Origin of the sequence: Pseudomonas sp. Wu6 (genome assembly GCF_019891515.1) — a bacterium.
GTDB lineage: Bacteria > Pseudomonadota > Gammaproteobacteria > Pseudomonadales > Pseudomonadaceae > Aquipseudomonas > Aquipseudomonas orientalis_A.
In genome coordinates this window covers 1-57,049 of record NZ_JAFLXH010000035.1, presented here as the reverse complement: position 1 = coordinate 57,049, position 57,049 = coordinate 1, and the positions used below count along the sequence as shown (strand labels likewise).

The window sequence follows — 57,049 nt, the reverse complement described above, 5'->3', positions numbered from 1 at the left end:
TGGCTGAAGGCGGGCGCCTGGCTTATTCCGGTACGGGCGGCGCAATGAAGGTGCTGGCCAAGCCGGATCTGCCATCCGGTGCATCACTGGACGTGATCGTCGGCGCTCAGATCGGCCGGTTCAGCGGCCAAAGCCTGTTCGATGCATTCAACACCGAATGGGCCCTGGACAGCCGCGCCGACCGCATGGGCATGCGCTTGCTGGGCACGCCGCTGCAGTACCAGGGGCCATCGTTGATTTCCGAAGGTATTCCCTTGGGCGCCATCCAGGTACCGCCGGACGGGCAGCCGATTGTGTTGCTCAATGATCGGCAGACTATTGGTGGTTATCCCCGGTTGGGCGCGTTGACGCCGTTATCGCTGGCGCGGTTGGCGCAGTGTTTGCCCGGGGAGAAAGTAAGGTTGGCGCCCGTGGTGCAGGAGACGGCACATCGGCAGCATGTCAACTATTTGCAGCGGCTGAGCACTGGCTGATAAACACAGAGGTACAAATGTGGGAGGGGGCTTGCCCCCGATAGCGGTGTGTCAGTCAACACATCTATGACTGAACCACTGCCATCGGGGGCAAGCCCCCTCCCACATTGGATAGGTGTTGGATGAGGCATGTGGGCTATTTGGACAAGAAGCGCATCCCTTCCTCAAGGCCGCGCAACGTCAGCGGATACATCTGATCCTCCACCAACTCCCGCACAATCGCCGTCGATGCCGTATAGCCCCACGTGTCCTTCGGATAGGGGTTTATCCAGATCAGTTTCTTGTACTTGGCCATGAACCGCTGCATCCACACATACCCAGGCTCCTCGTTCCAGTGCTCGACGCTGCCGCCGGCCTGGGTGATCTCATAGGGCGCCATGGACGCATCGCCGATGAAAATCACTTTGTAATCGGCGCCGTATTTGTGCAGCAAATCCTGGGTGGAGGTGCGTTCCGAGGTGCGCCGCTGGTTGTTCTTCCACACCGACTCGTAGACGAAGTTGTGGAAGTAGAAGTACTCCAGGTGCTTGAACTCGGTTTTACACGCCGAGAACAGTTCTTCGCAGATTTTCACGTGGGCGTCCATCGAGCCGCCGATGTCGAACAGCAACAACAGCTTGATGGTGTTGCGCCGCTCAGGACGCATCTGGATATTCAGCAGCCCGGCGTCGCGTGCGGTGTGGTCGATGGTGCCGTCGATGTCCAGTTCTTCGGCCGCGCCCTGGCGGGCGAACTTGCGCAGGCGGCGCAGGGCGATCTTGATATTGCGCGTGCCCAACTCAACCTGGTCGTCGAGGTTCTTGTACTCGCGCTGGTCCCAGACCTTGACTGCCTTGCCCTGGCGCTTGCCGGCATCGCCCACGCGGATGCCTTCGGGGTTGTAGCCACCGGAACCGAAGGGGCTGGTGCCGCCGGTGCCAATCCACTTGTTGCCGCCGGCGTGACGTTCCTTCTGTTCTTCCAGGCGCTTTTTGAATTCCTCGATCAGTTTGTCGAGGCCGCCGAGGGACTGGATCTGCGCGCGCTCCTCATCGCTCAGCGAGCGTTCGAACTCCTTGCGCAGCCAGTCTTCGGGGATCAGCGCCTGCAAATGGTCATCAAGCTTTTCCAGGCCGTTGAAGTAGGCACCGAAGGCCCGGTCGAACTTGTCGAAATGCCGCTCGTCCTTGACCAGGATCGCCCGGGCCAAGTAGTAGAACTCGTCCATGTCGGCGAAGGTCACGCGCTGTTTCAGCGCGTTGATCAGGTCGAGCAGCTCACGCACCGACACGGGCACCTTGGCGGCACGCATTTCATTGAACAGGTTGAGCAACATTATCGATTACCGCGACGGCTCATGAATGCCAGACGTTCCAGCAGTTGCACGTCCTGCTCGTTCTTCACCAGGGCCCCGGCCAGTGGGGGGATGGCCTTGGTCGGGTCGCGTTCGCGCAGCACCGCTTCGCCGATGTTGTCGGCCATCAGCAGCTTGAGCCAGTCGACCAGTTCGGATGTGGAGGGCTTTTTCTTCAGGCCCGGCACCTTGCGCACGTCAAAGAACACATCCAGCGCTTCGCTGACCAGGTCTTTCTTGATGTCCGGATAGTGCACATCGACGATTTTCTGCAGGGTCGTGCGGTCAGGGAAGGCGATGTAATGGAAGAAGCAGCGGCGCAGGAAGGCGTCCGGCAGCTCTTTCTCGTTGTTGGAGGTAATGATGATGATCGGGCGTTTTTTCGCCTTGATGGTCTCGTCGATTTCGTAGACGTAGAACTCCATCTTGTCGAGTTCCTGCAACAGGTCGTTGGGGAACTCGATGTCGGCCTTGTCGATTTCATCGATCAGCAGGATCACCCGCTCTTCGGACTCGAAAGCCTCCCAGAGCTTGCCCTTTTTCAGGTAGTTGCGTACGTCATGCACTTTGTCCACACCCAGCTGCGAGTCGCGCAGGCGGCTGACCGCGTCGTACTCGTAGAGGCCCTGATGGGCCTTGGTGGTGGACTTGATGTGCCAGGTGATCAACCTGGCGCCGAAGGACTCGGCCAGTTGCTCGGCGAGCATGGTCTTGCCGGTGCCCGGTTCGCCCTTGACCAGCAGCGGCCGCTCCAGGGTGATGGCGGCGTTGACGGCCAGTTTCAGGTCATCGGTAGCCACATAGGCCTGGGTGCCTTCGAACTTCATCGGTCATTCCTCGGATTCATCAATGCCCGACTATACCGCGCAGCCCCGGCGACTGTGAACGCAGACGGGGCATTCAGTCTCTGAATGACTGGTCACTTCAATCTCTTGGTCACTGGGGGACATGTGGGAGGGGGCTTGCCCCCGATAGCAGTGGTTCAGTTACAGATGTATAGACTGACACACCGTCATCGGGAGCAAGCCCCCTCCCACAGTTTTAATCGGCGCTAGGCTTGGGTTGTTCGTAGCGGGCATTGAAGGCCTGGATAAAGCCATTGCGCAGAATCGCAATAACCGCTGAAAACGCACTGACATTCTGCTGGTGCACGCTGCCGCTCAGTTCAACCCGGGTCGCGAACTGGTTCTTGCGCTGGTTCTTCAATACCGTCTCGCTGGCGCCGACCACGGCCTCCCAGATCGAGCGGAAGATGTTCTTGTCTTTGTTTTCCACATCCTGCTGCCAGTCGAAGACTTCGACATCGCGCAGCAGTGGCTTGATATAGCCGCGCAATTGGCCTTTTTCGGCCTGGGCTTCAATAACCACGTCGCCGGTACCGGCCTTGAAGTCGAATTTGCCGTAAGCCGAGGCGAAGTCATTCATGCGCTTGAGTTGCAGGTCGCGGGCACGAAAGCGGAACTCGAACTCTTCGAAATCACTCAGCGGGTCAAAGGTGGCGCTGGCTTCCAGCGGCGCCTGGCCTTGCAGCAGCGCCTTGCCCTCAAAGCGCGCGTCGCGCTTGCCCTCAACGTCCACCACGTTGGTCAGGTTGTAGAGGCTGGCGTTGACCCCGGTGGCGTTGATATTCACCTCAGGCTTGGAACTGAAGTTATGAAAGGCGATCTTGCCGTCTTCGATGCGCACTTCGTTGAGGGTGATCGGCAACAACTTGCTCAGTTGTTCCTGCCAGTCGGTGCCCTTACCGGTCTGGGACGCCTGCTTGTTGGCGCCGCCGTCGACGAAGTTGATTTCCGGGCGTACGAAATGCCCTTCGGCCACGACGGCATGGTCGTACCACAGTGAATGCCAGCTCACCGCGAACTCGATCAGCGGCGCCTTGACGAACGGCACCGGCACCTTGCCGTCCACCTTGACGATCTGCAGCCCGTTGATCCGGTAAGCGCCGCGCCACAAGGCCAGGTCCACATCGGCAATTTCGCCACGGTAATCGCCCATGTCGGCGAGCTTTTCATTCAGGTAGTTGCGCACCAGGTAAGGCAGCGCGATGTTTGCGGCAACCAGGACCAGCACCAGCCCGGCGACGGTCCAGAGCGGCCAACTGTAGCGACGTTTCATGGGGCAGTTCTCCTTGCTCGTAGGAGATGGACTGCTGCAAGCGGCGCAACGTTCCTGCGACTGGACGCCTAGTGGCACGAGGCATACCCTTGGGGCCTTTCCGACATTGCCAAACAGGACCCGTCATGAGCCGCATTTTTGCAGACAACGCGCACTCCATCGGTAATACGCCCCTGGTGCAGATCAACCGCATCGCACCGCGCGGGGTCACCATCCTGGCCAAGATCGAGGGGCGTAACCCCGGCTACTCGGTCAAGTGCCGCATTGGCGCCAACATGATCTGGGACGCGGAAAGCAGCGGCAAGCTTAAACCGGGCATGACCATTGTCGAACCCACCTCCGGCAACACCGGCATCGGCCTGGCGTTCGTGGCGGCGGCACGGGGCTACAAACTGCTGCTGACCATGCCCGCGTCCATGAGCATCGAGCGCCGTAAAGTGCTCAAGGCCCTCGGCGCCGAGCTGGTGTTGACTGAACCGGCCAAGGGCATGAAGGGCGCCATCGACAAAGCGGGCGAAATCGTCGCCGGCGACCCGAGCACCTACTTTATGCCGGCCCAGTTCGAAAACCCGGCCAACCCTGCCATTCACGAGAAAACCACCGGCCCGGAAATCTGGAACGACACCGACGGCGCCGTGGACGTGCTGGTGGCGGGCGTGGGCACCGGCGGCACGATCACCGGTGTGTCACGCTATATCAAGCACACCGCAGGCAAGCCGATCCTCTCGGTGGCGGTGGAACCCGCCGTGTCGCCGGTGATTACCCAGGCGCTGGCCGGTGAAGAGATCAAGCCCAGCCCGCACAAGATCCAGGGCATTGGCGCCGGTTTCGTGCCGAAAAACCTCGATTTGTCGATGGTCGACCGCGTCGAGTTGGTCACCGACGACGAATCCAAGGCCATGGCCCGGCGCTTGATGCAGGAAGAGGGCATTTTGTGCGGCATTTCCTGCGGCGCCGCCATGGCCGTGGCGGTGCGCCTGGCTGAGAAACCGGAAATGCAGGGCAAGACCATCGTGGTGATTCTGCCGGACTCGGGCGAGCGTTACCTGTCGAGCATGCTGTTCAGTGACCTGTTCACCGACCAGGAAAACCAGGCGTGAATCGGCTGTAGGAGCGAGCTTGCTCGCGAAGAACGTCAACGATAACGCGGGTTTACTGATTCAACGTGGCGTTCTCAGGTTCTTCGCGAGCAAGCTCGCTCCTACAGGGGGGGGCGTGTTGATCCAGGTCAGCCGGTCGGCAGGGGCCTTCTGCATAATGCGCCAAGTGTTTATCATGGCCGGCTGCTACGTCTGGTTTCCCCGCGACGGGAAGCTGTCGGCCAGGCGCTTATTTTCAGGAGTTGCTGCATGACCTTTTCTTTGGCCGCCAAACTGTCGGTGTTGCTGCTGTTTATCGGCAGTACGCTGTATGTGCACCTGCGCGGCAAGGCCCGTTTGCCGATGTTGCGTCAGTTCGTCAACCATTCGGCGCTGTTCGCCCCATACAACGCCTTGATGTATCTGTTTTCCGCAGTGCCGTCCAAGCCCTACCTGGACCGCAGCAAGTTCCCGGAACTGGACGTGCTCAAGGACAACTGGGAAGTGATCCGCGAAGAGGCCATGCACCTGTTCGACGAGGGTTATATCCGCGCCGCCGAAAAGAACAACGACGCCGGTTTCGGCTCGTTCTTCAAGAAAGGCTGGAAGCGCTTCTACCTCAAATGGTACGACAAACCCCTGCCATCGGCCGAAGCCCTGTGCCCGAAAACCGTGGCGCTGGTCAGCAGCATTCCCAACGTGAAAGGCGCGATGTTCGCGCTGTTGCCGGGCGGCAGCCACCTGAACCCGCACCGTGACCCCTTCGCCGGCTCCCTGCGCTATCACCTGGGGCTGTCCACGCCGAACTCCGACGACTGCCGCATCTTCGTCGATGGCCAGGTGTATGCCTGGCGCGACGGTGAAGACGTGATGTTCGACGAAACCTACGTGCACTGGGTGAAGAACGAGACTGAAAAGACCCGTGTGATCCTGTTCTGTGACATCGAGCGACCGTTGAGCAATCACCTGATGACCCGCATCAACCGTTGGGTCAGCAAGCAACTGGGACGCGCGACTGCGCCGCAGAACCTGGACGACGAGCGCGTGGGCGGGATCAACCAGGCGTATGCCTGGAGCAAGACCTTCAGCGACAAGTTCAGCGGCCAAGTCAAGCAGTGGAAGCGCAAGCACCCCAAGGCCTACCGCATTGCGCGGCCGGTGCTGGCGGTGGTGGTCCTGGTATTGCTGTGGAAGTGGCTGTTCGGCTGATCTGAAATCTGGAATGCCATCAATGTGGGAGGGGGCTTGCCCCCGATAGCGGTGGATCAGTCAGCTTATCTTAAGCTGACCCACTGCCATCGGGGGCAAGCCCCCTCCCACATTTGATCTGCAGCGATCTTCAGCTGGCGATCAGTTGGCGCAATACGTAATGCAGAATCCCACCTGCCTTGAAATATTCCACTTCATTCAAGGTATCAATCCGGCACAGCACCTCAACCTTCTCGCTGCTGCCATCTTCGCGCGTAATCACCAGCGTCAGGTTCATCCGTGGCTCGATCTCGGCATCGGTCAGCCCGAGGATATCGATCTTCTCCTTGCCGGTAAGCTTGAGCGCCTTGCGGTTCTGGTCCAGCTTGAACTGCAGCGGCAGCACGCCCATGCCCACCAGGTTGGAGCGGTGGATACGTTCGAAGCTCTCGGCGATCACCGCCTTGACCCCCAGCAGGTTGGTGCCCTTGGCCGCCCAGTCGCGGCTCGAACCGGTGCCGTATTCCTGGCCGGCGATCACCACCAACGGTGTGCCCGATGCCTGGTACTTCATGGCGGCATCGTAGATCGCCATCTTCTCGCCGGTGGGGATATACAGCGTGTTGCCGCCTTCTTCGCCACCGAGCATTTCATTGCGGATACGGATGTTGGCAAAGGTGCCGCGCATCATCACTTCATGGTTGCCGCGACGTGAGCCGTAGGAGTTGAAGTCCCGTGGCTCCACGCCTTGCTCGCGCAGGTAGCGCCCGGCCGGGCTGTCGGTCTTGATGTTGCCGGCGGGGGAGATGTGGTCGGTGGTCACCGAGTCGCCGAGCAGGGCCAGGACGTTGGCGCCCTTGACGTCTTCGATCACCGGCAGCGGGCCGGCAATATCGTCGAAGAACGGCGGGTGCTGGATATAGGTGGAATCCGCTTGCCACACGTAGGTGGCCGCTTGCGGTACCTCGATCGCCTGCCACTGTTCGTCGCCGGCAAAGACTTCGGCGTATTCCTTGTGGAACATCCCCGTGGTGACCTGGGCCACCGCGTCGGCGATCTCCTGGCTGCTGGGCCAGATGTCCCTCAGGTACACCGGGTTGCCCTGCCGGTCGTTACCCAGCGGCTCGCTGCTGATGTCGATACGCACCGTACCGGCCAGCGCGTAGGCCACCACCAGGGGCGGCGAGGCCAGCCAGTTGGTTTTCACCAGCGGATGCACACGGCCTTCGAAGTTGCGGTTGCCGGACAGCACCGATGCCACGGAGAGGTCGGCTTTCTGAATGGCTTTTTCAATCGGCTCGGGCAGCGGCCCGGAGTTGCCGATGCAGGTGGTGCAGCCGTAGCCCACCAGGTCGAAACCGAGTGTGTCCAGGTAGTGAGTGAGGCCGGCCGCGTTGTAGTAGTCGGTGACCACTTTCGAGCCCGGCGCCAGCGAGCTCTTGACCCACGGTTTGCGCGTCAGGCCTTTTTCCACGGCCTTCTTCGCGAGCAGCCCGGCCGCCATCATCACGCTGGGGTTGGACGTGTTGGTGCACGACGTAATGGCGGCGATGACCACGGCACCGTTTTTCAGGCGATAGGTGTTGCCTTCGTATTCGTAGTCGGCTTCGCCCACCAGGTCGGCATTGCCCACGGCGACGCCACCGCCGCCTTCGCTTTCCAGGCGGCCTTCTTCCTTGCTGGTGGGTTTGAATTGCAGGTCGAGGAAATCACTGAACGCCTGGCCCACATTGGGCAGGGCGACGCGGTCCTGCGGGCGTTTCGGCCCGGCGAGGCTGGCTTCGACGCTGCCCATGTCCAGGGCCAGGGTGTCGGTGAAGATCGGCTCCTGGCCGGCGTTGCGCCACAGACCCTGGGCCTTGGTGTAGGCCTCGACCAGCTTGACGGTTTCTGCCGGGCGACCGGACAGGCGCAGGTAGTCCAGCGTTACCTCGTCGACCGGGAAAAAGCCGCAGGTGGCGCCGTATTCCGGCGCCATATTGGCGATGGTGGCACGGTCGGCCAGGGGCAGATCGGCCAGGCCGTCGCCATAGAATTCGACGAATTTACCGACCACGCCTTTTTTGCGCAGCATCTGGGTCACGGTCAGCACCAGGTCGGTGGCGGTGATACCTTCCTTCAATTTGCCGGTGAGCTTGAAACCGATCACTTCCGGGATCAGCATCGACACCGGCTGGCCGAGCATCGCCGCTTCCGCTTCGATCCCGCCCACGCCCCAGCCGAGTACGCCGAGGCCGTTGATCATGGTGGTGTGGGAATCGGTGCCTACCAGGGTATCGGGGAAGGCGTAGGTGCGGCCGTCTTCCTCCTTGGTCCACACGGTGCGGCCCAGGTATTCCAGGTTGACCTGATGGCAGATGCCGGTGCCCGGTGGCACCACGCTGAAGTTATCGAAGGCGCTCTGGCCCCAGCGCAGGAAGGCGTAGCGTTCGCCGTTGCGCTGCATTTCGATATCGACGTTCTGCTCGAAGGCGTCGGCGTTGCCGAACTTGTCGACCATCACTGAGTGGTCGATCACCAGGTCCACCGGCGACAGCGGGTTGATGCGCTGCGGATCGCCCCCGGCCTTGGCCACGGCGGCGCGCATGGCGGCCAGGTCGACCACGGCAGGCACGCCGGTGAAGTCCTGCATCAGCACGCGGGCGGGGCGGTATTGGATTTCGCGGTCGGACTGGCGTTCCTTGAGCCAGGCGGCGATGGCCTTGAGGTCGGTGTCGGTGACGGTTTTGTTGTCCTCCCAGCGCAGCAGGTTTTCCAGCAGCACTTTGAGCGACATCGGCAGCTTGTCCAGGTCACCCAGGCTCTTGGCGGCTTCGGGCAGGCTGAAGTAGTGGTAGGTCTTGCTGTCTATTTGCAGTGTCTTAAGGGTTCTCAGGCTATCGAGGGATGACATTACATGACTCCTTATGATCCGCACGGCCACGGACCTGACGGGACGAACAGAGCGTTCAACTTAGCGCTGTTTTCATTAGCAGGCTAATAACTGGACTCTATCGCTGAGTCCAAGGTTCCGAACTCGGCTATCATGCGCGCGTTTTCATGACAGGTATTGCGATAGAGCAATCCAGTTGCCAGGAGATTCAATTGAACACCCTTTTTATGCACTGCCGCCCGGGTTTTGAAGGCGAAGTCTGTTCCGAGATCGCGGAACACGCCGCGCGCCTGAACGTGTCCGGCTACGCCAAGGCCAAGACCGGCAGCGCTTGCGCCGAATTTGTCTGCACTGAAGAAGACGGCGCGCAGCGCCTGATGCACGGCCAGCGCTTCGCCGAGCTGATCTTCCCAAGGCAGTGGGCGCGCGGGGTGTTTATCGACCTGCCGGAAACCGACCGCATCAGCGTGATACTCGCCCACCTGCGCGCGTTTCCGGTGTGCGGCAGTCTGTGGCTGGAGATGGTCGATACCAACGACGGCAAGGAGCTGTCGAACTTCTGCAAGAAATTCGAAGTGCACCTGCGCAAAGCCTTGCTTAACGCCGGCCGGCTGGTGGACGACCCGAGCAAGCCGCGCCTGCTGCTGACGTTCAAGAGCGGCCGCGAAGTATTCATGGGCCTGGCCGAGTCGAACAACTCGGCAATGTGGCCCATGGGCATCCCGCGCTTGAAATTCCCGCGTGACGCGCCCAGCCGCTCGACCTTGAAGCTGGAAGAGGCCTGGCACCACTTCATCCCCCGCGAGCAATGGGACGAACGCCTGCACGGCGACATGACCGGTGTCGACCTCGGCGCGGCCCCCGGCGGCTGGACGTGGCAACTGGTCAACCGGGGCATGCTGGTGACCGCCATCGACAACGGCCCCATGGCCGAAAGCCTGATGGACACTGGCCTGGTCCAGCACTTGATGGCCGACGGCTTCACCTTCGTGCCCAAGCAGCCGGTGGACTGGATGGTGTGCGACATCGTCGAGAAGCCCGCGCGTAACGCCGCGTTGCTGGAAACCTGGATCGGCGAGGGACATTGCCGCGAGGCGGTGGTCAACTTGAAGTTGCCGATGAAGCAGCGTTATGCCGAAGTGAAGCGCTTGCTCGAGCGCATCGAAGAGGGCTTCAAGGCCCGCGGTATTCGTGTGGAAATCGGCTGCAAGCAGCTGTACCACGACCGTGAGGAAGTGACGTGCCACTTGCGCCGACTGGTGGACGTAAAGAAACCCAAGAGACATTGATATCCAATGTGGGAACTGGCTTGCCAGCGATAGTGGTATCACTGTCGAAATTGATGTTGAATGTGCCCCCGTCATCGGGGGCAAGCCCCCTCCCACAAGGAGTCGGGTTCGTTTAGGAGTGAAGTATGAGTCTTGAATTGCCCGTCGACGGCACCCTCGACGCCACCGGCCTCAACTGCCCGGAGCCGGTGATGATGCTGCACCAGCACATCCGTGACCTGCCGCCGGGCGGCCTGCTCAAGGTGATCGCGACCGACCCGTCGACCCGCCGCGATATTCCCAAGTTCTGTGTGTTCCTTGACCATGAACTGGTCAGTCAACAAGAAGAGGCCGGCACGTACCTTTACTGGATCCGCAAAAAAGCCGATTGACCGCCGAACCCCTGTAGGAGCGAGCTTGCTCGCGAAAAACGCTGACGATCACGCAGCGCTTCTGGTTTAACCAGGCGTTCTCAGGTTTTTCGCGAGCGAGCTCGCTCCTACAGTGCGCGCGTGAGCGCGGTGCCTGCTCGGATGCGTCGGCGCGCACTGCGCGCCAGGCGAACCAGCAGCATGCCCGCCGCGCAACTCAGGCCCACGATCAGGCCCTGCCACAAACCGCTTGGGCCGCTGGGTTCGCCCAGCCAGTCGGTCAACCCCAGGGCGTAACCCACCGGCAACCCCACGCCCCAGTAGGCGAGCAAGGTCAGCAGCATGGTCACCCGCGTGTCCTGATAGCCGCGCAGCGCACCGGCGGCGGTCACCTGGATCGAATCGGAGAACTGGAACAGCGCCGAGAACACGATCAGCATCGATGCCAGGTGGATCACCACCGGGTCGGGGGTGTAGATCGCCGCAATCTGTTCGCGAAACACCAGCATCAGGCTGCAGGACAGGCAGGCATAGGCCAGCGCTGTACCCATGCCGACGCCTGCGGCAAAGCGTGCTTCACGCGGTTCGCCACGGCCCAGGGCCTGGCCGACGCGCACGGTGACGGCCATGCTCAGGGAGTAGGGAATCATGAACACCAGCGAGCTGACATTCAGCGCGATCTGATGGCCGGATACCACCGTGGCGCCCAGGTTGCCCAGCAGCAGGGCGATGACCGCGAAGATGCTCGATTCGGCAAAGATCGCCACGCCAATCGGCAGGCCGATCCCCAGTACGCGTTTGATCACCGCCCATTGTGGCCAGTCGAAGCGCTTGAACAATTCGCTGCTCTGATACGCCGCGCCCCAGCGCGTCCACCCGGCCAGACCGAGCATCATTACCCACATTGCAATCGCCGTGGCCCAGCCGCATCCCACGCCGCCCATGGCCGGCAGGCCGAGATGGCCGTAGATGAAGATGTAGTTCAGCGGAATATTCAGCGCCAGGCCAATCAGGCCCATGACCATGCTCGGCCGCGTACGGCCCAGGCCGTCACTGAAACAGCGAAACACGTAATACAGCGCAATGGCCGGCATCCCGGCCGCGATGCCATGCAGATAGCCCATGGACGGCTCGATCAGGTCGGGCTCGACCTTCATCGCATGCAGTATCGGCTCGGCGCACAGCAACAACAGGCCGCCGCACAGGCCGACCACCACGGCCAGCCACAATGACTGACGCACCAAAGGCCCGATTTCGTTGAGCTTGCCCGCGCCAAAGCGCTGCGCGACTTTCGGTGTGGTGGCCAGCAGGGTGCCAGTCATCAGCAGGTACACCGGGATCCAGATCGAGTTACCCAGGCCCACCGCCGCCAGGTCCTTGGGGCTGACCCGCCCGGCCATCACCGCGTCGACAAAGCTCATCGCGGTGGTTGCCAGTTGGCCGATCATGATCGGCAGGGCCAGTGTCAGCAGGCCGCGTACTTCCCGACGGATGCGGGCGGGGCGGGTGAGGGTAGCGGTAGCGGTGTTCACGTACAGGTGTCCAATCAAAAAGGGCAGTCGCAAGGACGGCGGATTCTACGCCTTGACGCAACGGTCAGGAAAAAACCTATGTTGCTGATTTGTAATGCGACTACACAGGCACCCCATAACCCATGTGTCACTTCAATCCCATGCCTGTACACTGCTGATCCGCCAAAGGAGCCCGCCATGCTGATTGTTGCCGACGAAAATATTCCGCTGCTCGATGCATTTTTCCAGGGATTTGGCGAGATTCGCCGCGTACCCGGTCGTTCGATTGACCGCGCCACGGTGGAGCAGGCCGATGTGCTGCTGGTGCGTTCGGTGACCAACGTCAACCGCGCCCTGCTTGAGGGCTCGAAGGTGGGTTTTGTCGGCACCTGCACCATCGGCACCGATCATCTGGACCTCGATTATTTCCGCCAGGCCGGTATCCAGTGGTCCAGCGCACCGGGCTGCAATGCGCGGGGCGTGGTGGATTATGTGCTGGGCAGCTTGCAGACCCTGGCCGAAATCGAAGGGGCCGACCTCACCCAGCGTACTTATGGCATCGTGGGCGCCGGTGAGGTCGGCGGGCGGCTGGTCCAGGTGCTCGAGGGCCTGGGTTGGAACGTGCTGGTCTGCGACCCGCCACGACAGATCGCCGAAGACGGCGACTACGTGAGCCTGCAACAGATCATCGAGCAATGCGACGTGATCAGCCTGCACACGCCGCTGATCAAGTCCGGCAATGGCGCCACCTGGCATCTGTTTGATCGCCAGCGCCTGGAACAACTCAAGCCGGGCACTTGGCTGATCAACGCCAGTCGAGGCGCGGTGGTGGATAACGCCGCCCTGCGCGACGTATTACTTGAGCGCGAAGATCTGCAAGCGGTGCTGGATGTGTGGGAGGGCGAGCCGCAGGTGGATGCCGACCTGGCTGACCTGTGCGTACTGGCCACCCCGCATATCGCCGGCTACAGCCTCGACGGCAAGCAGCGCGGCACGGCGCAGGTCTATCAGGCGTTCTGTGCTCACCAAGGCCTGGAGCCGAGCATTCACTTGAGCGACCTGCTGCCGCAACCGTGGCTGGCCGAGGTGCACCTGAACGCGTCGACCGACCCGGCCTGGGCGTTGGCGACCTTGTGCCGCAGCGTGTACGACCCGCGCCGCGATGATGCGGATTTGCGTCGCAGCCTTGTGGGAACGGTGGACGAGCAGCGCAAGGCCTTTGACTTATTGCGCAAGCACTACCCGGAGCGCCGCGAGATTGATGGCCTCAAGGTGCGCATCAACGGCGAGTCGGCCGTGTTGTCCAACATCGTGACCGCACTGGGCGCGGTCTGCGTTTAGACAGCCGATAAAAAACCCGGCCACCTGGGCCGGGTTTGAAAGAGCGTCGGCGTTTCAGCCTTGCTGCGCAGGCTTGACCAGGCGCTGTTCCAGTTCGCTGCACGCTTGCTGGATCATTTCTTCGGTAATCTGCACTTCGCGGCCCTTGGCATCGATGTAAGAGCAAGGCAGCGCCTGCGGTTGGCGGATCACTTCAATCTTGGCATTGCTGCTGTTTTGCAAGGTCATGGCCTGTCTCCTCATCAGGTTGTGTACCTACTTTAATTCCCCCGCGTGACCGAGCTGTTACAACTCCATACACGTTCACCGGTTCGGACACCCAGTCCACCAGAAACCGGCACATATTTCCAGATCAGTCTTAGACCGATAGCCTCTAGCGGCCTCTATCGGCGGGCATAATTAACCTGACTCATTGTTATTTGCGCAAGTTCCCCCAATGTTGAGGGTTAGACTCCGTCAGTGGTGAAGCCCGTATGTTCTCAACCCGTCAACGCCGCGCGATCCGCCTGGCCAGCCGCTTTATCGCGCCCTACCGCTGGCAGGCGCTGGGCGCCCTGTTGGCGCTGATCGTCACCGCCGGTATTACCTTGTCCATGGGGCAAGGCATTCGCCTGCTGGTCGACCAGGGTTTCATGACCCAGTCACCGCACCTGCTCAACCAGTCCATCGGCTTGTTCATGCTGCTGGTGCTGGGCCTGGCGGTGGGCACGTTCACGCGCTTTTACCTGGTGTCGTGGATCGGTGAGCGCGTAGTGGCGGACATTCGCCGGCAAGTGTTCAACCACCTGATCTACCTGCATCCCGGTTTCTACGAGAACAACCGCAGCTCGGAAATCCAGTCACGCCTGACCACCGACACCACCTTGCTGCAATCGGTGATCGGCTCATCACTGTCGTTGTTCCTGCGCAATGCCTTGATGGTCATTGGCGGTATCGTGCTGCTGTTCATCACCAACCCCAAGCTCACCAGCATTGTGGTGGTGGCGTTGCCGCTGGTGCTGGCGCCGATCCTGATCTTCGGCCGGCGTGTGCGCAGCCTGTCACGGCAGAGCCAGGACCGCATCGCTGATGTCGGCAGCTACGTGGCCGAGACCCTGGGCCAGATCAAGACCGTGCAGGCCTATAACCATCAGGCGCAGGACGAACAGCGTTTTGCCCTGACCGTGGAAGAGGCGTTTGCCACCGCGCGCAAACGCATCCTGCAGCGGTCCTGGCTGATTACCCTGGTGATCATGCTGGTGCTCGGCGCCGTGGGCGTGATGTTGTGGGTGGGCGGCATGGACGTGATCAGCGGGCGCATTTCCGGCGGTGAGCTGGCGGCGTTCGTGTTCTACAGCCTGATCGTCGGCAGCGCCGTCGGCACCTTGAGCGAAGTGCTTGGCGAATTGCAGCGGGCCGCCGGTGCGGCGGAGCGGATTGGCGAGCTGTTGCAGTCGAGCAACGACATCCAGGCGCCGGCCAGCGGCAGCGTACGCTTGCCGGCGCGTGTCAGCGGGCGCATGACGCTTGAGGACCTGCGCTTTTGCTACCCGTCGCGGCCAGACAGCTACGCCATCGATGGCCTGAACCTGACGATCAACCCCGGTGAAACCCTCGCGCTGGTGGGCCCTTCCGGCGCAGGCAAATCGACGCTCTTTGACCTGCTGCTGCGCTTCTACGACCCCCAGCAAGGCCGCATCCTGCTCGAAGGCAGGCCGCTGACCGAACTCGACCCGCTGGACCTGCGCCGCCACTTTGCCCTGGTCTCCCAGAGCCCGGCGCTGTTTTTTGGCAGCATCGAAGACAACATCCGCTACGGTAACCCCACCGCCACCCGCGAACAGGTCGAGGCCGCTGCGCGTATCGCCCATGCCCATGACTTCATCCTGCAAATGCCCGACGGCTACCAGACCCACCTGGGCGACGGTGGCCTGGGTCTCTCCGGTGGTCAGCGGCAACGCCTGGCCATCGCCCGTGCCTTGCTGGTGGATGCCCCCATCCTGCTGCTCGACGAAGCCACCAGCGCCCTTGATGCCCAGAGCGAACACCTGATCCAGCAAGCCCTGCCGCAATTGATGCAGGGCCGTACCACCCTGGTGATCGCGCATCGCCTGGCCACGGTGAAAAACGCCGACCGGATAGCGGTGATGGACCAGGGCAAGCTGGTGGCCGTGGGCACGCATCAGCAGTTGATTGCGAGCAATCCGCTGTATGCGCGGTTGGCGGCGTTGCAGTTCAGTGATGGCGGGCAGGAGGAATGAAGCTGCAGTGTGCTTGCGCCTTAGGGCATCATAGGGCCTTTCGATAAATGATCTGGATGAGGATATGAGCCGTTATCAACCTCCGTTGACGCTGACGACAAAGATGCTGGCGCTGGTAGCCGATATCAGTGAGCAGATCGGTCAGCTCTCGGCGGGCAACGATAGCCGCCAGACGCCTCAGCTGAGGCGCGGTAATCGGATTCGCACCATTCAGGCTTCGCTCGCGATCGAGAACAATACGCTCAGCGTCGAGCAAGTCACCGCTGTCTTGGAGGGTAAGCGAGTACTGGGCCTGCCACGGGAAATCCAGGAAGTGCGCAACGCCTTTGCAGCCTATGAGGCGATGCCGCACTGGACGCCGAGTAATCGTGCTGACCTGCTCAAAGCCCACGAACTGCTGATGTTCGGATTGATAGACGATGCCGGACGGTTTCGTCACTCGGGGGTTGGCATTTATCGCGGCGAGCAATTGGTTCATATGGCGCCGCCTGCGAGTCGCGTTGCGCATCTGATCGATGATTTGCTGCAATGGCAGTCAGCTTCAGATTGGCACCCCTTGATCGCCAGTTGTGTATTCCATTACGAGTTCGAATTCATCCATCCCTTTGCAGACGGCAATGGACGAATGGGGCGGCTCTGGCAGACGTTGATACTCAGCCAATGGCGCCCGGCGCTGGCTTATCTGCCAGTGGAGGCGGTTATTCGGGATCAGCAGGATGCCTACTATGCTGCGCTGTCGGCGGCGGATCAGCAGGCAGAAGCGACGCCCTTTGTTGAATTCATGTTGCAAGCCCTGAGCCTGGCGCTGGCTGAGGCGGTATAAAGCCGACTCTAAAAAAATGCCCGCATCTCTCAATACGGGCATTCCTCTTGAAGCTTCAAACTTGCCGCTTGAAGCTGCCCCTCTTACTGGTCATCAAAATACCGCTCATGCCAATCCACCAATGGCTGCGGCGAATTGAGCTTCTGCCCGTAGATCACCGAATAAGACAACACGTTCTGCACATACTGGCGGGTTTCGTCGAACGGGATGCTTTCCACCCACACGTCGAAACTCAGGTGATCGGCACCGCGCAGCCATTGACGCACGCGGCCGGGGCCGGCGTTGTAGGCGGCGGAAGCGAGCACACGGTTGCCATTGAACTGGCTGTGCACCTGGCTCAGGTAGGCGGCGCCGAGTTGGATGTTTTTGTCCGGGTCCAGTACCTGGGCCGGGGAAGCCAGGGGAATGCTGAACTTGCGCGCGGTTTCCTTGGCGGTGCCGGGCATCAGTTGCATCAGGCCGCTGGCGCCGACGCCGGAACGGGCATCGTCCATGAAGGCGCTTTCCTGGCGGGTAATTGCGAACACCCAGCTTGAATGCAGGCCGCGCACCTTGGCTTCGCGCACCAGGGTGTCGCGGTGGGCCATCGGGAAGCGGATGTCCAGGTCGTCCCAATATTGCGCCTGGCTGATCGTGCGGATCGCCGGGAAGTACCACTTCATGTCGTAGGCCAGCTTCGCCTGCGCGACCATTTCATCACGGTTGAAGTGACGGCTGACGTGGTACCACTCGCGGCGGCCATCGACGATCTGGCCGCGGGCGTAGAACTCCAGGGCACGGCGCACGCCTGGGGTGTTGCGCACTTTATTGACCAGCGCCTGGCTCATCACCAGCGGCTTGTTGTTCAACTGGTAAGGGGTCTTGGAGCGGTCGGCGGCGAGGAAACCGTAGAAGTCGCGTTCCTTGGCGACGTTTTTATACAGCACCAGCGCCTGCGGGTTTTTCGGTTCGGCCAGCTCCAGGCTACGCGCCTGCCAGTAGCGCCAGCGGTTGGTGGTGGCCAGGTCCTGGGGCAGCTTGCGGGTCAGTTGGTAGGCATCTTCCCAGCGCGCCAGGCGCAGCAGCAGGCGCAGGCGCCATTCCGAAACGGTGTTGTCGCGCAACTCCGGGTCGTATTGGGTCATTACGTCCAACGCACGAGGGTCGTAGCGACGGGCGAGCGTCAGGCCGATTTCCCGGGCAATCGAAACTTTTTCGTCACGGGAGAAGTGCATGCTGCTGGCGTAGCCGTCCAGCAGGGCCATGGCCTTGTCCGGGTCCTGGCGGGCCAGGCGGCGCAGGCCCAGGCCCACGGCGTCGGACATGGCCTCGGTGGCCGGCAGGAAGCGCGCCGGGTCGCTGAGCATGTCGGGTTTTTGCGCCACGTCGATCATCAGGCGGCCCTGGGCGCCGAGCGTCGGCAGGGTTTTCACCAGGCTGTTGGCCAGTGCGTAGTTGCGTGCTTCGGCGGCAAGCTTGGTGCGGTCCCAGATTTTCTGCTCGGTCAACTGACCGTCAGAGGCCCACTGGCCGAAGGTCACATCGCAGGCGGCCGGCTGGGATTTGCCGGTCATCCACAGCTTCTCGGCGGTCTTGTAGCCTTCGGCCTTGAGGTTGTGGGTCAGTTGGTACTGGCCGTGCAGGCAGTCCAGCTCGACGAAATTGAGCTTGGTATCGTAGTACTTTTCAAAGGTCTGCCAGTCACCCCGGTCGGCCAGCCAGCGCAACCAGCGCAGCTTCATCCAGTTGGCCTGGGGCAGGTCGCCGTTTTTGGCGAGGAACTGTTCGATTTCCTGGTTGCTCGCGGTTTTAAGGCGTGCGGTCAGTTCGTCATACGCCAGGTACGGCGTCAGCGGGTAGTCGGCCAGGGCCTGGCTGTATTGCATGTAGGGGCCGCTGTCGCCCTTGGCGAGGGCGCGCTTGGCTTCATCGTAATATTGACGTTGGGTGGTGAGGTCCACGGCCTGGGCAGATTGAACGGCGGTGGTGGAAAGAAGCAGACAGGATAAAAAGTTGAAAAGGCGACTGCGCATGAGACGTCCGTGCAGAGAAATCACGACTAGCACCGGCATCGCCGACACTGATTGCCCCTAGCTTAGCCTTTTGCCAGCGACCGGCGAAAGCTTTGCCGGCCGGTTGGTTCAAGTTCGCGGCAAATGTCCTGCAGAACGTGTCGGCAGCGAAAATGCAGGCCGCATCCCACCCTCAACTCAGGTAGAATGCGCGCCCAGTTTTTGGAGAAGCGTATGACCCTGCTCAAATTCAGCGATGTGTCCCTTGCTTTCGGCGCTATGCCGTTGTTGGACAAGGTGTCCTGGCAGATCGCCCGTGGTGAGCGGGTGTGCATCATCGGCCGCAACGGCACCGGCAAGTCGAGCATGATGAAGCTGGTAAAAGGCGACCAGAAGCCCGATGAGGGCTCTGTCTGGCGCGCTCCGGGCCTCAAGATTGGCGAATTGCCGCAGGAATTGCCGGTAGCCGACGAGCGGACAGTGTTCGACGTGGTCGCCGAAGGCCTGGACGGCGTTGGCGAATTGCTTGCGCAATACCATCACCTGGCGCAGAACTGCGTCACCGAAGCCGACCTGGACAAGCTGATGCACGTCCAGCAAGACCTCGAAGCCCGCGATGGCTGGCGCTTGCAGCAACTGGTCGACAGCACCCTGAGCCGCCTGCAACTGCCGGCCGACAAGACCCTCGCCCAGTTGTCCGGCGGCTGGCGTCGTCGCGTGCTGCTGGCCCAGGCCCTGGTGTCCGAACCGGATCTGCTGCTGCTCGACGAGCCGACCAACCACCTGGATATCGGCGCCATCGCCTGGCTGGAAGAAGCCCTCAAGGATTTCCAGGGCGCCGTGCTGTTCATCACGCACGACCGTTCCTTCCTGCAAAACCTGGCCACCCGCATCCTCGAACTGGACCGTGGCGGCCTGATCGACTGGAACGGCGACTACGCCAGCTTCCTGGTGCACAAGGAAGCCGCACTCTCGGCTGAAGAGACCGCCAACGCGCTGTTCGACAAGAAACTGGCCCAGGAAGAAGTCTGGATCCGCCAGGGCATCAAGGCGCGTCGCACCCGTAACGAAGGCCGCGTGCGTGCGTTGAAAGCACTGCGTGTGGAGCGCAGCGAACGTCGCGAGCGCACCGGCAAGGCCAATATCCAGCTCGACACGGCCGACAAGTCGGGCAAGCAGGTCATGGTGCTGGAGAACGTCAGCTTCCATCACCCGGAAGGTCCGTTCCTGATCAAGGACTTCTCCATGGTCCTGGCGCGCGGCGACCGTATCGGTCTGCTGGGCGCCAACGGCACCGGCAAGACCACCTTGCTCAAGCTGATGCTCGGCGGTCTGCAGCCGACCAGCGGCACGGTGGAAGAGGGCACGCGTATCGACGTCGCCTACTTCGATCAGTTGCGCCACCAGTTGGACCTGGAGAAAACCGTCATCGACAACGTCGCCGAAGGTCGCGACTTTATCGACATCGACGGCCAGAGCCGCCACGTCCTCAGCTACCTGGGCGACTTCCTGTTCAGCCCGCAACGTGCGCGTACCCCGGTGAAAGCCTTGTCCGGTGGCGAACGCGCGCGCCTGCTGCTGGCCAAGCTGTTCAGCAAGCCGGCGAACCTGCTGGTACTCGACGAACCGACCAACGACCTCGACGTGGAAACCCTCGAGTTGCTCGAAGAAGTGCTGTTGACCTTCAACGGCACCGTGCTGATGGTCAGTCACGACCGGGCATTCCTCGACAACGTGGTCACCAGCACCCTGGTCTTCGAAGGCGAGGGCAAGGTGCGCGAGTACGTCGGTGGTTATCAGGACTGGCTGCGCCAGGGCGGTTCGCCGCGCCTTTTGGGCGTGACCGAAAGCAAGTCCGGCAAGGCCGACCTGACCTCTGCGGTCGTCGCGCCCGTGGCCGCCGCTGCTCCGGCACAGGAAGCTGCGCCTTCGGCCAAGAAAAAGCTCAGCTACAAGCTGCAGCGCGAGCTGGAAGCCTTGCCGGGTGATATCGACGCCAAGGAACAGCAGATTGCCGCAGTAGAGGCAGAGATGGCTGACGCCGGTTTCTACCAGCGCCCGGCGGCGGAAACCGCCAAAGTCATCGCCACCCTGGAGACGTTGAACCAGGAGTTGGAAGCGCTGGTTGAGCGTTGGGCCGAGTTGGATGCCTGAGTAATTTCAACGTATTAAAAAACCCGGTGCTCACTTGATGAGCACCGGGTTTTTTATATGAAATGCGATCCAAATGTGGGAGGGGGCTTGCCCCCGATAGCGGTGTATCAGTCACCAGATATATCAACTGACAGAATGCTATCGGGGGCAAGCCCCCTCCCACATTTGATCTTCATCGGTCTTACTTGCTGGTGTCTTTAACCAACTTGACGGCCAGCACATCACACGGCGCGCCATGCAGCACATCATTGGCAGTAGAGCCCAGCAGCAGCGCCAGGCCATGGCGACCATGGCTACCCACCACGATCAAGTCGCAAGCCTTTTCCTTGGCCAAGTGATGGATTTCCTGGCGCGGTTGGCCGTATGTCAGGTGGCAGTCTTCCTTTTTCAGGTGCGGGTATTTGAGAATCAAACGATCCAGGCGCTCCTTGGCCTGGTCAAATTGTTGTTGCTGCAACTGGGAAAGGTCCATCGGCACGTCACCGCCAAAGGCCATGGCCATGGGCTCGACGATATGCACCAACGACAGTATGGCGCCATTGGCCAATGCAGATTCCTGCGCACGCTTGATCACTGGATCGCACTCTTCGGTCAGGTCGACGGCGACCAGAATATGTGTGTAGGGCATGGGGCGTTCCTCCAGGGGGACTGCAATAAGTTCAGTATGGCTGCTTTCCAAGCGGATGCGGTTGCGTCAGGTCAAATCCGCTCATCTAGAAATTCGGGAGTACACATATGACGGTCTGGATAGTGGTGTCAATCCTTGTCGTGGTGCTGAGCCCTTTGGCATGGCTGCGTCCCTCGCGCCATCAGAGCGGGCGCATGGCGCTGCGCATGGAGGCGCGCCGCATCGGGCTGGCCATGCAACTGGCGCCCCAGGCGTGGCCGCACTGGCTCAAGCAAGAGCCGCCGAGCCCCTGCGCGCAGTACTGCCGGCCACGACGCGGCAGCTCGCCGGCCATCTGGAGTTACTGGCAGTGGGAGCCGGGGGTGTGGGTCAACCAATGGCGCGAGGTGTGCGTGGACGAGAAGTTGTTGCCGTATTTTTCAACGCTGCCGGCCAACGTCTACAAGGTCGAGGCGGACAAGCAGATGATCGCCTTGTACTGGGGCGAGAAGGGCGATGCGAGTGTGTTGAAGGATATTGATGCGCTGCTCAAAGCCCTGGCCTGACATAACCCACTCATTGTAGGAGCGAGCTTGCTCGCGAAAAACCCGAGAGCGACGCGTTAAACCTGAGTCCGCTGCGTTATGGTTGGCGATTTTCGTGAGCAAGCTCGCTCCTACAGAAAACCGGAAGGCCGGGCAATAAAAAGCCCGACTCATCATCGGGCTGGAGTTGGCCAGGCAGGCCGGTAAATCCTCAAGTTGCGGTTAGCCTAGCCGTCTATCCCTTTCTGTACAGGCTTTTCCCCTACCTTTCCTATTATTGATCCTGTGAATAGTTAAATATTGACGGGTTGCTATCCTGCGCTTCGGGTTCTGAACTGACTGGAAAGTCGCGTTTTTCCTAGTCTTTGGAGCGATTGACAATTGCCCGGAATTGGATGAAGGTGGCGTACCCAAATCAAACGGGCGTATGAATTGAGCGTTTGTCCTACAGACAGCTCTGACATAACCCCGACTATCGCACTGGCGGGTGTGCCTGGCGGATTGGCGTGAGCATTGATGCAGGTGTCAATGTCCAACCAGAGGCCAGCGTCCGGTGTGTACTGTTCAGCTTCCATATCGTGGAGATCAGTTGATGATTTACGAAGGTAAAGCCATCACGGTTACGGCTCTTGAAAGTGGCATCGTCGAATTGAAATTCGACCTCAAGGGTGAGTCCGTCAACAAGTTCAACCGTCTAACCCTGAACGAACTGCGTCAGGCCGTAGACACCATCAAAGCAGATGCTTCGGTCAAGGGCGTGATCGTCTCCAGCGGCAAGGACGTGTTTATCGTCGGCGCTGACATCACCGAATTCGTCGACAACTTCAAGCTGCCCGATGCCGAGCTGGTGGCTGGCAACCTTGAAGCCAACAAGATTTTCAGCGATTTCGAAGACCTCAACGTACCCACCGTGGCTGCGATCAACGGTATCGCCCTGGGCGGCGGCCTGGAAATGTGCCTGGCGGCGGACTTCCGCGTCATGTCGGCCACTGCCAAAATCGGCCTGCCTGAAGTCAAGTTGGGTATCTACCCGGGCTTTGGCGGTACCGTGCGCCTGCCGCGCATCATCGGTGCCGACAACGCCATCGAATGGATCGCCGCCGGCAAGGAAAACCGTGCTGAAGACGCGCTGAAAGTCGGTGCTGTCGATGCTGTGGTTGCCCCGGACAAACTGGCCGAAGCTGCGCTGAACCTGATCAAGGGCGCCATCAGCGGCGAATTTGACTACAAGGCCAAGCGTCAGCCGAAGCTGGAAAAACTCAAGCTCAACGCCATCGAACAAATGATGTCGTTCGAAACCGCCAAGGGTTTCGTGGCTGGCCAGGCCGGCCCGAACTACCCGGCGCCGGTTGAAGCGATCAAGACCATCCAGAAAGCCGCGAACTTCGGTCGCGACAAGGCGCTGGAAATCGAAGCTGCCGGTTTCGTCAAACTCGCCAAGACCTCTGCTGCGCAGAGCTTGATCGGCCTGTTCCTGAACGATCAGGAGCTGAAGAAAAAGGCCAAGGCCTACGACGAAATCGCCCGCGACGTGAAACAGGCCGCCGTACTCGGCGCCGGTATCATGGGCGGCGGTATCGCTTACCAGTCGGCGTCCAAAGGCACGCCGATCCTGATGAAAGACATCAACGAGCACGGTATCGAGCAGGGCCTGGCGGAAGCCGCCAAGCTGCTGGTAGGCCGCGTTGATAAAGGTCGCATGACTGCTGCGAAAATGGCTGAAGTGCTTAACGGCATTCGTCCTACGCTGTCCTACGGCGATTTCGGCCACGTCGACCTGGTGGTCGAAGCGGTTGTCGAGAATCCGAAGGTCAAGCAGGCGGTATTGGCTGAAGTCGAGGCCCAGGTCAAAGACGACACCATCCTGGCCTCCAACACCTCGACCATTTCCATCTCGCTGCTGGCTCAGGCCCTCAAGCGCCCGGAAAACTTCGTCGGCATGCACTTCTTCAACCCGGTGCACATGATGCCGCTGGTGGAAGTGATCCGTGGCGAGAAGTCCAGTGAACAGGCGGTGGCCACCACCGTTGCCTACGCCAAGAAAATGGGCAAGAACCCGATCGTGGTCAACGACTGCCCGGGCTTTTTGGTCAACCGTGTGCTGTTCCCGTACTTCGGCGGTTTCGCCAAGCTGGTCAGCGCCGGTGTGGACTTCGTGCGCATCGACAAGGTCATGGAGAAATTCGGCTGGCCCATGGGCCCGGCGTACCTGATGGACGTGGTCGGCATCGACACCGGCCACCATGGTCGCGACGTCATGGCTGAAGGTTTCCCGGACCGCATGAAAGACGACCGTCGTTCGGCGATCGACGCGCTGTACGAGGCCAAGCGCCTGGGTCAGAAGAACGGCAAGGGTTTCTACGCCTACGAGGCCGACAAGAAGGGCAAGCAGAAGAAAGTGGCCGACCCGTCGGTGCACGAAGTGCTGGCCCCGGTCATCTACGAACAGCGTGAGGTGTCGGACGAAGACATCATCAACTGGATGATGATCGCCCTGTGCCTGGAAACCGTACGTTGCCTGGAAGACGGCATCGTCGAGACCGCCGCCGAGGCCGATATGGGCCTGGTGTACGGTATTGGTTTCCCTCCATTCCGTGGTGGTGCGCTGCGTTACATCGACTCGATCGGTGTGGCCGAGTTCGTTGCCCTGGCTGACAAATACGCTGATTTGGGCCCGCTGTACCACCCGACCGCGAAGCTGCGTGAGATGGCCAAGAACGGCCAGAGCTTCTTCGGTTAAGCGCCCAATCGACTAGAGCGAGAATATTTATGAGCTTGAATCCAAGAGACGTCGTGATTGTCGACTTCGGTCGCACGCCGATGGGCCGCTCCAAGGGCGGCATGCACCGCAACACCCGCGCCGAAGACATGTCGGCGCACCTGATCAGCAAGCTGCTGGAACGCAACGTCAAGGTTGACCCGAACGAGGTCGAAGATGTGATCTGGGGCTGCGTCAACCAGACCCTGGAGCAGGGCTGGAACATCGCGCGCATGGCGTCGTTGATGACCCAGATCCCGCACACCGCGGCCGGCCAGACCGTGAGCCGCCTGTGCGGTTCGTCGATGAGCGCGCTGCACACCGCTGCGCAAGCGATCATGACCGGCAACGGCGATGTGTTCGTGGTCGGCGGCGTGGAGCACATGGGCCACGTCAGCATGATGCACGGCGTCGACCCTAACCCGCACATGTCGCTGTACGCGGCAAAAGCCTCGGGCATGATGGGCCTTACCGCGGAAATGCTCGGCAAAATGCACGGCATCACCCGTGAAGCCCAGGACGCGTTCGGCCTGCGTTCCCACCAACTCGCCCACAAGGCGACCGTGGAAGGCAAGTTCAAGGATGAAATCATCCCGATGAACGGCTATGACGAGAACGGTTTCCTGAAACTGTTCGACTACGACGAGACCATCCGTCCGGACACCACCCTGGAAAGCCTGGCGGCGCTCAAGCCGGCTTTCAACCCAAAGGGCGGCACCGTGACAGCCGGTACGTCGTCGCAGATCACCGATGGCGCTTCGTGCATGATCGTGATGTCGGCGCAGCGTGCCCAGGACCTGGGCATCCAGCCGCTGGCGGTGATTCGCTCGATGGCCGTAGCGGGTGTGGACCCGGCTATCATGGGCTATGGTCCAGTACCGGCCACGCAAAAAGCCTTGAAGCGCGCAGGCCTGACCATCTCCGATATCGACTTCTTCGAGCTCAACGAAGCCTTCGCCGCACAGGCCCTGCCAGTGCTGAAAGATCTGAAAGTGCTCGACAAGATGAATGAGAAGGTTAACCTGCACGGCGGCGCGATTGCCCTGGGCCACCCATTCGGTTGCTCCGGTGCCCGCATCTCCGGCACATTGCTTAACGTGATGAAGCAAAATGGCGGCAACCTTGGGGTTGCAACCATGTGCATTGGTCTCGGCCAAGGCATTTCCACCGTCTTCGAACGCGTTTAATCGTTCGCTTGACGGAAGCCGGGGCCCAGTGCCCCGGTTTTTGTTTTTTGGAATTTTTAAGATTTTTTTTCAACAAATTTTGTACGAGGGCCAGAGCATGAAAGTCGAACCAGGGCTCTACCAACATTACAAGGGGCCGCAGTACCGCGTTTTCAGCGTGGCACGGCACTCCGAAACCGAAGAAGAAGTGGTGTTTTACCAAGCACTGTATGGCGAATACGGCTTTTGGGTGCGTCCCTTGAGTATGTTCCTGGAGACCGTCGAAGTTGACGGCGAGCAGGTCCCGCGCTTTGCTTTGGTCCAGACCGAACCCAGTCTTTTTTCAGGGCAATAACGGCAGGTCGCGCAGAATGCTGCGCTTGACCTCATCTTGTTGCCACTATATATAGCGTTGCCGCGACAGGCGCCAACTGCCTTTCACTTCTCGAATTCAGGAATTTTCCGATCCATGGGCAAATCGCTGGTCATTGTGGAATCCCCGGCTAAGGCCAAGACCATCAACAAGTACTTGGGCAACGAGTACGTGGTGAAGTCGAGTATCGGCCATATCCGAGACCTGCCCACCAGCGGTTCGGCTAGCGCCAGCAAGGAGCCAGCCGCCAAGCGGGGCAAGGCGGCTGCGGGCGAAGGTCCGGTGCTCACCCCTAAAGAGAAAGCGCGCAAGCAGCTGGTCTCACGCATGGGTGTTGACCCGGACCATGGCTGGAAGGCCAAGTACGAAATCCTTCCGGGCAAGGAAAAGGTCATCGAAGAGCTGCGCCGGCTCGCCAAGGATGCCGACACCATCTATCTCGCAACGGACTTGGACCGCGAAGGGGAGGCTATTGCCTGGCACCTGCGGGAAGCCATCGGCGGCGACGACAGCCGCTACAAGCGCGTGGTGTTCAACGAAATCACCAAGAAAGCCATCCAGGAAGCCTTCTCCAAGCCGGGCGAGCTGGACATTGACCGTGTCAACGCCCAACAGGCCCGGCGTTTCCTCGACCGCGTGGTGGGCTACATGGTTTCGCCGCTGCTGTGGGCGAAAATCGCCCGTGGCCTGTCGGCCGGCCGTGTGCAGTCGGTTGCGGTCAAGCTGGTGGTGGAGCGTGAGCGCGAAATTCGTGCGTTCAACCCCGAAGAATACTGGGAAGTCCACGCTGACCTCGGCACTGCCAAGGGCAACAACGTGCGCTTTGAGGTGGCCCGCGAGAACGGCGAGGCGTTCAAGCCGCTGAACGAAGCCCAGGCCATGGCTGCACTGGAGAAGCTCAAGGCCTCCAGCTACAGCATCGTCAAGCGTGAAGACAAACCGACCAGCAGCAAGCCGTCGGCGCCGTTCATCACCTCCACTCTGCAACAGGCCGCGAGCAACCGCCTGGGCTTTGGTGTGAAGAAGACCATGATGATGGCCCAGCGTCTGTACGAAGCGGGCTACATCACGTACATGCGTACCGACTCGACCAACCTGTCGCAAGACGCGGTGGCGATGGCGCGTACTTATATCGAAAGCGAATTCGGCAAGAAGTACCTGCCGGAAAAGCCCAACGTCTACAGCAGCAAGGAAGGCGCCCAGGAGGCTCACGAAGCGATTCGTCCTTCCGACGCCAACACCGAGCCGAGCAAGCTCAGCGGCATGGAGCGCGACGCTGAACGCCTCTACGAGCTGATCTGGCGCCAGTTCCTGGCCTGCCAGATGCTGCCGGCGCAATACTTGTCCACCACGGTCAGCGTGGGGGCGGGCGACTTTGAGCTGCGTGCCAAGGGCCGCATCCTCAAGTTCGACGGTTATACCCGCGTAATGCCGCAAATCGCCAAGCCAGGCGACGACGATGTACTGCCGGATATGGCGCAGGGCGATACGTTGAAGCTGATCAAGCTTGATCCGTCGCAGCACTTCACCAAGCCGCCGGCGCGCTATTCGGAAGCCAGCCTGGTCAAGGAGATGGAGAAACGCGGTATCGGTCGTCCTTCGACCTATGCGGCGATCATCTCCACGATTCAGGACCGTGGCTACGTGGCGCTGCACAACCGCCGCTTCTATTCGGAAAAGATGGGCGATATCGTCACCGAGCGTCTGTCCGAGAGCTTCTCCAACCTGATGGACTACGGCTTCACCGCCGGCATGGAAGAGAACCTCGACGACGTGGCCCAGGGCGAACGCGACTGGAAAAACGTGCTGGACGAGTTCTACGGCGACTTCAAGAAGAAACTCGAGGTGGCCGAGAGCCCCGACAGTGGCATGCGCGCCAACCAGCCGGTCATGACCGACATTCCTTGCCTCACCTGCGGTCGGCCGATGCAGATCCGTACGGCATCCACCGGCGTGTTCCTGGGGTGCTCGGGCTACAGCCTGCCGCCGAAAGAGCGCTGCAAGGCTACCGTCAACCTGGTGCCGGGCGATGAAATCGCCGCGGACGACGAGGGCGAATCCGAGTCGCTGGTACTGCGTGGCAAGCACCGTTGCCCGATCTGCAGCACGGCGATGGATGCCTATCTGCTGGATGAAAAGCACAAGCTGCACATCTGCGGTAACAACCCGGATTGCAACGGCTACGAGATCGAAGAGGGCACCTACCGCATCAAGGGCTACGAAGGTCCGAGCCTGGAGTGCGACAAGTGCGGCAGCGAGATGCAGCTCAAGACCGGGCGTTTCGGCAAGTTCTTCGGTTGCACCAACCCGACCTGCAAGAACACCCGCAAACTGCTGAAAAGCGGTGATGCGGCGCCGCCGAAGATGGACCCGGTGAAGATGCCCGAGCTCAAGTGCGAGAAGGTCAACGACACCTATATCCTGCGCGACGGTGCTTCGGGCCTGTTCCTGGCCGCCAGCCAGTTCCCGAAAAACCGCGAGACCCGTGCACCGCTGGTGCTGGAGATCGTGCCGCACAAGGACGAGATCGATCCCAAGTACCACTTCCTGTGTGAAGCGCCGAAGAAGGACCCGGATGGTCGCCCAGCCGTGATCCGCTACAGCCGCAAGACCAAGGAGCAGTACGTGCAGACCGAAGTCGACGGCAAGCCTACCGGATGGAAAGCGTTCTACGACGGTGGCAAGTGGAAGGTCGAGGACAAGCGCCAGGGCGCTTGATTGAGTGATCCTGGAAATACAAAGGCCGCCTTTATAGGCGGCCTTTTCTTGGTGTGTAGGAGCGAGCTTGCTCGCGAAGGTCGTTAACGATGACGCGAGAAATCTGATACACAGTGGTTCTCTAAAGTTTTTCGCGAGCAAGCTCGCTCCTACAAGCCAGCATCAGGCCTAATTCGTTGTGGAGATTGCCGTCATGGCCAACGAACTCTATACCCGTACCAATCAGAAAATTTACTTTGCGGGTTTGTCCCTGGAAGCCCTTGGCCGTGCCGAGGTGGGGAAGGAGATGAATGCCATTGCGCTGGTCCAGGCGGGGCGTGAAGCCGCTTTGTTTCACCTGTACGGCGCCTTGCTGGGTCTATGCCATGAAATCGCCGGGTTCTACCGTCTGCCCCAGGCAGGTTCGCCCCGTGCTGAAATGATCATGACCCGCGAAGTGTTGGAAACCATGGCTATTCCGGAATTGGCCGAGCTGTTGGAAATGGCCCAGAGTCCGGACAGTTGGCTGGCACGCCTGCTCAAGGCGCATGCCGACCTGTTCCAGCCGCCCCGCGTTCCCCATGTACCCAAGGGCGATGTGACGCAGCCATTGATCGTGGCGGTTGCATTGGAGGCAGATGAACCCAAGCCCTTGAGCCGCGAAGAGCTGGAAAGCTGGCGCCAGGAGCTTAAAAAGCTGGCATTGCGCTTTCGCGAAGGCCTGGCCGAGTGCTGAGCGGGCAAGCCTGCACGCCACAACACTGATATAATCCCGCGCTTTCGTGGAGAACAGACTTTTATGCCAACGTCCTTTCTGGAAATTGTTGAACTGCCTGACGGCCGAATCGAGCTGCGCCGGGCTGAGGACGAAGGTTCTCTGGTTACCCTGGACTTCTCCGAAGACGCAAAAGCGTTCCTGCAAGGCCAGCATGTGGAAGTGGCTAAAGCCATGTTGAGCGTTGGGGTGCAGATGGCCGGTCGCCTGGCTGAAGGCGAGCCGGAAAAGGACGACGGTCCAAGGGTTCTTCACTGAGCCCGTTGTAACCCGCTCATCCCTTATCCCAGTCGAATATTCAAACTCTGCGCATCACCTGTGTGTGCGGCACTGATCAACTGCTGCTTGGCCGTTGCGTTCAACGGGTTCAACCAGCTCACCACGGTATGGCTACGGCCCAGGCGCAAGGCTTCACACGTCAATTGTTGAGCACTTTGTGCGCCCCGTGGCTGCAGCAACAGAATCCTTTCGCGGTTGAGGCCGGCATCCCGTAGCCAGGCCTGGGTCAGGCTGGCGGGCGGTGCGATCAGGGTCAACCAGCGCGCGTCCTGCTCCTCACTGAGTTCGCGAAGGATCGGCGCCAGCAGGCTCAAGCAGCTCCCGGCAGCACCACGCAACGACAATTCACTGAATACCTCGGGTTCGCAGCTCCAGGGCGCTTCGACCGTTTCCTTGAGGATGGGCGCAAGGGGTTGAGCCATGAAGGCCTCGAACAGCGACAGTTGTGTGTGTTGTGGGGTGTGCACGAGCTGCATGATGTCTCCTTTAGCGGCGAATGACGCCGACACTCAAGCCTTCGATCACCAGGTCCTGGTCTTTGAGGTTCACTTCAATGGGCGCGAACTCCGGGTTCTCGGCCATAAGCCAGACCTTGCTGCCTTCACGCTTGAAGCGTTTGACGGTGACTTCATCGCCGATCCGGGCCACGACGATCTGGCCATTGCGGGCTTCACGGGTGGTGTGAACGGCCAGCAGGTCGCCGTCGAAAATACCCACGTCCTTCATGCTCATGCCATGCACACGTAGCAGGTAGTCGGCGCGAGGATGGAAGAAGGTCGGGTTGATGTTGCAGGATTCCTCGACGTGCTGTTGCGCCAGGATCGGCGCACCGGCGGCCACCCGACCAATGATCGGCAGTGTCGATTCGTCGGCCTTGGCTTCGAAGCCCGGGATGCGAATACCGCGTGAAGCCCCCGGGGTCATCTCGATCGCGCCTTTGCGAGCGAGGGCCTTGAGGTGTTCTTCAGCGGCGTTGGGAGACTTGAAACCCAGTTCCAGCGCAATTTCGGCGCGTGTCGGTGGATAACCGTTGTCATCAAGGCAGCGCTTGATAAAAGCCAGAATCTCAGCTTGGCGTGGCGTCAGTTTTAGCATGTTGATCGCTCTGTCTTTTTATACAGTGACTGGGATTATATACAGTGAATCGCGCTTGGCAATCATCCTTTTTTGCGGCTCCGCTGGACGGTCATTCATCAGCTGCGCCGGGAGGCGAAGACAGCGCTGCCTACAGGCGGTGGAGGATGTGATTAAATAGCGACGAAACAGGTGACTGCCCGGCCGGAAAATGGGCGCGCAGGCTTGACAAGACATACCCTGAAACGTATGTTTCAAACAAGTGTTTGTCAGGCGGAGTAGCCATGGCCCAGTCGGAAACCGTTGAACGCATTCTCGATGCTGCCGAGCAGTTGTTCGCGGAAAAAGGATTTGCTGAAACTTCATTGCGGCTGATCACCAGCAAGGCTGGGGTCAATCTCGCCGCCGTGAATTATCATTTCGGCTCAAAAAAGGCCCTGATCCAGGCGGTGTTCTCGCGCTTTCTGGGGCCGTTCTGCGCCAGTCTCGACCGTGAGCTCGAACGTCGCCAGGCCAAAGCCGACAACAAGCCCAGCCTGGAAGAACTGCTGGAAATCCTCGTTGAGCAAGCGCTGGTGGTTCAGCCACGCAGCGGCAACGACCTGTCGATCTTCATGCGTCTGCTGGGCCTGGCGTTCAGCCAGAGCCAGGGCCACTTGCGACGTTACCTGGAAGACATGTACGGCAAGGTGTTCCGTCGCTATATGTTGCTGGTCAACGAAGCGGCCCCGCGCATCCCGCCCATCGAACTGTTCTGGCGCGTGCACTTCATGCTCGGCGCCGCCGCCTTCAGCATGTCCGGGATCAAGGCATTGCGCGCGATTGCCGAGACCGATTTCGGCGTCAATACCTCCATCGAGCAGGTGATGCGCCTGATGGTGCCATTCCTCGCCGCAGGCATGCGCGCCGAAACCGGCGTGACCGATCAGGCCATGGCCGTGGCCCAATTGCGCCCGCGCAGCAAATCCACGCCGGCCCTCGCCAAGGTTTGACCGCTGCGGGTGTGCGTGGCCGCTTGCATCCGCTAAGCTAGCCGCCATGCCGATTTCAGCTCTTTACGCGCAACCCGTTGTGCTTACCGTATCTGGTAGGAATGACGGGTTGTGCGCGTTATTTAAGGAAGGTTTATGACTGCTGCCCTGCAAGGTTCTTTGATGGTCGACGTTGCCGGTACCTGGCTGACGGCCGAGGATCGCCATCTGTTGCGCCAACCTGAAGTGGGCGGCTTGATCATTTTTGCGCGCAACATCGAGCACCCGCGCCAGGTCCGCGAGTTGAGTGCGGCGATCCGTGCGGTGCGCCCGGACCTGCTGCTGGCGGTCGACCAGGAAGGCGGACGCGTGCAGCGCCTGCGCCAGGGCTTCGTGCGCCTGCCGGCCATGCGCGCGCTGGCGGATAACCCCAACGCCGAGCATCTGGCCGAACAGTGTGGCTGGGTCATGGCCACCGAAGTGCTGGCCGTGGGCCTCGACCTGAGTTTCGCCCCCGTGCTGGACCTTGATTACCAGCGCAGCGCCGTGGTCGGCACCCGCTCGTTCGAAGGCGATCCCGAGCGCGCCGCCGTGCTCGCCGGTGCCTTTATCCGTGGCATGAACAGCGCCGGCATGGCGGCCACCGGCAAGCACTTTCCCGGCCACGGCTGGGCCGAGGCCGATTCCCACGTCGCGATTCCCAATGACGAGCGCAGCCTTGAACAGATTCGCGCCAATGACCTGGTGCCGTTCGCGCGCCTGAGCAAGCAATTGGCCGCCGTGATGCCGGCGCATGTGATCTACCCGCAGGTGGACAGCCAGCCGGCCGGTTTCTCACGCCGCTGGTTGCAGGACATCCTGCGCGGCGAGTTGCAGTTCGACGGGGTGATCTTCAGTGATGACCTGTCCATGGCGGGCGCCCATGTGGTGGGCGATGCGGCGAGTCGAATCGAGGCGGCACTGACGGCGGGTTGCGACATGGGGCTGGTGTGCAATGACCGTGCGGCTGCCGAACTGGCGCTGAGCGCGGCGCAGCGGATGAAGGTCACCCCGTCGGCGCGGATTGCGCGTATGCGGGGTCAGGCGATTGCCTCGACAGACTACAAGCAGGACCCGCGTTGGTTGACAGCGCTTACCGCGTTGCGGGATGCGCAGTTGATCGACTGAAGACGGCGTCGCGCCTATCGGGGGCAAGCCCCCTCCCACACATTGAATTGTTAATACATACAAATGTGGGAGGGGGCTTGCCCCCGATGGCGATCCAACAGTCAGCGTTTTTCCTGCTTATTGGGCAACGGCGCAAACAGCGCCTCGATATCCTCATTACCCAACTGCCAGTCCCCGGTGGTCCGCCCATCCAGCACACCCGCCGCCAGGTCGGACTTCTCCTTCTGCAAGTGCTGGATTTTCTCCTCTACCGTGCCCCGGGCAATCATTTTGTACACGAACACCGGCTTCTCTTGCCCGATGCGATACGCGCGGTCGGTGGCCTGGTTTTCGGTGGCGGGGTTCCACCACGGGTCGTAGTGGATCACGGTGTCGGCTTCGGTCAGGTTCAGGCCGACGCCGCCCGCTTTGAGGCTGATCAGGAAAATCTGCAGCTTGCCGCCCTGGAAGTCCTTCACCGGTGTGCGCCGATCACGGGTCTGGCCGGTCAGCAAGGCGTAGGCGATGTCGCGTTTCTTCAGTTCGACCTCAATCAAGCTCAGCATCGAGGTGAACTGCGAGAACAGCAGAATCCGCCGCCCCTCGGCAAACAACTCCTCGAGCATCTGCATCAGGCTGTCGAGCTTGCCCGAGCTGCTGCCACGGGCGGGCAGGGTGGCGTCGTTGACCAGGCGCAAATCGCAGCACACCTGGCGCAGTTTAAGCAGTGCCTCAAGGATGATGATCTGGCTGCGGGCCACGCCCTTGCGGGTAATCTCATCGCGGACTTTTTTATCCATGGCCAGGCGCATGGTTTCGTACACGTCGCGCTGTGCTTCATTAAGATCGACCCAGTGGATGATCTCGGTCTTGGGCGGCAGTTCCGTCGCCACCTGCTCCTTGGTGCGGCGCAGCAGGAACGGCTTGATCCGACCGTTGAGGTGCTGCAGTCGCACTTCACTGGCGCGTTTTTCAATCGGTACGCGGTAATCGCGGTTGAAGCTTTTCACGTCGCCCAGCCAGCCCGGCAGCAGGAAGTGGAACAGCGACCACAGTTCGCCCAGGTGGTTTTCCAGCGGCGTACCGCTCAGGCACAGGCGCTGCCGTGCATTGAGCTCACGGGCCGCTTGAGCCGCCTTGCTGGTGGGATTCTTGATGTATTGGGCTTCATCGAGAATGAGCACGTGCAAGGGCAGGGCGGCGAGTTGTTCAATGTCCTTGGGCAGGAGGGCGTAGGTGGTCAGCAGCAGGTCGTAGTCCCGCAGGTTGGCGAAATGTTTCTTGCGCCCGGCACCGTACAGCGCCTGCACCCTCAGTTGCGGGGTGAAATGCGCCGCCTCATCGAGCCAGTTGGGGATCAGGCTGGTGGGCATCACCACCATGCACGGCCTGTCCAGGCGCCCGGCGGCTTTCTCCGTAAGAATATGCGCAAGGGTCTGCAAGGTTTTACCCAGGCCCATGTCATCCGCAAGAATTCCACCCACCTCCAATTGGCGCAGCGACTGCATCCAGCTCAGGCCCTCCAACTGGTAAGGGCGCAAGGTTGCGTTCAAGCCTTCCGGCGCCACGCAGGTGAAATCCTTGATGTCGCGCAGACGCTGGGCAAAGTTGCGGATCTTCTCGCCGCCTTCCCATTGCAGAGGCAGGTCTTCCAGCGGGTTCAGGCGGATCGCGTCGGCCTTGGCCAGGCGCAACGTGGTGGTGCCGGCTTCCTGCAAGTAGAACTCGCCGAGGGTCGCCAATACCGGTTTCAAACGCCCATAAGGCAGCGCCACCTGCAGCGGACCGTGGCCGTTGGGCAGGCCGGGAATATTCACCAGGATGAGTTCATCATCGCGACGTCGGGCGAGTTTTTCCGGATTGAGAATTTCGGTGTGGGAGCGCATCAAGTTGAGCAGGATCGGCAGCAGGCTCAGCCGTTCGCCGTTGACGATAATCCCCAGCTCCAGGTCGAACCAGTCACGCTCGGGGGCTTCATCGACGCTGGCGTACCAGTCGTCCACGGGGCTCAGGTCAAAACCGAAGTCTTCATCGATCTGCAGCTCCCAGCCCTCGGCCCGCAGCGCGGGGGATGCGTTGAGGGTGAAATTCAACCAGGCGCTGTCATTGACCATCTCGAACAGTTCGCCGGCACTCTCCGGCAGGGCCTTGCTCTGGCGCGTGGCGATCTTGAAGCCGAGCAGGCGCAGTTGCTCGCGATACGGTTGTTCCAGCTCCGGATGGCGCTTGATGCGCAGGCTCTGGGTTTCCTGACGCACGATGATGTCGGCGTTCTTTTGCCCGCTGACGTAATTGCCCAGGTAGTTGAACGACAGCGCCGCGCGATGCTGGATGTAACGCTGCATCTTGCCATTGCGCGGTTCGAACGCGCTGAACTCCACGCTGGCCAGCCACAGGCGCGGCACGGGGCGCACGTCTTCCATGACCACCTGCGGCAGCACCACGCGATTGTCCAGTACCGCCTGGAGTTTGCCCAGCAGCTCGGCATCCTGGGCCGCCGCCGGGTAGGCCAGGGTTTCCTGGACCTTGAGCAGCACCGCCGCGATGTGTTTGCAATTGGTGTGCACCGGGCAGGTACAGCGGCTGTCCACCAGGATCAGCATGCCCTTGGCCGATTCGCGCAACGAGATGGTTTGCCGGTACACGTTGCCGCCCGAACCCTCGCAACTGGCGGTGATGGTGCTGTCGCCGGACTCGACGATGCGCACCCGATTCTCCAGCGCATAACGGCGCCCGCGCTCCAGGCTTTGCTCCTTGAAGCGATTGGCCCATGACGGGGCCAGGGGTTTGGTCAGCGATGACGTCAGGGGCATGGCGCTGTATCAGTCCTGCAGGTCGGGCGGTGGTGCGCTGGGGGGCTTGGCGGTCAGCGAGGTGATCTTGATCAGCAGCGCCAGGTGGCCGCCATCCAGGTAATTGAGCTGGTTGTTCTTGGTGCGCACCTCTTTCTGGCTCAAGTGTTCGCTGGCGATCACGCTGCCGTTGGCGTCGAACTGGTTGATCCAGAAGTAGGCATCGATGTCGGTGAAACGTCCCAGTTGCAGGTTCAGTACGCCTTGAATCGGGAATTGGCCGAATTGCTCCTGGCCGTCGGTGATGGCGATCCGCACCGGCTGCTCGCCCAGGTTCTGTTCCCAGGCTTTGTGCGCGAGCACGGTGTAGTTGGAATCGGCGCGCAGCTTGTCGACGATGTTACCCAGGCGCGGCGGGCTCATGCGCTCGCCCAGGCGCGGTGCACCGCCATCCCAGTTTTCCGGGGCGGCGCGGCTGTTGATCACCGGCTCCGCATTCTGGCGCACCAGGATCATTTCCACCTGGTAGGGGCTGTCGGCAAAGGCTGAAGGCGCGAGTACCACCAACAACAGGCTCAGAATGCGGAACACGCGCATGGAGGCGTCCTTCAAGCAGATTTCGGAATGAGGCGCTCAAACAGCGCCTCCAGGGTATTGAAGCGTTCTTCGGCGCGTTCCATCGGCACCATGAACTTGAACAGCGTAGCCCCTTCGAACTTGTAGCGGTTGGGCTGGCCCTGGATCAGCTTGATCAGCACCAACGGGTCCACCGGCGTCTGGGCTTCGAATTCGATACGCCCGCCCTGCGGCCCGGCGTCGACCTTCTTGATGCCCAACTGCTCGGCCTGCAACTTGAGCAGGGTCAGGCGCACCAGGTTCTTGGTCGGCTCCGGCAACAGGCCGAAGCGGTCGATCATTTCCACCTGCAGGTCCTTGAGGCCTTCTTCGTCGGTGGCCGAGGCGATGCGCTTGTACAGGATCAGCCGCGCATGCACATCCGGCAGGTAGTCTTCGGGAATCAGTGCCGGCAGGCGCAGGTTGATTTCCGGGCCACCGCCCAGCGGTTGATCGAGGTTCGGTTGCTCGCCCTTGCGAATGGCTTTCACCGCGCGCTCCAGCATCTCCATGTACAGCGTGAAACCCACCGCCTGGATCTGCCCGCTCTGGCCGTCGCCGAGCAGTTCGCCGGCGCCACGGATTTCCAGGTCGTTGGTGGCCAGCACAAAACCGGCGCCCAGGTCCTGGGTGTTGGCGATGGCTTCCAGGCGTTTTTCCGCATCGCTGGTAATTTGCTGGCGCGGCGGCGTCAGCAGGTAGGCATAGGCCTGGTGGTGGCTGCGCCCGACGCGGCCGCGCAGTTGGTGCAACTGGGCCAGGCCGAACTTGTCGGCGCGCTCGATGATGATGGTGTTGGCGCTCGGTACGTCGATACCGGTCTCGATGATGGTCGAGGCGATCAGCACGTTGAAGCGCTTGTGGTAGAAGTCGCTCATCACCTGTTCGAGTTCGCGCTCGCGCATCTGCCCGTGGCCGATGGCGATGCGGGCTTCCGGCACCAGTTCGGCGAGGTCGGCGGCGCACTTCTCGATGGTCTTCACGTCATTGTGCAGGTAATACACCTGGCCACCGCGCAGCAATTCGCGCAGCAACGCTTCCTTGACCGTGCTTTTGTTCTGCTCCATCACGAAGGTGCGCACCGACAGGCGGCGCGCCGGCGGCGTGGCGATGATCGAGAGGTCGCGCATGCCCGACACGGCCATGTTCAGCGTGCGTGGGATAGGCGTTGCCGTGAGCGTAAGAATGTCGACTTCGCTGCGCAAGGCCTTGAGTTGCTCCTTCTGGCGCACACCAAAGCGGTGTTCTTCGTCGATGATCACCAGGCCCAGGTTTTTGATCTTCACATCGTCCGACAGCAGCTTGTGCGTGCCGATCACGATATCGATCTTGCCTTCGGCCAGGTCGGCAATCGCGGCATTGACTTCCTTGGCCGATTTGAAGCGGCTCATCACTTCCACCGTCACCGGCCAGTCGGCAAAGCGGTCGCGGAAGCTGTTGTAGTGCTGCTGGGCGAGCAGGGTGGTCGGCACCAGGATCGCCACCTGCCTGCCGCCATGCACCGCAATAAAGGCGGCGCGCATGGCCACTTCGGTCTTGCCGAAGCCCACATCGCCGCACACCAGGCGGTCCATCGGCTTGGGCGCGAGCATGTCGGCGCGCACGGCTTCGATGGTGGTTTGCTGGTCCGGGGTTTCTTCGAAGGCGAAGCCGGCGCTGAAGGTGGCGTAGTCGGCTTTCGGGTCGGCGAACGCATACCCTTCGCGGGCGGCGCGGCGGGCGTAGATGTCGAGCAATTCGGCGGCCACGTCGCGCACCTGTTCGGCGGCCTTGCGCTTGGCTTTCTGCCAGGTCTCGGAGCCCAGGCGATGCAAGGGCGCCAGCGCGTCGTCGCTGCCGGTGTAGCGCGCGATCAAGTGCAGGCTGGCCACCGGCACGTAGAGCTTGGCGCCTTCGGCGTACTCCATGGTGAGGAATTCGGCGGCCTGGTTGTCGATTTCCAGGGTCTGCAAACCGAGGTAGCGGCCGACGCCGTGGTCGATGTGCACCACCGGCGCGCCTTCGCGCAGCTCGGTGAGGTTCTTGATCACCGCATCGTTATTGGCGTCGGCGCGTTTTTCGCGACGGCGACGCTGCATCACGCGCTGGCCGAACAAAGGGCTTTCGGCGATCAGGGCCAGGGCCGGGTCATCCAGCAGCAGCCCTTCGTCCAGCGGCGCGATGGTGATTGCCAGGCGCTCGTTGCTTTTTACAAAATCCGGCCAGCTGTCGACGGTTTTCGGGCGCAGCTTCAGGCGCTCCAGCAACTCCAGCAGCACTTCGCGACGCCCGGCGGATTCGGCGGTAAACAGCACGCGGCCGGGGAAGTCGCCGAGGAAGTTGGACAGCGCCTCCAGCGGCTGTGTGGCTTTGGCCTGAATCGCCAAATCCGGCAGCGCCGCTGCGGGGAAGCGCTCGCGGCCGCTGCCGGCGTCCACATCCTGCTGGCTGGCGACCACGCGCGGCCAGTTTTTCAGGCGCGCGAAGCAGTCTTCCACCGGCAGGAACAGCTCGGCGGGGGGCAATAAAGGTCGGGATGGGTCGACGCGGCGCTCTTCATAGCGGTTGCGCACGTCGTTCCAGAAATTTTCCGCCGCCTGCTCGATGCCCGGCAGCGAGAACACCTGGGTGTCCTGGGGCAGGTAATCGAAGAGCGTGGAGGTTTCGTCGAAGAACAGCGGCAGGTAGTACTCGATACCGGCCGGCGTAATCCCGCTGCTCAAGTCCTGGAAGATCGGGCAACGGCGGAAGTCCACATCGAAGCGCTCGCGAAAGCGCGCCTTGAAGCGCGTGACCGCGTCTTTTTGCAGGGGAAATTCCCGCGCCGGCAGCAGCTTGATCGACTCGACCTTATCGATGGAACGCTGGTTTTCCGGGTCGAAGGTGCGCAGCGTTTCGATTTCGTCATCGAACAGGTCGATGCGATACGGCAACTTGCTGCCCATCGGGAACAGATCAATCAGTGCACCGCGCACCGCGAATTCACCGTGCTCGTACACCGTGTCGACGCAACGGTAGCCGCTGGCCTCCAGGCGCGTGCGCATCTGCTCCACATCAAGCTTCTGGCCGATGTCCAGCACCAGGCTGCTGCCGAGCAGGAACTTGGTCGGCGCCAGGCGATGCAATGCCGTGGTAATCGGCACCACCAGCACGCCGTGGGCCAGTTCCGGCAGGCGGTACAGGCTGGCGATGCGCTGGGAAATAATGTCCTGGTGCGGCGAGAACAGGTCGTAGGGCAGAGTTTCCCAGTCGGGAAAGTGCAGCACCGGCAAATCGGGGGCGAAGAAGCTCAGCTCCTGCTCCAACCGTTCGGCGCTTTGGCTGTCGGCGGTCAGCAGCAGGGTAAAGCGCTTGGCTGCGCTGGCAGCCTCGGCAATGGCCAGGCTCAGGGCGGCACCGGGCAGGTTGCCCCAGTGCTGTTTACCTGCCGCGGCAGGGAGTAGCGGTAGACGCAGAACGGGCACGGAAGGTTGAGCTCCAAGCGTTGCGACAAAGTCGGTAATTGTAACGGCCAGAGGTGCCGCCTGTCAGTTGCTGACTGTGCCTATTACGGTTTGTTGGAAATGTAGTGGCTAAGACAAACAATCGTGGGTTTTGACTCAATATGTAGTGCCAAAATGCGCGAATGTTTAGGAGGGTTACGGACAAGTCGGCCTGCTCGTCAAATGGGTGGCCTTCTGGAACCCGCGTATTTCCTGGGCTGTAGCGCGGTGGTATTTTTTTGCAAGGGGTTTTTGTTGCCTGTAGCGCATTGCTCAACGGTCAGTCGGGCGACATAATGTAGCCCCTTTTTTCAGCCCCTACATGTGGAAGGTTCCCGTGACTCAGAAGCCCGACCAGTGTCTTGGTGAATGGATCGACCGTGAAGCACTCGCTGAAGCGATGATTCCGCTTATCGGTCAGCTGTACCGCAATAACAATGTGGTGAGCTCGATCTATGGCCGCAGCCTGATCAACCAGTCCGTCATCGCGATTCTCAAGGCGCACCGCTTTGCGCGCCACCGTTCTGCCGACGACAGCGAACTCTCCGTCCACGAAACATTCCCACTGCTCAAGGCCATGAGCGAGCTCAAGCTCGGCGCGGCTTCGGTCGACCTGGGCAAGCTGGCCTACAAATTCCGCAAGGAAGGCGCAGGTCGCACTGCCGAGCAGTTCGTGCGTGAAGAAATGGCCGAGGTGATCGGCCAGCAAAGCGCCGCTGCCCGCAAAGGCACCGACGTGGTGCTCTACGGCTTCGGCCGTATCGGCCGCCTGCTGGCGCGCATCCTCATCGAAAAAACCGGCGGCGGCGACGGCCTGCGCCTGCGGGCCATCGTGGTGCGCAAAGGCGCCGAGAACGACTTGACCAAGCGCGCAAGTTTGTTGCGCCGCGACTCGGTACACGGTCCGTTCAACGGCACCATCGTTATCGACGAAGCAAACAACACCATCACCGCCAACGGTAACCTGATCCAGGTGATCTACGCGAAGAACCCGTCCGAGGTGGATTACACCCAGTACGGCATCAAGGACGCGCTGCTGGTGGATAACACCGGCGTATGGCGTGATGCCGAAGGCCTGGGCCAGCACCTGGCCTGCCCGGGTGTCGACCGCGTTGTCCTGACTGCGCCTGGCAAGGGCAAGCTCAAGAACATCGTGCACGGCATCAACCATGCCGAAATCACCGCTGACGACAAGATCGTGTCCGCCGCTTCCTGCACCACCAACGCCATCGTGCCGGTGCTCAAGGCTGTGAATGACAAGTTCGGCATCGTCAACGGCCACGTCGAAACCGTTCACTCGTACACCAACGACCAGAACCTGATCGATAACTTCCACAAGGGCGACCGCCGTGGCCGCAGCGCCGCGCTGAACATGGTGATCACCGAGACCGGTGCCGCCACCGCTGCCGCCAAGGCCCTGCCTGAGCTGGCCGGCAAGCTGACCGGTAACGCGATCCGTGTACCGACGCCGAACGTGTCGATGGCCATTCTCAACCTGAACCTTGAGAAAGCCGCCACCCGTGAAGAGATGAACGAGTACCTGCGCTACATGGCGCTGCACTCCGATCTGCACAAGCAGATCGACTTCGTCAATTCCCAGGAAGTGGTATCCACCGACTTCGTCGGCTCGCGCCATGCCGGTGTGGTGGACGCTGAAGCGACCATCAGCCAGGACAACCGCGTTGTGCTGTACGTGTGGTACGACAACGAGTTCGGCTACAGCTGCCAGGTGGTTCGCGTGATGGAAGACATGGCTGGGGTCAACCCGCCGGCGTTTCCGCGCTAAGCCTGAGTGTTGAATGAAAAGGCCCCGACTGGTTCGGGGCTTTTTTGTGCCTGGGAGGGCCTCATCGGGGGCAAGCCCCCTCCCACATTGGTATGTGTTCGCAAATCAAACTGTGGGAGGGGGCTTGCCCCCGATGGCGGTGCTACAGCCGACACATCAATCCAGCAACTGGCCGCGCAATTCATCAGACAACCCTTCAGGTGCAAGCCAGATACCCAGGTAAGCCCTCGCCAGCACATCATCGCTACTGCTGAACACCACCTGACCATTAATCTCCAGGTTCAAACCCCGGCCCGGGCGAAAATCCAGGGCATAGCGGTCACCGCTCCGAATATCCCGAAAGCGGGCGTGCAGCCTGGCTATCTCCGGATTCAAGCCGGCACTGGCTTGCTGGCGTTCCAGGGTGGCGCTGGCCGCCTTGATCACATCCGCGCGATCGATGTTGCGAAAGTAATACAGCACCAGGCGCAACGCTTTCTGTTGGTCCCAGGCTTGCCTTGCGGTCAGATCCGCCGGCGCGTACAGCGCCGCCGCATACACATCCGCCCAGAGATAGTTGAGCACCGCCTGGTTTTTCAGCGCCAACCCCTCGACCTGCGCGGGGAAGCCGGCCTGCTTGAGTCGGTCCACATCACTGGCCTGGGCCGTGATCGACAGCATCAGCATCAAACCGATAAAGAGTTGTCGCATAATGGCTGATCCTTGAATCGACGCTGATTTGCGCCCTGTTAGTATGGCAACACTGGCCTACGACGCGACCAAGGGTTAATGTGCGCGGCGTTGAGCCTTATATAGACTGTGCCCCGGTTCACACACTTGAGCCAAATTGTCCTTCATGCCCGCTGGCCGCGGCATGATTTAGCCAGGCGTCCAACCGTACGCCTGGCCTGTTCTGAGGAGTACGCATGGCTGTCTACAACTACGACGTGGTGGTACTGGGTTCCGGCCCGGCTGGAGAAGGCGCGGCGATGAACGCTGCAAAGGCAGGGCGCAAGGTGGCGATGGTCGACAGCCGTCGCCAGGTCGGCGGCAACTGCACCCACCTGGGTACCATCCCGTCCAAGGCGTTGCGTCACTCCGTGCGCCAGATCATGCAATTCAACACCAACCCGATGTTCCGGGCCATTGGCGAGCCGCGCTGGTTCTCGTTTCCGGACGTATTGAAAAGCGCCGAGAAAGTCATCTCCAAGCAAGTCGCGTCGCGCACCGGCTTCTATGCCCGCAACCGCGTCGACCTGTTCTTCGGCACCGGCAGCTTCGCCGACGAGCAGACCGTCGAAGTGGTCTGTGCCAACGGCGTGGTCGAAAAACTGGTGGCCAAGCACATTATCATCGCCACCGGCTCGCGCCCGTATCGCCCGGCGGACATCGATTTCCACCACCCGCGTATCTACGATAGCGACACCATCCTGAGCCTGGGCCACACCCCGCGCAAGCTGATCATCTACGGCGCCGGCGTGATCGGCTGCGAATACGCCTCGATCTTCAGCGGCCTGGGTGTACTGGTGGAACTGGTGGACAACCGTGACCAGTTGCTGAGCTTCCTCGACTCGGAAATTTCCCAGGCGTTGAGCTACCACTTCAGCAACAACAACATCACCGTGCGCCACAACGAAGAGTACGAGCGCGTCGAAGGCCTGGACAACGGGGTGATCCTGCACCTCAAGTCCGGCAAGAAGATCAAGGCCGACGCCTTGCTGTGGTGCAACGGGCGTACCGGCAACACCGACAAGCTGGGCATGGAAAACATCGGGGTCAAGGTCAACAGCCGTGGCCAGATCGAGGTGGACGAGAACTACCGCACCTGCGTGACCAACATCTACGGCGCCGGTGACGTGATCGGCTGGCCAAGCCTGGCCAGCGCCGCCCATGACCAGGGCCGTTCGGCGGCCGGCAGCATTGTCGACAACGGCAGCTGGCGCTACGTGAACGACGTGCCGACCGGCATCTACACGATTCCCGAGATCAGCTCGATCGGCAAGAACGAGCACGAACTGACCAAGGCCAAGGTGCCGTACGAAGTGGGCAAGGCGTTCTTCAAGAGCATGGCGCGTGCGCAGATCGCCGGTGAGCCCCAGGGCATGCTGAAGATCCTGTTCCACCGCGAAACCCTGGAAGTGCTCGGCGTGCATTGCTTCGGCTACCAGGCGTCGGAGATCGTGCACATTGGCCAGGCGATCATGAACCAGCCGGGTGATCTGAATACGCTCAAGTATTTCGTCAACACCACGTTCAACTACCCGACCATGGCCGAAGCCTATCGGGTAGCGGCCTACGACGGCCTCAACCGGCTTTTTTGAGCGGCTCCGGCCGGTGGCCTGAGCCGGCCGGGGAGACCGATTTCAGTAATTCCCGAGGGTGGCAGTGGCCAAACCGGGAAAGTCTGTAATCAGGCTATCTACGCCGAAGTCGGCGAGCCTGCGCATCAGCGCGGGTTCGTTGACCGTCCATACGGATACATGCAAACCCTGGCGCTGGGCTTTTTCCAGCCGCTCGGGGGTGCACAACGTCCAGTTCAACGCCAGGTACTCACAGCTATAGTTCTGCGCGACCTTCAGTGGGTCGAGCCAGGCGTATTCGGCCACCAGTCCGCGTGACAGGTCGGGGGTCAGTTCAATCGCCGCTTTGAGCACTTCCCGCGAACTTGAGGTGACGGTGACTTTGTCCATCAGGCCAAAGCGCACGGCCATCTCGCGGATCGCCAGCACGGTGGTGGCGGCGCGGGTACGCGAAGCGCTTTTGACTTCCAGCTGCCAGTGATCGAAGTCGCACTTTTCGAACAACTCCTCCAGGCGCGGGATCGGGCAGGGGCTGACCCAGCCCGGGCCGCCTTTGCGCGCATCCATCTTCACCAGGTCGGCTGCCGAGTACTCGACGACTTTGCCGCGTCGGTCGGCCGTGCGCTTGAGGGTAGGGTCGTGGATGACCATCAGTTCGCCGTCCATGGACAGGTGCAGGTCCAGTTCGCAGCGGCGTACGCCGTGCTTGAGGCATTCCTGAAAGCTGGTCAGGGTATTTTCCGGTGCTTCGCCTTTGGCACCGCGATGGCCGTAAATCAGGGTCACAGTTGCTCCTTTGCGCCAGGATGGCTGGCGTCGTGAATACGCATTCAGAGATCGTCGCTTTGTTCTCGCGCCAGGCGGCGTTCCTGGGCCTGTTTCTGCAGGATGTAGCGCGCCAGCAGTTGGCGTTGGGCGTCGGTCATGGATTCGAATTCCGTGCCCACGTCAAAGCCGTCGCCCTTGGGATCGCAATGGGTCACCCGCGCGCGCAGCAACAGGCCGAGCGCCTGGGGCATCAGCACCAGCTTGACCGCCAGGTGCGTGTCGGGCACGAGCGGGGCAGGGTGCTGAAAGTCGATGCCGCCTTCGGACAGGATCACCGGCTGCGGCGCGCCCACCTCATTGAGCAGCCCGCGGGCCATGACCTGGCTGAGCAGGTCCAGGCGCTTGTTCTGCACTTTGAGGAACGCCGCCAGGCTGCGGTCTTTTTCGTTGATCTGGCGCAGCAGGTGCTGGGCTTCGAACTCGCTGAGGTGCAATTCACTGAGCAGATTGAACAGCGGCGAATCATCCAGCAACACTTCCTTGCTCGCCGCGTCGGGCGCCGACAGGCTTTTGATTTGGAGTGCGATCATGTCGTCGATACGGTAGTATTCGCGGCGCTCTTCTTCATCTAATGTCGACATGGCGAACCCCAGGTAACGGTAATGGTCTGAGTGTAAAGCTGCTGATCAGACCCCGCCACCGGGACGTCTTCTTTTCCTCCGAACAAGCCCCGACATGTTCAGACCTCTCTTCGTATTTATCGGCACGCGTTATACCCGTGCAAAGCGTCGCAATCATTTTGTGTCGTTCATTTCCCTGACCTCGATGATCGGTCTCGCCCTGGGCGTGGTCGTGATGATCGTGGTGCTGTCGGTGATGAACGGCTTCGATCATGAGATGCGCACCCGCGTGCTGGGCATGGTGCCCCACGCGACCATCGAGGGCGATGCGCCCATCAGCGACTGGCAAAGCCTGGCCGCCAAGGTCAAGCAGAACCCCAAGGTGCTGGCCGTTGCGCCGTTTACCCAGATGCAGGGGCTGCTGACCAATGACGGCAAGGTGCAGAAGATCCTGCTCAATGCCGTCGACCCGGCCCAGGAGCGCAACGTCTCGATCATCGACAAGTTCATGCTGCAGGGCCGACTCGATGACCTGGCGCCCGGCAGCTTCGGCATCATCATCGGCGACAAGGCCGCGGCCAAGCTCGGCGTAAGCGTGGGCGACAAGCTGACCTTCGTCGCGCCGGAGGTCACCGTGACCCCGGCCGGCATGTTCCCGCGCATGAAGCGGTTTACCGTGGTCGGCACCTTTCATGTGGGCGCCGGCGAGATCGACGGCTACCTCGGGTTGACCAACCTCACTGACCTGGCCCGCCTGCACCGCTGGCAGCCGGACCAGGTGCAAGGCCTGCGCCTGAAGTTCAACGACCTGTTCGACGCGCCGCGCGGTGCCTGGGAAATCGCCCAGCACCTGGGCGAATCCCAGTACTACGCCCGCGACTGGACCCGCACCCACGGCAACCTGTACCAGGCCATCCGCATGGAAAAAGCCATGATCGGCCTGCTGCTGTTGCTGATCGTCGCCGTGGCCGCCTTCAACATTATCTCCACGCTGGTGATGGTGGTGAACGACAAGAAGGGCGACATCGCCATTCTGCGCACCCTGGGCGCCACGCCGGGGCAGATCATGGCGATCTTCATGGTGCAGGGCACCGTGATCGGCGTGGTCGGCACCCTGATCGGTACCGCCGTCGGCATTCTCGCCGCGTTGAATGTCAGCGCCGCCATCGCCCTGCTTGAAAAAGTGCTCGGTCACAAATTCCTCAACGCCGACGTCTACTTCATCGACTACTTGCCGTCCCAGGTTCAGGCCCAGGACGTGTTGATGGTGGGCGGTGCCGCGTTGGTCCTGAGTTTCCTTGCCACCCTGTATCCAGCCTGGCGCGCGGCACGTACCCAGCCAGCACAGGCATTACGTTATGAGTGAATCGGGCATGAGTGAAAAAGCAATCCTGAGCTGCCGCAACCTGGGCAAATCCTACGAGGAAGGCCCGGAATCGGTGGTCGTGCTGGCCAACCTGCAACTTGAACTGCACCCGGGCGAGCGCGTGGCGATCGTCGGCAGTTCCGGTTCCGGCAAAAGCACTTTGCTGAACCTGTTGGGCGGCCTCGACACGCCGTCCCAGGGCAGCGTGTGGCTGGCCGGTGAAGAACTTTCGGCCCTCGGTGAAAAGGCCCGTGGCCAGTTGCGTAACCGCTCGTTGGGTTTTGTGTACCAGTTTCACCACCTGCTGCCGGAATTCACCGCCCTGGAAAACGTGTGCATGCCGCTGCTGATCGGCAAGACCGCGATCCCCGAGGCGCGCCGGCGTGCCACCGCCTTGCTGGAGCGCGTCGGCCTCGGCCATCGACTGGAGCACAAGCCGGCCGAGCTGTCCGGTGGTGAGCGCCAGCGTGTGGCCATCGCCCGTGCGCTGGTGAACAACCCAGGCCTGGTGATGCTCGACGAGCCCACCGGCAACCTCGACTCCCACACCGCCCAGGGCATCAAGGACTTGATGCTGGAGCTGAGCACCCAGATGCGCACCGCGTTCCTGGTGGTGACCCATGACATGAGCATGGCCCGTCAGATGGACCGCGTACTGCATTTGCAGGAAGGTCATCTGGTCGCTATCTGAGTGGCTGCAAGCCCGGTTTTTCGAGGCCGGGCTTTTTTATTTTTTCAGGCGGTGTACGCGAATGTTCAGACCGTTATCGATTTTCATCGGCACGCGCTATACCCGCGCCAAACGCCGCAACCGTTTTGTCTCGTTTATCTCGATGACCTCGATGATCGGCCTCGCCCTGGGCGTCTTGGCGATGATCGTGGTGCTCTCGGTGATGAATGGCTTCCAGCGCGAAATGAGCTCGCGCATCCTTGGCATGGTGCCCCACGCCACCATCGTCGGCGTAAAGCCGATTGATGACTGGCAGCCGGTGGCCGCTGCCGCGATGAAGAACCCGCAAGTGACGGCGGCGGTACCCTTCACTCAGATGGACGGCATGTTCTCCTACAAGGGCGCCATGCAGCCGATTGAGATCAGCGGCGTCGACCCGGCCCAGGAAGGCAAGGTGTCGATCGTGGCCAAGCACATCGTGCGCGGCAAACTGGAAGACCTGAAGCCCGGTGAGTTCGGAGTGGTGATCGGCGACATCACCGCACGCCGCTTCCGCCTCAATGTGGGCGACAAACTGACCTTGATCGTGCCGGAAATCAGCACCGCGCCGGGCGGCATCACTCCACGTATGCAGCGTTTGAACGTGGTGGGTATCTTCAAGGTGGGCGCCGAGCTGGACGGTTCCATGGCCTTGATCAACATGGCCGATGCGGCCGAAATACAGCATTGGCAACCCAACCAGGTGCAGAGCGTGCGCCTGGCGGTGACCGACCTGTACGCGGCGCCGAAGGTTTCGGCGGACATCGCCGCCAGCCTCGGCGCGGCGTATAAGGCCGACGACTGGACCCACACCCAGGGCAGCCTGTTCAGTGCGATGAAGATGGAAAAGACCATGATCGGCCTGTTGCTGCTGATGATCGTCGCGGTGGCCGCCTTCAACATCATCGCCACCTTGATCATGGTGGTGAACGACAAGGGCGCCGACATCGCGATCCTGCGCACCATCGGCGCCACGCCTCGGCAGATCATGGCGATCTTCATGGTGCAGGGCACCGTGATCGGCGTGGTCGGCACCCTGATCGGCGGCGTACTGGGGGTGATTGCGGCGCTGAACGTGAGCGAACTGGTGGGCTGGCTGGAGCGGGTGAGCGGGCAGCATATCTTCAGTTCGGATGTGTATTTTGTCAGTAACCTGCCTTCCGAACTGCAAGGTGGCGATGTGTTGCTGATTTGCTCGGCGGGGTTTGTGCTGAGCTTCCTGGCGACGATTTATCCGGCGTATCGGGCGGCGAAGATCGAGCCGGCGCATGCGCTCAGGTATTCCTGAACCGATCGTTCCCTCGCTCTGCGTGGGAACGCATCCCGTGACGCTCTGCGTCACAACAGCGGACGCAGAGCGTCCAATGAGGCATTCCCACGCAGAGCGTGGGAACGATCATAGGTGAGGCAACTCAATCACAAACCGCGTCCACCCCGCCTCAGACTCACAATAAATCCTCCCCCCATGCGCCCGCACGATCGACTGGGTAATCGCCAGCCCCAGCCCCGCATGCTCGCTGCTGCCCTCGCGCCGCGCCGGATCGGCCCGGTAGAAGCGATCGAACAGTTTGGGTAACACATCTTTCGAAATACCTTCCCCGGTGTTTTCCACCGTCAGCTTCACGCCGCGCTCATCGTCTGCCAGGCGCACCCGCACTTCGCCGCCCGCCGGGGTAAACCTGAGTGCGTTCTCCAACAGATTGGACAGGGCTCGGCGCAACATGCCGCGATCACCGGGCGTGTGGGCATGGCCGTCGCACACCAGCGAAACCTGCGCGTCTTCGGCCAGCAGCGCAAAAAACTCCAGCAACGCCTCGACTTCATCAGCCAGTGCCAAAGGCTCGCGCTTGGGGTTCAGCAAACCGTGGTCGGCTTTGGCCAGGTACAGCATGTCGTTGACCAATTGCGCCATCCACTGCAATTCCTCCAGGTTGCTGTGCAGCGCTTCGCGGTAATCCTCCAGTGGGCGCGGCTGGGTGAGGATGACCTGGGTCTGGGTCAGCAGGTTTGACAGCGGTGTGCGCAGTTCGTGGGCGATATCGGCGGAGAAGGCCGAGAGGCGCTGGAACGCGTCGTCCAGGCGGCCCAGCATGGCATTGAAGGTCTGCGCCAACTCGGCCAGTTCGGCCGGCATCTGGTGCTGCGGCAAGCGTTGCGTCAGGGAATGGGCGGACACGCCGGCGGCGACTTCGCCCATGCGCCGTAAGGGTCGCAGCCCGCTGCGCGCCGCCCAGGCGCCGAGCAGCGCGGTGGCCAGGGCCGAGAGGCCGACGGTCAGCCAGATCAAGCGCTGCATGCGCTGCAGAAAATGCTGGTGGTGGGTGATGTCGAGTATCAGGGTCAACTGCGCTGAGCCAGGTTGGCCGGGGCTCAAGGGCGCGTTGTACACGCGATAGGCGGTGCCGGCCTGCTGCAGGCTGTGCAGGCCGGGTGCCTCGGGCAACGCCACGCCGGGTGCCTGGTCAAGCCAGCGCTGGCCGGCCGCGGTGATGCGCAAGGTGAGGTCGGGTTGATGGTTGAGGTCGGCGCGCAATTGGGGTTCGCGCCGGGCGAAGGCTTGCGGCGAGTCGACACCCTGCAACGTGTTGCGCAGCGTCACCAGCCGGCTGTCCAATTGCTGCTGGTCCAGCTCGATAAAGTGCGCCTCGCTGGCGTGGTTGAACAACACGCCGGCGAGCAGCGAAACCACGGCGGTGCACGCGGCAAACAGCAGTGCCAGGCGGCTGGCGAGGGACAGGCGCTGGATCACGTGAAGCGCTCCTCCAGTACATAGCCCATGCCGCGCACCGTGTGGATCAGCTTGTTGGGAAAGGCATCGTCGACTTTCAGGCGCAGGCGGCGGATCGCCACTTCGATGATGTTGGTGTCACTGTCGAAATTCATGTCCCACACCTGTGAGGCGATCAGCGACTTGGGCAGCACTTCGCCCTGGCGGCGCAGCAGCAGTTCCAGCAGGGAAAACTCCTTGGCGGTGAGGTCGATACGCTGGCCGCTGCGTTCGACGCGGCGGCGGATCAGGTCCAGGCGCAGGTCGGCCAGTTGCAGGTGGGTGTCCTGCGGCGTGCTGCCACCACGCCGTAACAGGCTGCGCACGCGGGCGAGCAGCTCGGAGAAGGCGAAGGGCTTGACCAGGTAATCGTCGGCGCCCAGCTCCAGGCCGTGCACGCGATCCTCCACCGCGTCGCGTGCGGTAAGAAACAACACCGGCATGTCCAGGCCGGCGCTGCGCACCGCTTGCAGGATTTGCCAGCCATCACGACCGGGCAGCATGACGTCGAGGATCAGCAAGTCATAGTCGCCGGTCAGCGCCAGGTGCTGGCCGCTGGTGCCGTCGGCCACCAACTCGGTGGTAAACCCGGCTTCGGCCAGGCCCTGGCGCAGATAGTGGCCGGTTTTTGGTTGGTCTTCGACAATCAGCAGTTTCATGGGCGGCTCGTGGCAACGGTGGGCGCCGGGCTTTATACCTTGGGCTCAAGGGTAAGGGGGCAACCTGACAAAGTTGTAATCTAGCAGTCAGTTGGCTGGCAGCGTGGCCATCTTAAAGTGCTCCCTCAGCGAGTCACCCATTGTGGAGAGTGAAAGATGGCGTTGCGTACACCTTTATTTGTGGCGGGCTGCCTGTTGGCGCTGAGCGTCGATGCCATGGCCGATGCGGCCCACACCTATGCGTTCGGCCAACCCGCTGCGGCTGACAAAGCCACACGCACAGTCGAAGTGACCTTGCAGGACATGGCCTTTTCACCCAAGTCCCTCGACGTCAAGGCCGGTGAGACGGTCCGTTTTGTGTTGGTCAATAAAGGCCGGCTGTTGCATGAATTCAACTTGGGCGACGCGGCCATGCACGCCGAACATCAGAAGGAAATGTTGCAGATGCAGGCCAGCGGCATGCTCACGGCGACCGGTATGGGGGCCATGGACCACAGTAAAATGGAGCATGGCGCGATGAAGCACGATGATCCGAACAGCGTGTTGGTCGAACCCGGCAAAACCGCCGAGCTGACGTGGACCTTTAGCAAGGCCACCGGCCTTGAGTTCGCCTGCAATCTTCCCGGTCATTACCAGGCGGGCATGGTCGGCACGCTGACCGTTGAGTAAGGCGTTCCTTAAGGGCGGGAGCAAAGGCTGGTAGACTGGCGCGGTTTATTTAGCCAGGTTTCCGCCATGCATCCCGCAGCCGAACATTCGCCGCTGGGCAAGTCCAGTGAATACATCTCCACGTACACCCCTTCGTTGCTGTTCCCGATCCCTCGCGCGGCCAAGTGGGCCGAGCTGGGCCTGAGCGCCGAGACCCTGCCCTACACGGGTGTGGATTTCTGGAACTGCTTCGAACTGTCCTGGTTGCTGCCGTCCGGTAAGCCGGTGGTGGCCATCTGTGAGTTCAGCATCCCGGCCGACTCGCCGAACATCATCGAGTCCAAGTCCTTCAAGCTGTACCTCAATTCGTTGAACCAGACCGCGTTCGCCGACACCCATGGCCTGGAAGAGACCCTGCGCAACGACCTCAGCGCCGCCGCCGGCAAGCCGGTCAGCGTGCGCATCCGCAGCCTGGCCGAAATCGAGGCGCAAGGCGTGATGGCGTTGCCGGGCGTATGCATCGATGACCTGGATATCAACGTCAGCAGCTACGAACATCCGCGCCCGGAACTGTTGCGCTGTGATGACTCGCGTGTGGTGGAAGAGAGCGTGCACAGCCACCTGCTCAAATCCAACTGCCCGGTCACCAGCCAGCCCGATTGGGGCAGTGTGGTGGTGGAGTACCGCGGTGCGGCGCTGGATCACGCCAGCCTGTTGGCCTACCTGGTGAGCTTCCGTCAGCACTCGGACTTCCATGAACAGTGCGTGGAGCGCATCTTCCTCGACCTGCAGCGCTTGCTCAAGCCGCAGAAACTGACCGTGTACGCACGGTATGTGCGCCGGGGTGGGCTGGACATCAACCCGTATCGCAGCACCGAGGATGTGGTGTTCCAGAACGTACGCCTGGCGCGCCAGTAAGCCTGCACACAAAACCCAATGTGGGAGGGGGCTTGCCCCCGATTGCAGGGGGTCAGACACAGGTGCTGTGACTGACACTCCGCTATCGGGGGCAAGCCCCCTCCCACATTTTGGATCTGCGCTAGGCTCGCGGGCAGGTTAGATGCCGATGTTGCCCAAGGTGATCATGATGTTGCGCAATGTCCCGGAAATGACCGGGTGTTCAGCGCCGAACTCTATGGCCGCTTGATTCACGTCGTCGGAAATGCTGGGCGACTGGGTAGCCGGCTCCAGTTCAAGTTGCACTTCAAACTTGGCGATCAAGGCTTCCAGCGCTTCGCGTTTTTCTTCCGGCAGCGGCGGTTCCTGTTCCAGCTGCCCGCGCAGGATCTCGACCTGTTCTTCCAGTTTTTTGCGATCAGGCATGACATTCTTTCCTTTTATCGATAGGCACTGGCATAGACCGCGGCACGCCGGGAAAGGTCTACGAACTGACGTGTAGATTAATCCACCGGCGCCCACTGTGCATGATCCTTGTCAGGGCTTCTCGCCTTTGAGGCGGCGCAGGCGGATATCGGCCAGGCAGGTGTCGAGCTCACCGAGGTGGTCGATCACCGAGTGCACGCCTAATCCATAGAGGGCCACGGTGGCCTTGCCGCGCTTGTGCTCGCGTTCCTTTTCGCTCAGCGCCTGCCATTGCTCCGGCGCCACGCCGCACAGCGAGCCGCAGGAGGCCAGGCCGATGGTCCACAGCCCGGCGTTCAGGCCCGATTGCAGCAGGCGCGGTTCGCCGCTGACCAGCACGCAGCCGTCCAGGCGATCGATGTTCAGTTCCATCAAGGCTTGCCAGCAGGCGTGGGGCGCCGGCCAGCGGATGGTGGAGGGTGAGGCGGCCTTGATCCACGCGGGCAGGGTCGCGGCCAGTGGCGTGGTGACAGACGGCGGCAGTTCATCCAGCCAGGCGCAGGGCACGCCTTGCTCTTTCAGGCTGCGCAGGATTTTCAGCGCGCCGGGTGTGGCCTGGGAGTCGGGGGAGGGTGAGTCGCGCCGGGCCTGGGAACCGAAATCCACCAGGCAGCCACTCAGGCCAAACAACACGGCGGTCAACGCGGGGGCAGTGGCGACGGCGATTTCGGCATGTGGCATCTGAACGTCCCTGAAATAGCTGCAACGCTATCGGGGCGGCATGACAGGTGGATGACATCGGCGCGTATTTGTAGGAATTTTGTCCAAATTGTGAAAGTCGTTTCCTTGCGACTGCCTAAATCCACACTTCCGTCATATACTGGCCGCCTTATTCAGGGCATAGCGCCCATGACAGACTATTCAAGGAGCAAAAGCTATGCGCTGGAGCCAGTACTTCGCTCAGTTGTCGGTGTGTGCCACCGTCCTAATGGCACCGTTCGCCGCCCAGGCCGCGACAGAAGATGATCCATGGGAAAGCGTCAACCGCCCGATCTTCACCTTCAACGACACCGTTGATACCTATGCCCTCAAGCCAATCGCCCAGGGCTATCAGTTCGTCACCCCGCAATTGGTGCAGGACGGCATTCACAACTTCTTCCGCAACATCGGCGATGTCGGCAACCTGGCCAACAACGTGTTGCAGCTCAAGCCGCACAACGCTGGCGTCGACACGGCCCGCCTGCTGGTCAACACCACGTTCGGCGTGCTGGGCTTTATCGATGTCGGCACCAAAATGGGGCTGCAGCGCAGCGATGAAGACTTCGGCCAGACTCTCGGCTACTGGGGCGTCGGCAGCGGTCCCTACGTGATGATCCCGTTGATGGGTCCAAGCACCTTGCGTGATGCGCCGTCCAAATACGTGGATAGCTACACCCAACCGTACCGCTACATGAACGATATCGGCTGGCGCAACAGCACCTTTGGCCTGAATGTGGTCGACACCCGAGCCAGCCTGCTCGACAGCGAAAAGCTGATCAGCGGCGACAAGTACACCTTTATCCGTAACGCTTACCTGCAGAACCGTGAGTTCAAGGTCAAGGACGGCAAGGTTGTCGACGACTTTTAAGCTGTGACGTTTTGAAATGAAAAAGGCGACCTTTGAACGGTCGCCTTTTTTGTATGCGCTGATCAGCGCATTTTCAAAATCTTCAGGCCCAGCTGCTGCTCATCGCCCTCCGCCTTCGTCCATACTACCTCAGTATCGGCCTCAAGACCTTTTAGTGCGGCGTGCTCCGAATCGATGCGCACGGTCAGCAAGTCACCGACGCTGAACTGGCGAGGCGCCTGCACCTGCATGCCGGAGCTGGAAAGGTCCACGCAGACCCCTGCAATTTCCTGTCCGGCGTGGATCAAGGACACATCGGCATCCACCCGCATGCGGATGAAGTCGCGTTTTTCCGCGTAGTCGCGCTCATGTTCGCTCACAGCATCCATCCTTACTTTGGGTTGTGGTCATGAGCGTTCTTATAACTCCCGGTGATTTGCCGTGTAAAGACGTTCGGCGACCATCGGCATGAGCTTGAAACCCCTCACGGATGGGAGTACCGTCTGCGCCTTAGAAGGGCACCTCTGCTTTACGGTTGTGCATGGGGTAAATCCCAATGCTTTGTAGGACAGAGAGGCTAGAAAGCGAATCCAGTACGTGAGCCCGGCCATTGTCGAGCCACCTACGCCAACCTAATTCTGGCGCCGTTTGCCCACATGCAAAAAACCAGTGCCACGCTGCTGATAATCGATGACGACGAAGTAGTGCGCGCGAGCCTCGCGGCCTATTTGGAAGACAGTGGCTTCAGCGTCCTGCAGGCCGGCAACGGCCAACAGGGTCTCCAGGTATTCGAGCGCGACCAGCCCGACCTCGTGATCTGCGACCTGCGCATGCCCCAGATGGGCGGCCTCGAACTGATTCGCCAGGTGACCGAGCGTGCTCCGCAGACACCGGTGATTGTCGTGTCCGGTGCCGGGGTCATGAATGACGCCGTTGAAGCCTTGCGCCTGGGCGCCGCCGATTACCTGATCAAGCCCCTGGAAGACCTGGCGGTGCTGGAACACTCGGTGCGTCGCGCCCTGGACCGTGCCCGCCTGCTCCAGGAAAACCAGCGCTACCGCGAAAAGCTCGAAACTGCCAACCGCGAGCTCGAAGCCAGCCTGAACCTGCTCCAGGAAGACCAGAACGCCGGTCGCCAGGTGCAGATGAACATGCTGCCGGTGAGCCCCTGGACCATCGACGATTTCCAGTTCGCGCACCAGATCATCCCGTCGTTGTACCTGTCGGGGGATTTTGTCGACTATTTCCGTGTGGATGAGCGGCGCGTGGCGTTCTACCTGGCCGACGTGTCCGGCCACGGTGCATCCTCTGCGTTTGTCACCGTGTTGTTGAAGTTCATGACCACGCGGTTGTTGTTCGAATCCAAGCGCAATGGCACCTTGCCGGAATTCACCCCCTCCGAGGTGCTGGGCCACATCAACCGAGGCCTGATCAGCTGCAAGCTGGGCAAGCACGTGACGATGGTTGGCGGCGTGATCGATGAAGAAACCGGTCTTTTGACCTACAGCATTGGCGGTCACCTGCCGATGCCTGTTCTGTACACTCCTGACAGTGTGCGTTACCTGGAAGGGCGTGGCCTGCCGGTGGGCTTGTTCAATGAAGCCACCTATGAAGACCACATCCTGGAACTGCCGCCGACCTTCAGCCTGACGCTGATGTCCGACGGCATCTTGGACCTCCTTCCAGAGCCTACACTTAAAGAGAAAGAAGCCGCCTTGCCCCAAAAGGTCAAGTCGGCGGGCGGCAGCCTGGATGGTCTGCGGCAGGTTTTTGGATTGGCCACGCTAGGGGAGATGCCGGATGATATCGCCCTATTGGTGTTGAGCAGGAATCTTTGATGAGTACCGGAAGAATCCAATTCGCCGAGCAAGACGGGACCTTCGTCCTGAAGTTTGTCGGTGAAGTGCGCCTGACCCTGTGTTCGGCGCTGGATGCGACGATCGAGCGGATCTTCACAGCGCTGAACTTCTCGGCGATCGTGATCGATCTGACCGAAACCCGCAGCATCGACAGCACCACCCTGGGCCTGTTGGCCAAATTGTCCATTCTGTCGCGGCAGAAGGTCGGCCTGTTGCCGACCGTGGTCACCACCCACGAAGACATTACCCGTCTGCTGCAGTCCATGGGTTTTGACCAGGTGTTCAACATCGTTGACCGCCCGATCCCCTGCCCGGAATGCCTGACCGACCTGCCGTCGCAGGACCAGTCCGAGGAAATCGTGCGGATCAAGGTACTCGAAGCACACAAGATCCTGATGGGCCTGAACGAGTCCAACCGCGAAGCCTTCCACGACCTCGTTAACGCTCTCGAGCGCCACTGATCCCCAATTGAAATGCGCTCAAATGTGGGAGGGGGCTTGCCCCCGATAGCGGTGTGTCAGTCAGTAAATACACAACTGACCCACCGCCATCGGGGGCAAGCTGAACTGGTCAAGTAATCCCGGACACCGATTACGGTGTTTATGCCGCTTTTTGCTCCATGGCTATTGGCGACAGGTAGTTGTTGTAGCTGTGGAGCC

The 57,049-nt window shown here is 61.1% G+C and carries 48 protein-coding genes and 1 pseudogene (1 of these 49 cut by a window edge); 28 read left to right on the top strand and 21 right to left on the bottom strand.

Annotated features, from left to right (window positions below; all coding sequences use genetic code 11):
* Nucleotides 1-473: the 3' portion of a 5-oxoprolinase subunit C family protein gene (locus J1G34_RS21445; RefSeq protein WP_222994600.1), read on the top strand. The gene continues 442 nt to the left of window position 1, outside the view; the window shows 473 of its 915 coding nt (coding positions 443-915); its start codon lies beyond the left edge, outside the window; it ends in the stop codon at nt 471-473.
* Between the two features lie 136 nt (nt 474-609).
* Here J1G34_RS21445 and J1G34_RS21440 read toward each other — a convergent pair whose 3' ends face one another.
* From J1G34_RS21440 to J1G34_RS21430, 3 genes are all read right to left on the bottom strand, one after another.
* A complete protein-coding gene (locus J1G34_RS21440) occupies nt 610-1,788 on the bottom strand; it encodes a vWA domain-containing protein (RefSeq protein ID WP_065893517.1) in 1,179 nt (392 codons plus the stop codon).
* Nucleotides 1,788-2,633, bottom strand: a complete 846-nt coding sequence (locus tag J1G34_RS21435; RefSeq protein WP_003189627.1) for an AAA family ATPase — start codon at nt 2,631-2,633, stop codon at nt 1,788-1,790. The genes J1G34_RS21440 and J1G34_RS21435 overlap by 1 nt, the downstream gene beginning before the upstream one ends.
* A gap of 214 nt (nt 2,634-2,847) precedes the next feature.
* Nucleotides 2,848-3,924, bottom strand: coding sequence for a DUF748 domain-containing protein (locus J1G34_RS21430; RefSeq protein ID WP_065886322.1), 1,077 nt, complete (start codon nt 3,922-3,924; stop codon nt 2,848-2,850).
* A 125-nt stretch (nt 3,925-4,049) separates the two neighbouring features.
* On the opposite strand from J1G34_RS21430, the gene cysK reads away from it, so the two are divergent.
* Both cysK and J1G34_RS21420 read left to right on the top strand, forming a co-directional pair.
* A complete protein-coding gene (gene cysK, locus J1G34_RS21425) occupies nt 4,050-5,024 on the top strand; it encodes a cysteine synthase A (RefSeq protein WP_065886323.1) in 975 nt (324 codons plus the stop codon).
* Nucleotides 5,025-5,273: 249 nt separating this feature from the next.
* Nucleotides 5,274-6,212 (top strand): aspartyl/asparaginyl beta-hydroxylase domain-containing protein, encoded by a 939-nt coding sequence (locus J1G34_RS21420; RefSeq protein ID WP_222994599.1) that lies wholly within the window; start codon nt 5,274-5,276, stop codon nt 6,210-6,212.
* 130 nt (nt 6,213-6,342) lie between these two features.
* Here J1G34_RS21420 and acnA read toward each other — a convergent pair whose 3' ends face one another.
* Nucleotides 6,343-9,084 carry an aconitate hydratase AcnA gene (acnA, locus tag J1G34_RS21415; RefSeq protein ID WP_222994598.1) on the bottom strand — a complete coding sequence of 914 codons (2,742 nt, stop codon included), beginning with the start codon at nt 9,082-9,084 and terminating at the stop codon, nt 6,343-6,345.
* A gap of 191 nt (nt 9,085-9,275) precedes the next feature.
* Here acnA and rlmM point away from each other — a divergent pair, with 191 nt between their 5' ends.
* Together rlmM and tusA are read left to right on the top strand one after the other, a co-directional pair.
* Nucleotides 9,276-10,352, top strand: coding sequence for a 23S rRNA (cytidine(2498)-2'-O)-methyltransferase RlmM (gene rlmM / locus J1G34_RS21410; RefSeq protein ID WP_065895781.1), 1,077 nt, complete (start codon nt 9,276-9,278; stop codon nt 10,350-10,352).
* Between the two features lie 125 nt (nt 10,353-10,477).
* A complete protein-coding gene (gene tusA / locus J1G34_RS21405) occupies nt 10,478-10,723 on the top strand; it encodes a sulfurtransferase TusA (protein WP_065895782.1) in 246 nt (81 codons plus the stop codon).
* Nucleotides 10,724-10,830: 107 nt separating this feature from the next.
* Here tusA and J1G34_RS21400 read toward each other — a convergent pair whose 3' ends face one another.
* Nucleotides 10,831-12,234, bottom strand: a complete 1,404-nt coding sequence (locus tag J1G34_RS21400) for an MATE family efflux transporter (RefSeq protein ID WP_130137938.1) — start codon at nt 12,232-12,234, stop codon at nt 10,831-10,833.
* A gap of 177 nt (nt 12,235-12,411) precedes the next feature.
* Here J1G34_RS21400 and pdxB point away from each other — a divergent pair, with 177 nt between their 5' ends.
* Nucleotides 12,412-13,554 (top strand): 4-phosphoerythronate dehydrogenase PdxB, encoded by a 1,143-nt coding sequence (gene pdxB, locus J1G34_RS21395; protein WP_065935512.1) that lies wholly within the window; start codon nt 12,412-12,414, stop codon nt 13,552-13,554.
* 54 nt (nt 13,555-13,608) lie between these two features.
* On the opposite strand, the gene J1G34_RS21390 is transcribed toward pdxB, so the two are convergent.
* Nucleotides 13,609-13,782, bottom strand: coding sequence for a PA1571 family protein (locus J1G34_RS21390; RefSeq protein WP_163001695.1), 174 nt, complete (start codon nt 13,780-13,782; stop codon nt 13,609-13,611).
* A gap of 245 nt (nt 13,783-14,027) precedes the next feature.
* On the opposite strand from J1G34_RS21390, the gene J1G34_RS21385 reads away from it, so the two are divergent.
* Nucleotides 14,028-15,794, top strand: coding sequence for an ABC transporter transmembrane domain-containing protein (locus J1G34_RS21385; protein ID WP_122560501.1), 1,767 nt, complete (start codon nt 14,028-14,030; stop codon nt 15,792-15,794).
* A 64-nt stretch (nt 15,795-15,858) separates the two neighbouring features.
* Nucleotides 15,859-16,614: pseudogene (locus J1G34_RS21380) on the top strand (Fic family protein); the annotation flags it as partial.
* 86 nt (nt 16,615-16,700) lie between these two features.
* Here J1G34_RS21380 and J1G34_RS21375 read toward each other — a convergent pair.
* Nucleotides 16,701-18,629, bottom strand: a complete 1,929-nt coding sequence (locus J1G34_RS21375) for a transglycosylase SLT domain-containing protein (RefSeq protein ID WP_065893525.1) — start codon at nt 18,627-18,629, stop codon at nt 16,701-16,703.
* Nucleotides 18,630-18,842: 213 nt separating this feature from the next.
* On the opposite strand from J1G34_RS21375, the gene J1G34_RS21370 reads away from it, so the two are divergent.
* Entirely contained in the window at nt 18,843-20,762 is a 1,920-nt protein-coding gene (locus J1G34_RS21370) for an ATP-binding cassette domain-containing protein (RefSeq protein WP_065886332.1), read from the top strand.
* Between the two features lie 181 nt (nt 20,763-20,943).
* Here the strand turns inward: J1G34_RS21370 and J1G34_RS21365 are convergent, their stop codons facing one another.
* Entirely contained in the window at nt 20,944-21,390 is a 447-nt protein-coding gene (locus J1G34_RS21365) for a universal stress protein (RefSeq protein WP_065893527.1), read from the bottom strand.
* A 107-nt stretch (nt 21,391-21,497) separates the two neighbouring features.
* Here J1G34_RS21365 and J1G34_RS21360 point away from each other — a divergent pair, with 107 nt between their 5' ends.
* From J1G34_RS21360 to J1G34_RS21330, 7 genes are all read left to right on the top strand, one after another.
* Entirely contained in the window at nt 21,498-21,935 is a 438-nt protein-coding gene (locus tag J1G34_RS21360; protein ID WP_065893528.1) for a hypothetical protein, read from the top strand.
* Between the two features lie 571 nt (nt 21,936-22,506).
* Complete coding sequence (fadB, locus tag J1G34_RS21355) at nt 22,507-24,654, top strand: fatty acid oxidation complex subunit alpha FadB (protein ID WP_122462285.1); 2,148 nt, start codon at nt 22,507-22,509, stop codon at nt 24,652-24,654.
* 29 nt (nt 24,655-24,683) lie between these two features.
* The gene (gene fadA / locus J1G34_RS21350; RefSeq protein WP_024074080.1) at nt 24,684-25,859 is read left to right on the top strand and encodes an acetyl-CoA C-acyltransferase FadA; all 1,176 of its coding nucleotides are present in this window, start codon (nt 24,684-24,686) and stop codon (nt 25,857-25,859) included.
* 97 nt (nt 25,860-25,956) lie between these two features.
* Nucleotides 25,957-26,193: a DUF1653 domain-containing protein gene (locus J1G34_RS21345; RefSeq protein WP_222994597.1), complete on the top strand. Its 237-nt coding sequence runs from the start codon at nt 25,957-25,959 to the stop codon at nt 26,191-26,193.
* 114 nt (nt 26,194-26,307) lie between these two features.
* Entirely contained in the window at nt 26,308-28,929 is a 2,622-nt protein-coding gene (topA, locus tag J1G34_RS21340) for a type I DNA topoisomerase (RefSeq protein WP_065935589.1), read from the top strand.
* A gap of 193 nt (nt 28,930-29,122) precedes the next feature.
* Nucleotides 29,123-29,644, top strand: a complete 522-nt coding sequence (locus J1G34_RS21335) for a DUF6586 family protein (RefSeq protein ID WP_222994596.1) — start codon at nt 29,123-29,125, stop codon at nt 29,642-29,644.
* A 63-nt stretch (nt 29,645-29,707) separates the two neighbouring features.
* Complete coding sequence (locus J1G34_RS21330) at nt 29,708-29,941, top strand: hypothetical protein (RefSeq protein WP_026136850.1); 234 nt, start codon at nt 29,708-29,710, stop codon at nt 29,939-29,941.
* A gap of 23 nt (nt 29,942-29,964) precedes the next feature.
* Here J1G34_RS21330 and sulA read toward each other — a convergent pair whose 3' ends face one another.
* Together sulA and lexA are read right to left on the bottom strand one after the other, a co-directional pair.
* A complete protein-coding gene (sulA, locus tag J1G34_RS21325) occupies nt 29,965-30,438 on the bottom strand; it encodes an SOS-induced cell division inhibitor SulA (RefSeq protein WP_065886339.1) in 474 nt (157 codons plus the stop codon).
* Between the two features lie 10 nt (nt 30,439-30,448).
* Nucleotides 30,449-31,057 carry a transcriptional repressor LexA gene (gene lexA, locus J1G34_RS21320; protein WP_017137423.1) on the bottom strand — a complete coding sequence of 203 codons (609 nt, stop codon included), beginning with the start codon at nt 31,055-31,057 and terminating at the stop codon, nt 30,449-30,451.
* Nucleotides 31,058-31,320: 263 nt separating this feature from the next.
* On the opposite strand from lexA, the gene J1G34_RS21315 reads away from it, so the two are divergent.
* On the top strand, nt 31,321-32,028 hold the full coding sequence (locus J1G34_RS21315; protein ID WP_065886340.1) for a TetR/AcrR family transcriptional regulator: 708 nt from the start codon (nt 31,321-31,323) through the stop codon (nt 32,026-32,028).
* Between the two features lie 135 nt (nt 32,029-32,163).
* Nucleotides 32,164-33,174, top strand: a complete 1,011-nt coding sequence (nagZ, locus tag J1G34_RS21310; protein WP_065893532.1) for a beta-N-acetylhexosaminidase — start codon at nt 32,164-32,166, stop codon at nt 33,172-33,174.
* 101 nt (nt 33,175-33,275) lie between these two features.
* Here nagZ and J1G34_RS21305 read toward each other — a convergent pair whose 3' ends face one another.
* Genes J1G34_RS21305 through mfd form a run of 3 tightly spaced genes read right to left on the bottom strand, consistent with a single transcriptional unit; the run spans nt 33,276 to nt 40,003 of the window.
* Nucleotides 33,276-35,966, bottom strand: coding sequence for a DEAD/DEAH box helicase (locus J1G34_RS21305; protein ID WP_222994595.1), 2,691 nt, complete (start codon nt 35,964-35,966; stop codon nt 33,276-33,278).
* Between the two features lie 9 nt (nt 35,967-35,975).
* Nucleotides 35,976-36,542: a CsiV family protein gene (locus tag J1G34_RS21300; protein WP_065893534.1), complete on the bottom strand. Its 567-nt coding sequence runs from the start codon at nt 36,540-36,542 to the stop codon at nt 35,976-35,978.
* Nucleotides 36,543-36,553: 11 nt separating this feature from the next.
* Nucleotides 36,554-40,003, bottom strand: a complete 3,450-nt coding sequence (mfd, locus tag J1G34_RS21295) for a transcription-repair coupling factor (RefSeq protein ID WP_065893535.1) — start codon at nt 40,001-40,003, stop codon at nt 36,554-36,556.
* Between the two features lie 340 nt (nt 40,004-40,343).
* Between mfd and J1G34_RS21290 the strand changes: the two genes are divergently transcribed.
* Entirely contained in the window at nt 40,344-41,807 is a 1,464-nt protein-coding gene (locus J1G34_RS21290) for a glyceraldehyde-3-phosphate dehydrogenase (RefSeq protein WP_065893536.1), read from the top strand.
* A 156-nt stretch (nt 41,808-41,963) separates the two neighbouring features.
* Here the strand turns inward: J1G34_RS21290 and J1G34_RS21285 are convergent, their stop codons facing one another.
* Nucleotides 41,964-42,497 (bottom strand): chalcone isomerase family protein, encoded by a 534-nt coding sequence (locus J1G34_RS21285; protein WP_222994594.1) that lies wholly within the window; start codon nt 42,495-42,497, stop codon nt 41,964-41,966.
* A gap of 215 nt (nt 42,498-42,712) precedes the next feature.
* Between J1G34_RS21285 and sthA the strand changes: the two genes are divergently transcribed.
* Entirely contained in the window at nt 42,713-44,107 is a 1,395-nt protein-coding gene (gene sthA / locus J1G34_RS21280; protein WP_065886348.1) for a Si-specific NAD(P)(+) transhydrogenase, read from the top strand.
* Between the two features lie 42 nt (nt 44,108-44,149).
* Here the strand turns inward: sthA and J1G34_RS21275 are convergent, their stop codons facing one another.
* Both J1G34_RS21275 and J1G34_RS21270 read right to left on the bottom strand, forming a co-directional pair.
* Nucleotides 44,150-44,872 carry a glycerophosphodiester phosphodiesterase gene (locus J1G34_RS21275; RefSeq protein WP_065893538.1) on the bottom strand — a complete coding sequence of 241 codons (723 nt, stop codon included), beginning with the start codon at nt 44,870-44,872 and terminating at the stop codon, nt 44,150-44,152.
* A gap of 44 nt (nt 44,873-44,916) precedes the next feature.
* Entirely contained in the window at nt 44,917-45,495 is a 579-nt protein-coding gene (locus J1G34_RS21270; protein ID WP_065935584.1) for a PilZ domain-containing protein, read from the bottom strand.
* Between the two features lie 94 nt (nt 45,496-45,589).
* On the opposite strand from J1G34_RS21270, the gene J1G34_RS21265 reads away from it, so the two are divergent.
* The 3 genes from J1G34_RS21265 (at nt 45,590) to J1G34_RS21255 (ending at nt 48,837) form a co-directional block, all read left to right on the top strand.
* On the top strand, nt 45,590-46,840 hold the full coding sequence (locus tag J1G34_RS21265; protein ID WP_065893540.1) for a lipoprotein-releasing ABC transporter permease subunit: 1,251 nt from the start codon (nt 45,590-45,592) through the stop codon (nt 46,838-46,840).
* Nucleotides 46,841-46,847: 7 nt separating this feature from the next.
* Nucleotides 46,848-47,531: a lipoprotein-releasing ABC transporter ATP-binding protein LolD gene (gene lolD / locus J1G34_RS21260; RefSeq protein WP_163001694.1), complete on the top strand. Its 684-nt coding sequence runs from the start codon at nt 46,848-46,850 to the stop codon at nt 47,529-47,531.
* A 61-nt stretch (nt 47,532-47,592) separates the two neighbouring features.
* Nucleotides 47,593-48,837, top strand: coding sequence for a lipoprotein-releasing ABC transporter permease subunit (locus J1G34_RS21255; RefSeq protein ID WP_065935582.1), 1,245 nt, complete (start codon nt 47,593-47,595; stop codon nt 48,835-48,837).
* Nucleotides 48,838-48,945: 108 nt separating this feature from the next.
* Here the strand turns inward: J1G34_RS21255 and J1G34_RS21250 are convergent, their stop codons facing one another.
* Nucleotides 48,946-50,298, bottom strand: a complete 1,353-nt coding sequence (locus J1G34_RS21250; RefSeq protein ID WP_122561670.1) for a heavy metal sensor histidine kinase — start codon at nt 50,296-50,298, stop codon at nt 48,946-48,948.
* Nucleotides 50,295-50,975, bottom strand: coding sequence for a heavy metal response regulator transcription factor (locus J1G34_RS21245; RefSeq protein WP_222994593.1), 681 nt, complete (start codon nt 50,973-50,975; stop codon nt 50,295-50,297). Before J1G34_RS21245 ends, J1G34_RS21250 begins: the two co-directional genes overlap by 4 nt.
* A gap of 156 nt (nt 50,976-51,131) precedes the next feature.
* Between J1G34_RS21245 and copI the strand changes: the two genes are divergently transcribed.
* Together copI and queF are read left to right on the top strand one after the other, a co-directional pair.
* Nucleotides 51,132-51,644, top strand: coding sequence for a copper-resistant cuproprotein CopI (copI, locus tag J1G34_RS21240; protein ID WP_065886356.1), 513 nt, complete (start codon nt 51,132-51,134; stop codon nt 51,642-51,644).
* 66 nt (nt 51,645-51,710) lie between these two features.
* Nucleotides 51,711-52,541, top strand: a complete 831-nt coding sequence (queF, locus tag J1G34_RS21235; protein ID WP_222994592.1) for an NADPH-dependent 7-cyano-7-deazaguanine reductase QueF — start codon at nt 51,711-51,713, stop codon at nt 52,539-52,541.
* Nucleotides 52,542-52,679: 138 nt separating this feature from the next.
* On the opposite strand, the gene J1G34_RS21230 is transcribed toward queF, so the two are convergent.
* Both J1G34_RS21230 and J1G34_RS21225 read right to left on the bottom strand, forming a co-directional pair.
* The gene (locus tag J1G34_RS21230; RefSeq protein ID WP_222994591.1) at nt 52,680-52,946 is read right to left on the bottom strand and encodes a DUF4404 family protein; all 267 of its coding nucleotides are present in this window, start codon (nt 52,944-52,946) and stop codon (nt 52,680-52,682) included.
* Nucleotides 52,947-53,057: 111 nt separating this feature from the next.
* Nucleotides 53,058-53,666 (bottom strand): phosphatase, encoded by a 609-nt coding sequence (locus J1G34_RS21225; RefSeq protein ID WP_065936267.1) that lies wholly within the window; start codon nt 53,664-53,666, stop codon nt 53,058-53,060.
* Between the two features lie 247 nt (nt 53,667-53,913).
* On the opposite strand from J1G34_RS21225, the gene J1G34_RS21220 reads away from it, so the two are divergent.
* Nucleotides 53,914-54,552: an MlaA family lipoprotein gene (locus J1G34_RS21220; protein ID WP_370671219.1), complete on the top strand. Its 639-nt coding sequence runs from the start codon at nt 53,914-53,916 to the stop codon at nt 54,550-54,552.
* Nucleotides 54,553-54,614: 62 nt separating this feature from the next.
* On the opposite strand, the gene J1G34_RS21215 is transcribed toward J1G34_RS21220, so the two are convergent.
* On the bottom strand, nt 54,615-54,911 hold the full coding sequence (locus J1G34_RS21215; protein ID WP_222994590.1) for a PilZ domain-containing protein: 297 nt from the start codon (nt 54,909-54,911) through the stop codon (nt 54,615-54,617).
* Nucleotides 54,912-55,187: 276 nt separating this feature from the next.
* On the opposite strand from J1G34_RS21215, the gene rssB reads away from it, so the two are divergent.
* Both rssB and rssC read left to right on the top strand, forming a co-directional pair.
* Entirely contained in the window at nt 55,188-56,369 is a 1,182-nt protein-coding gene (gene rssB / locus J1G34_RS21210; protein ID WP_057722957.1) for a two-component system response regulator RssB, read from the top strand.
* Nucleotides 56,369-56,851, top strand: coding sequence for an anti-sigma factor antagonist RssC (rssC, locus tag J1G34_RS21205; protein WP_017848891.1), 483 nt, complete (start codon nt 56,369-56,371; stop codon nt 56,849-56,851). Before rssB ends, rssC begins: the two co-directional genes overlap by 1 nt.
* Nucleotides 56,852-57,049: the final 198 nt, after the last annotated feature.

Bases quoted from the DNA above. Each gene is read 5' to 3' on its own strand.
- J1G34_RS21440 (WP_065893517.1), bottom strand. From the start codon at position 1,788: ATGTTGCTCAACCTGTTCAATGAAATGCGTGCCGCCAAGGTGCCCGTG.
- J1G34_RS21435 (WP_003189627.1), bottom strand. From the start codon at position 2,633: ATGAAGTTCGAAGGCACCCAGGCCTATGTGGCTACCGATGACCTGAAA.
- J1G34_RS21430 (WP_065886322.1), bottom strand. From the start codon at position 3,924: ATGAAACGTCGCTACAGTTGGCCGCTCTGGACCGTCGCCGGGCTGGTG.
- cysK (WP_065886323.1), top strand. From the start codon at position 4,050: ATGAGCCGCATTTTTGCAGACAACGCGCACTCCATCGGTAATACGCCC.
- J1G34_RS21420 (WP_222994599.1), top strand. From the start codon at position 5,274: ATGACCTTTTCTTTGGCCGCCAAACTGTCGGTGTTGCTGCTGTTTATC.
- acnA (WP_222994598.1), bottom strand. From the start codon at position 9,084: ATGTCATCCCTCGATAGCCTGAGAACCCTTAAGACACTGCAAATAGAC.
- tusA (WP_065895782.1), top strand. From the start codon at position 10,478: ATGAGTCTTGAATTGCCCGTCGACGGCACCCTCGACGCCACCGGCCTC.
- pdxB (WP_065935512.1), top strand. From the start codon at position 12,412: ATGCTGATTGTTGCCGACGAAAATATTCCGCTGCTCGATGCATTTTTC.
- J1G34_RS21390 (WP_163001695.1), bottom strand. From the start codon at position 13,782: ATGACCTTGCAAAACAGCAGCAATGCCAAGATTGAAGTGATCCGCCAA.
- J1G34_RS21385 (WP_122560501.1), top strand. From the start codon at position 14,028: ATGTTCTCAACCCGTCAACGCCGCGCGATCCGCCTGGCCAGCCGCTTT.
- J1G34_RS21375 (WP_065893525.1), bottom strand. From the start codon at position 18,629: ATGCGCAGTCGCCTTTTCAACTTTTTATCCTGTCTGCTTCTTTCCACC.
- J1G34_RS21370 (WP_065886332.1), top strand. From the start codon at position 18,843: ATGACCCTGCTCAAATTCAGCGATGTGTCCCTTGCTTTCGGCGCTATG.
- J1G34_RS21365 (WP_065893527.1), bottom strand. From the start codon at position 21,390: ATGCCCTACACACATATTCTGGTCGCCGTCGACCTGACCGAAGAGTGC.
- J1G34_RS21360 (WP_065893528.1), top strand. From the start codon at position 21,498: ATGACGGTCTGGATAGTGGTGTCAATCCTTGTCGTGGTGCTGAGCCCT.
- fadB (WP_122462285.1), top strand. From the start codon at position 22,507: ATGATTTACGAAGGTAAAGCCATCACGGTTACGGCTCTTGAAAGTGGC.
- fadA (WP_024074080.1), top strand. From the start codon at position 24,684: ATGAGCTTGAATCCAAGAGACGTCGTGATTGTCGACTTCGGTCGCACG.
- J1G34_RS21345 (WP_222994597.1), top strand. From the start codon at position 25,957: ATGAAAGTCGAACCAGGGCTCTACCAACATTACAAGGGGCCGCAGTAC.
- topA (WP_065935589.1), top strand. From the start codon at position 26,308: ATGGGCAAATCGCTGGTCATTGTGGAATCCCCGGCTAAGGCCAAGACC.
- J1G34_RS21335 (WP_222994596.1), top strand. From the start codon at position 29,123: ATGGCCAACGAACTCTATACCCGTACCAATCAGAAAATTTACTTTGCG.
- J1G34_RS21330 (WP_026136850.1), top strand. From the start codon at position 29,708: ATGCCAACGTCCTTTCTGGAAATTGTTGAACTGCCTGACGGCCGAATC.
- sulA (WP_065886339.1), bottom strand. From the start codon at position 30,438: ATGCAGCTCGTGCACACCCCACAACACACACAACTGTCGCTGTTCGAG.
- lexA (WP_017137423.1), bottom strand. From the start codon at position 31,057: ATGCTAAAACTGACGCCACGCCAAGCTGAGATTCTGGCTTTTATCAAG.
- J1G34_RS21315 (WP_065886340.1), top strand. From the start codon at position 31,321: ATGGCCCAGTCGGAAACCGTTGAACGCATTCTCGATGCTGCCGAGCAG.
- nagZ (WP_065893532.1), top strand. From the start codon at position 32,164: ATGACTGCTGCCCTGCAAGGTTCTTTGATGGTCGACGTTGCCGGTACC.
- J1G34_RS21305 (WP_222994595.1), bottom strand. From the start codon at position 35,966: ATGCCCCTGACGTCATCGCTGACCAAACCCCTGGCCCCGTCATGGGCC.
- J1G34_RS21300 (WP_065893534.1), bottom strand. From the start codon at position 36,542: ATGCGCGTGTTCCGCATTCTGAGCCTGTTGTTGGTGGTACTCGCGCCT.
- J1G34_RS21290 (WP_065893536.1), top strand. From the start codon at position 40,344: ATGTGGAAGGTTCCCGTGACTCAGAAGCCCGACCAGTGTCTTGGTGAA.
- J1G34_RS21285 (WP_222994594.1), bottom strand. From the start codon at position 42,497: ATGCGACAACTCTTTATCGGTTTGATGCTGATGCTGTCGATCACGGCC.
- sthA (WP_065886348.1), top strand. From the start codon at position 42,713: ATGGCTGTCTACAACTACGACGTGGTGGTACTGGGTTCCGGCCCGGCT.
- J1G34_RS21270 (WP_065935584.1), bottom strand. From the start codon at position 45,495: ATGTCGACATTAGATGAAGAAGAGCGCCGCGAATACTACCGTATCGAC.
- J1G34_RS21265 (WP_065893540.1), top strand. From the start codon at position 45,590: ATGTTCAGACCTCTCTTCGTATTTATCGGCACGCGTTATACCCGTGCA.
- lolD (WP_163001694.1), top strand. From the start codon at position 46,848: ATGAGTGAAAAAGCAATCCTGAGCTGCCGCAACCTGGGCAAATCCTAC.
- J1G34_RS21255 (WP_065935582.1), top strand. From the start codon at position 47,593: ATGTTCAGACCGTTATCGATTTTCATCGGCACGCGCTATACCCGCGCC.
- J1G34_RS21245 (WP_222994593.1), bottom strand. From the start codon at position 50,975: ATGAAACTGCTGATTGTCGAAGACCAACCAAAAACCGGCCACTATCTG.
- copI (WP_065886356.1), top strand. From the start codon at position 51,132: ATGGCGTTGCGTACACCTTTATTTGTGGCGGGCTGCCTGTTGGCGCTG.
- queF (WP_222994592.1), top strand. From the start codon at position 51,711: ATGCATCCCGCAGCCGAACATTCGCCGCTGGGCAAGTCCAGTGAATAC.
- J1G34_RS21230 (WP_222994591.1), bottom strand. From the start codon at position 52,946: ATGCCTGATCGCAAAAAACTGGAAGAACAGGTCGAGATCCTGCGCGGG.
- J1G34_RS21225 (WP_065936267.1), bottom strand. From the start codon at position 53,666: ATGCCACATGCCGAAATCGCCGTCGCCACTGCCCCCGCGTTGACCGCC.
- J1G34_RS21220 (WP_370671219.1), top strand. From the start codon at position 53,914: ATGGCACCGTTCGCCGCCCAGGCCGCGACAGAAGATGATCCATGGGAA.
- rssB (WP_057722957.1), top strand. From the start codon at position 55,188: ATGCAAAAAACCAGTGCCACGCTGCTGATAATCGATGACGACGAAGTA.
- rssC (WP_017848891.1), top strand. From the start codon at position 56,369: ATGAGTACCGGAAGAATCCAATTCGCCGAGCAAGACGGGACCTTCGTC.